Raw genomic sequence first — 55,929 nt, forward strand, 5'->3', positions numbered from 1 at the left:
CGCCTTCGACCATATAGCAAGCCAATGTCCAGGGACTGCCCGAGAAACCGATCAGCGGCACCCTGCCCTGCAGCTCGGTGCGGATCTGGGTCACGGCGTCGAACACATAGCGCAGGCTGTCGAGGTCGGGCGCGCGCAATGCCTGCACCGCCGCCTCGTCGCGCAGCGGACGCTCGAACTTCGGCCCTTCGCCGTCGGCGAAATACAGGCCCAGGCCCATCGCGTCCGGCACCGTCAGGATGTCGGAAAACAGGATGGCCGCGTCCAGCGGATAGCGCGCCAGCGGCTGCAGCGTGACTTCGGTCGCATAGTCGGGATTCTTCGCCAGCCCCAGGAAGGACCCGGCGCGGGCGCGGGTGGCGCGGTATTCGGGCAGGTAGCGGCCGGCCTGGCGCATCAGCCACAGCGGCGTGTAGTCGGTCGGCTGGCGCAGCAGCGCGCGCAGGAAAGTGTCGTTCTTGAGTGCGGCGAAGGAAGTGGACATCGGCCTGGAGGGGAATTTCGGGAAGCGGCTATTATCGCCGAAACCCCGGCCGCACATGCTTTTTCCGGTCCTGCACCGGCGTTCGGGCAAACCGGGCGGCGCGATTATCGAGCCTGCCGTACCGGTCGCACCTGCGGCATCCGCCGCATCCGCCGCCCGGTCATCCATCGTGCGGCACATCATGCCCGGCGCGAAGATCACGCTTCATAGTATCGGTGAATGCGGCCGGCATTCCCGGCGCGGAGGTGAAAGGACGCGGTGAACCCGACAATCAATTGCGATGTGCTGGTGGTCGGCGGCGGCATCCATGGCTGCGCCATTGCCAGGGACGCGGCCGGACGCGGCCTTTCGGTGGTGCTTTGCGAGCGCAGCGACCTGGCCGCGCAAGTGTCGCCCATCTCGACCGGGCTGATACACGGCGTGCTGCGCTACCTGGAAGGCCGCGACTTCAGCGCCGTGCGCCGCGCGCTGTCCGAGCGCAATACGCTGATGCGCTCGGCGCCCCACCTGTTTTCGCCGCTGCGCCTTGCGATGCCGCACGACAGGGGCCAGCCTCCCGCATGGGCGATCCGGGCCGGCCTGATGCTGTGCGACCGCCTCGCCGCCCATCCGCTGCTGCCGGCGTCGCGCCATGCCAACCTGCTGCAGCATGTGGCCGGCGGTCCGCTGCTGCTGGATTTCCGCGAAGGCGCGCTGTTTTCCGATGCCCGCGTCGACGAGTCCCGGCTGGTGGCGCTCAACGCGGCGGCCGCCGCCGAAGCCGGGGCCACGGTGCTGACCCGGACGGTCTGCGACAGCGCGCAGCGCCTGCAGGGCCGCTGGCGGGCGACGCTGTGCAATGTCGCCGGCGCCTGCCTGCCGGTATCCGCCCGCGCGCTGGTCAACGCGACCGGCGCCGGGGCCGCGCGTTTCCTGCACCAGGCCACCGGCGCCGTCCAGCCGTGCCGGCTGGTCAAGGGCGTCGAGCTGCTGTTGCGCAGGAAGTTCGGCCATGGCTACGGCTACCGCTTCCAACACCCGGACGGGCAAACGGTGTTCGTGCTGCCCTTCGAGCAGGATTACACGCTGGTCGGCGCCGCCGGCGGCGCTTATGACGGCGACCCGGCCAGCGTGGCCATCAGCGACGAAGAGATCGCCGCGCTGTGCGGCCTGGTCAACCGCTACTTCACCGCGCCGACCACGCTGTCCGACGTGGTGCTGGCCTCGTCCAGCGCCTTCATGCTGCCGGACGCCGATGCCGCCCAACCGGCGTCGCCCTGCAAATACCAGCTCAGGCTAGACCTGGACGGCGCGCCGGTGCTGTCGGTGCTGGGCGGCGGGCTCAGCACCTTCCGGCTGCTGGCCGAGGAAGCGATGGACCGCCTGGCCCCGCGGCTGGGCCGCTTCCGGGGCGCATGGACCGCCGGCGCCATGCTGCCCGGCGGCGACCTGGTCGACACCGCCCACCCATTGCGGCGCCTGCTGAGCCTCGACGACTACGTGCGCCGGCAGAAGCAGGTCTACGGATGGGCGCCTCCGAAGCTGATCGAACGCTATGTCCGCGCTTATGGCAGCCGGGTGCACAAGCTGCTCGAACGCTGCGCCGGCATGCAGGATCTCGGCGAGCAGGTGCTGCCGGGCCTGTATGAAAACGAGGTGCGATACCTGGTGCGGCACGAGTGGGCGACGACCGCCGAGGATATCCTGTGGCGCCGCTCGAAGCTCGGCCTGCGCCTGCCGCCCGAGGCGGCCGGCACGCTCGATGCGTGGCTGGCCTCGGCCACCGAGCAGGCCGAGTCTCCGCAGCGCTGAAAACCGGATGGAGCCACCTTGCGGGCGCATCACCCTCGTTCGACGAAGCGCATCAAACGCTACGGTTTATGCCGCCGCCCTGGACAGGAGGCCAATTCTTTTCCGCGGCCAGCGCCAGTTGGGTCGCCCACACGGCGCAGCCGGCGGCCGACGGATGATAGTTATCGCTTGCCATCAGTCCGGTCGCCGAGATGTCCAGCCGCATCGGCACATGCACCACGCCCGGCGTTGCCGCGGCCAGGCTGGCAGCGGCCCGGTCCAGCGCGGCCGCCTTCAGGCCCAGCACCCAGCGCAGCGGCTGCGGCAGCGACGGAAAATGTCCCATCGGCGGGACGCCGGACAGCAGCGTGAGGCGCGGCCGGCATCGTTCCTGCAGCGTCGCCAGCAGCAGCGCCAGGTCTGCCTGCCAGCGGCCGGACGAGCGAAACGACGTGCTGTCGTTGACGCCGAAAGCCACCAGCAGCAGGTCGACCTGCCCGGCCGGCACCAGCGGCAGCAGCTGCGACTGCGCGTCGGCGACGGTCACGCCGTTGCGCCCACATGCCTGCCAGCGGACCGGCTGTTGCCGCTGTGCCGAGATGGCCGCCGCCAGCAACGCGGTGATCGCCTGTTCATGCGTGTCGACGCCGACGCCGGCGACAGGCGACTCGCCCACCGCCAGCAGCCGCAATCCGTCGCCCGCATGCCGCCGTTCCGGGCCGCACAGGCCGCGGTCCGGCCCGGCCGCTTCCGGCAGCCGGGGCGTGATGCGGCGCACCCGCCGCCCCTGCGCAGCCAGCAGCGGCAGCAGCGGCAGGGCCGCCAGTTCCGGCAGCCAGCGGCGCACGGTCAGCCAGCCGCCGCGCCATCGCTGGCCGGCGGACGAGTGGCCCGGCAACCGACTGGCAGTGCGGGAGGCTTGGATGGATGCGTTCGTTTCATCGTGCGCACGATCAGGTTGATGGGGCGGCGTCGCGGCTACGGCTGCATTCGCGCGGACGTCGCCGGCATGTTGCCACGCCGTCCCGGCCTCGCGGCCATGCGGGCCGCCAGCCTCGCGGGAATCGATGCCACCGCGCTGCCGTTCCCGGCTGCCTCCCAGGCAGCCTATTCCACCTTGAGCGCCGCGTATTCCGGATGCGGCGTCGGATAGGACAGCTTCATGCCTTCCAGCACTTCCTTCAGGATGGATGCGACGACCAGGTTGCGGTGGGTCTTCGAGTCCGCCGGCACCACGTACCACGGCGACCGGTCGGTATCCGTCTCGGTCAGCAGCTCGGTATAGGCGCTCTGGTATTCGCTCCACAGCTTGCGTTCCTCCAGGTCCTGCGGGTCGAATTTCCAGTGCTTCTGCGGGTCGTCCAGCCGCGCCTGCAGCCGCAGTTTCTGTTCATCCTTCGACAGATGCAGGAAGAACTTGACGACCACGGTGCCGGTCTCCGACAGCATCCGCTCGAAGTCGCGGATGTGGGCATACCGCCGCTTGCATTCCTTGTCGTCGATCCAGCCATGCACCTTCGGCACCAGCACATCCTCGTAATGGCTGCGGTTGAAGATCACGATCTCGCCCTGCCCCGGCGCCGCCATGTGGATGCGCCACAGGAAGTCATGTTCCTTTTCCACGGTGCTGGGCGCCTTGAAGGCGACCGTGCGCAGCCCCAGCGGGTCGGTGGCGTCGAACACGCCGCGTATCGTGCCGTCCTTGCCCGAGCTGTCCATGCCCTGCAGGATCACCAGCAGCTTGCGCTGGTGTTCGGCATAGAAAATGTCCTGCAGCGCGGCGATTTCGCCGGCCAGTATCTCGACCGCCCGCTTGTCCACCGCCTTGTCGCCGGAAGACAGCGGCTTGGCGCCCGCGTCCTCGTCCCTGACCTTGAATTTTTTGGACAGGCGAAACTGCTCGCTGATTTTCATGATGTTCCTGTTGTTGTTGATGGATTCAGCGCGGGTGCGAGGCCTGGTGCTCGACTTTCAGGCAGCGGTCCATCACGACCATCATGCCCGCCTTCCGCGCGAGCCTGGCCGCTTCCTCGTTGACTATGCCGAGCTGCATCCACAGGCAGCGGGCGCCTATGGCCACCGCCTCTTCGGCAACCGGCAGGATGTCTTCCGGCTTGCGGAAGCAGTCGACGATGTCGACCACGCCATGCTCTTTCGACGCCTGCGTCAGCGTCGCATAGCAGTGTTCGCCGAGGATGGATTGCCCGGCATAGGTCGGATTGATCGGGATGATGCGATGGCCATGCTGCTGCAGGTAGCTGGCGACCTGGTGGCTGGCGCGCTCCGGGCGGCTGGACAGGCCGACGACAGCAATCGTGCGCGCGGCGGACAGCATCTGCGGTATCGATTCGAATGCCTTGGGCATGGGTTGCGCCTTTCAATGGAAGACAGGAGATCTTGCCATTATTGTAAGGCGCTGTCCGGGATAGGCTTGATTGTTGTTTGCCATGATTTGCGCACATCGCCACCTCCTTCATCTTCCGGCGGCATGAGCGTCGTCAATGGCAAAATAAACCTGCGGCGGGGCCGAGCTTTCACCTGGCATGCGATGAAACCGGAAAGCCGGTTATTCAGAGGGCACCGGCTTTTCAAGGCTCACAGGCATTTGACGATAATGCGCCGCCAAATTGCTAATTGCGTTGCAGTCGGACTCCATCAGCATCTGCGCGGCTATCATCTCATTGACCAAAATCGCTTTATTGTCGTGTGTTGACAATGGCGCCTCGGACTGGGCAACGTATGTTTCGAGCTCTTGCACCGTCAACCCATCCATTGACTTCCCGGTTCGGCCAAATGCGTCCAACAAAGCCGTTGTCGGTGTCCGATCGCCATGTTCGGATCTCCACCAGCCCTTTAACTGCAGCAATCTAGTCAGTTCCTTTTCAGCTTTTGAAACATAACGTTCCAGCAGGAAGCGCCGGGCAAGTCTGTTAAGCAACTGATTAACGCAAGACACGCTGCGTAGCGTCGGCCTGCCGGCTGGACCATTTCTGTCCGGGATTTCATTCAGGATCAGACCATGAATCTCATTCGGCAAGGTTTCATAGCTGAAGGGGGTAACGCCTTGTGTGGAAGAAGAAGTGCGGTCCATTTGGCAGGCTCCATTACGATTTGGGGCCCGGTAAGTGCCGATGGACGTGTTGCTGTTCCGTTAAAGAATGGGGCGTCGCCGATGGACTGGCCAGCATAGGTCGGATTGATCGGGATGATGCGGCGGCCATGCTGCTGCAGGTAGCTGGCGACCTGATGGCTGGCCCGTTCAGAGCGGTTGGAGCGACTTGCCACCGCGGTAATGCGGGCAACCGGCAGCAGCCTGGAATGGCAAGAGGCTATGAGGTTTTGTAGAGCTTCTCAATTTGGAAGGAAAAGTCGTTGTACATCGCAGTCAGTTTGTCTGATGTGCTTTGGCAGGAAATGAACGACATCTGCATGGCGATCATGCCGTTCACGGACGAACGCGTATTGCAACTCGTCAGAAAGGGATGCTCGCTCCTGGACAGAAACGACTCGAGTTCGGCCGGATTCAACCGGTCTGTCAACTTTTGGGTTCGCTCGAATGCATCCATGTAAGCATTCGATGGCATTTGCTCTGCGTGTACCGCCAGCCAGTTTTTTAGTTGAATTAGGCCATTCACTTTCTTTTCTGACGAGTATGCAGGAAACCCGACTTCCATCATCGAAACGTAGCATTCCATCAAGAAGGGCATTGCAATCCCATGGAGTTGCTGGTTGACGCATGAGACGCTATGCAAGGTCGGCCGACCGGCTGGCCCGTTCACCTACGGTATCTGGCTCAGAATCATTTGATGAACTTCATTTGGCAGGGATTCGTAGCTGAACGGCGTCGTGTTTTGGGTCGAAGAGGAAGTACGGTCCATGGTGAAGGCTCCATCGTCAGGTTCAGGGCCTGCTGGGTACCTGCCGTCTTGGCCATGTTCCAGGGCGCGGCGCAACCATATCTAATACCAATCCCAACCCATAAACGCGCCATGAAATCGCGTCTTTTTCCGCCTGGCCGCGTTGCACTCGTCGTGAATAGCCTGCTATTCACTCCTCCTGCGCCTTGCCAGACGAAAAAATCCATCGATTTCATCCGGCACGTTATGGATTGGGATTGGTATAACTTGCGAAATGACGCGTCCATGAAAAAAGGCAGCCGAAGCTGCCCTTGCTGATTACCTGTGTTGCTGTCTTACCGCTTCTGCCGCAGCCGCTGGATCGCGGCCAGCTGTGCAATTGCCACTGCCAGCTCCGACTGCGCGGTCGCGTAGTCGATCTTCGATTCCTGGTTGACCAGGGTTTCCTCGGCCAGACGCTTGGCTTCGGCTGCTTTCGCCTCGTCCAGGTCGTGGCCGCGGATCGCGGTGTCGGCCAGCACGGTCACCGCGTTCGGCTGCACTTCCAGGATGCCGCCGGCGACGAAGACAAACTCGTCTTCCGCCTGGCCAGCCACCTTGATGCGCACGGCGCCCGGGCGGATGCGGGTGATCAGCGGGGTGTGTTTGGGATAAATGCCCAGCTCGCCCGCTTCACCCGGCAACGCGACGAATTCCGCTTCGCCGGAGAAGATCAGCTCTTCGGCGGAAACGACGTCGACGTGTATTGTATTTGCCATATCAAAACCTTCTCAAGCTGGAACCATCATGGTGCAGGGGTCAAGCGACAAGCGGACCAGCCGGCAGAGCCGGCCTGTCCGCATTGCCGATTACTGCATCTTCTTCGCTTTTTCGATTGCTTCGTCGATGGTGCCGACCATGTAGAACGCCTGCTCCGGCAGGTGGTCCAGTTCGCCCGACGCAATCATCTTGAAGCCGCGGATGGTTTCCTTCAGCGGCACGTACTTGCCCGGCGAGCCGGTGAACACTTCAGCGACGTGGAACGGCTGCGACAGGAAACGCTGCATCTTACGGGCGCGCGCGACCAGCAGCTTGTCTTCCGGCGCCAGTTCGTCCATGCCCAGAATCGCGATGATGTCGCGCAGTTCCTTGTAGCGCTGCAGCGTGTTCTGCACGGCGCGCGCGGTGTCGTAGTGCTCCTGGCCGACCACGAGCGGGTCCAGCTGGCGCGAGGTCGAGTCGAGCGGGTCGACCGCAGGGTAGATACCCAGCGAGGCGATGTCACGCGACAGAACGACGGTCGAGTCGAGGTGGGCGAAGGTGGTTGCAGGCGACGGGTCGGTCAAATCGTCCGCAGGGACGTAGACGGCCTGGATCGAGGTGATCGAACCGGTCTTGGTCGAGGTGATGCGCTCCTGCAGGCGGCCCATCTCTTCGGCCAGCGTCGGCTGGTAACCCACCGCGGAAGGCATGCGGCCCAGCAGTGCCGACACTTCGGTACCGGCCAGCGTGTAACGGTAGATGTTGTCGACGAAGAACAGCACGTCGCGGCCTTCGTCGCGGAAACCTTCCGCAATGGTCAGGCCGGTCAGCGCCACGCGCAGGCGGTTGCCCGGCGGCTCGTTCATCTGGCCGTAAACCATCGCAACCTTGGAGTTTTCCGGGTTTTCGAGGTCGACAACCTTGGCATCGGCCATCTCGTGGTAGAAGTCGTTGCCCTCGCGGGTACGCTCGCCCACGCCGGCGAACACGGACAGACCCGAGTGCGCCTTGGCGATGTTGTTGATCAGTTCCATCATGTTGACGGTCTTGCCGACGCCGGCGCCGCCGAACAGGCCGACCTTACCGCCTTTTGCAAACGGGCAGACCAGGTCAATCACCTTGATGCCGGTTTCCAGCAGGTCCTGCGAAGGCGACAGGTCGTCGTACTTCGGGGCTTCGCGGTGGATGGACGCCATGAACTCGTGGCTGACCGGACCGCATTCGTCGATCGGGTTGCCCAGCACGTCCATGATGCGGCCCAGCGTCGCCTTGCCGATAGGCACCTGGATCGCCGCGCCGGTGTTCTGGATCACCATGCCGCGGCGCAGGCCGTCGGATGTGCCCAGCGCAATGGTACGCACCACGCCGTCGCCCAGCTGCTGCTGGACTTCCAGGGTCAGTTCCGAACCTTCCATCTTCAAGGCATCGAATATCCTTGGCATCGCGTTGCGCGGAAACTCAACGTCCACCACAGCGCCGATACACTGAACGATTTTGCCATCAGCCATTTTCGTTCCTTCAATAGTAATGATTTAAATTCTGTTTCACGCGTTTGCGTGTTTAAACCGCTGCCGCACCGGCAACGATCTCGGAGAGTTCCTTGGTAATCGCGGCCTGCCGGGTCTTGTTGTAGACCAGGCGCAGTTCACCGATGACATTGCCGGCATTGTCCGACGCCGCCTTCATCGCCACCATGCGGGCCGACTGCTCGGACGCCAGGTTCTCGGCGACTGCCTGGTAGATCAGCGCTTCAACGTAGCGCACCAGCAGTTCGTCGATCACGCTCTGGGCATCCGGTTCGTAGATGTAGTCCCAGTCCGGGCCGGTCTTCTTGTCGGCGGTCATGCGCTCGGACGACAGCGGCAGCAGCTGCTCCAGCATCGGCTCCTGCTTCATCGTGTTGATGAACTTGGTGTAGACGATGTAGACCGCATCGAGACGGCCTTCCTGGTACGCGTCCAGCAGCACCTTGACCGGGCCGATCAGCTTGTCCAGGTGCGGCGTGTCGCCGATCTGGATCGCATGCGACACCACCCGGGCGCCGATCCGGTTCAGGAAGCCGAAGCCCTTGTTGCCGATGGCAACGGCTTCGATCTTCTTGCCCTGGCCTTCGAGCTCGCGCAGCTTGGTCGTCAGCACCCGCAGCGCATTGGTGTTGAGGCCGCCGCACAGGCCCTTGTCGGTCGTCACCACGATGATGCCGACCGTCTTCGAGGCATCCTGCTTGACCAGGAACGGATGGGTGTACTCCGGGTTGGCCTCGGCAAGATTGGAGGCGATATTCCGAATCTTGTCACTATAGGGACGAGCCGACCGCATCCGCTCCTGCGCCTTGCGCATCTTGGAAGCGGCGACCATTTCCATCGCCTTCGTGATCTTCTTCGTATTTTCTACGCTCTTGATCTTGCCACGTATCTCTTTGCCTACAGCCATGAGTCCTTGCTCCTTCTAGCCGCGTTCAAGTCAGAACGATACAGATTTCTTGTAGTCACCGATGGCGGCGGCAAGGGCTGTTTCGCCGTCCTTGTCGAGCTGCTTGGTGTCTTCAATCTTCTGCAGCAGTGCTGCATGGCTGGTCTTCATGAAGTTATGAAGGCCAGATTCGAACGGGAGTACATTCTTGACTTCGATATCGTCGAAGTAGCCCTTGTTGACCGCGAACAGCGACACGGCCATCAGCGAGATCGGCAGCGGCGAGTACTGCGGCTGCTTCAGCAGTTCAGTCACGCGTGCGCCGCGCTCGAGCTGCTTGCGGGTCGATTCGTCGAGGTCGGATGCGAACTGCGCAAATGCGGCCAGTTCACGGTACTGCGCGAGGTCGGTACGGATACCGCCGGACAGGTTCTTGATGACCTTGGTCTGCGCTGCGCCACCGACGCGCGACACCGAGATACCGGCGTTGATCGCGGGACGGATACCGGCGTTGAACAGCGAGGTTTCCAGGAAGATCTGGCCGTCGGTGATCGAGATCACGTTGGTCGGAACGAAGGCGGAAACGTCGCCTGCCTGGGTTTCAATGATAGGCAGTGCCGTCAGCGAACCAGTCTTGCCGGTGACCGCGCCGTTGGTGAATTTCTCGACATAGTCGGGATTCACGCGGGCTGCGCGCTCGAGCAGGCGGCTGTGCAGGTAGAACACGTCGCCGGGGTAGGCTTCGCGGCCTGGCGGACGGCGCAGCAGCAGCGACACCTGGCGGTAGGCGACAGCCTGCTTGGACAGGTCGTCGTACACGATCAGCGCGTCTTCGCCGCGGTCGCGGAAGTATTCGCCCATTGCGCAGCCGGAGTAGGCCGACACGTATTGCATCGCGGCCGACTCGGAAGCCGACGCGGCGACGACGATGGTGTATTCCATGGCGCCGTGGGTTTCCAGCGCGCGCACGATGTTCTTGATCGTCGATGCCTTCTGGCCGATGGCGACGTAGATACACGTCATGCCCTGGCCCTTCTGGTTGATGATCGCGTCGATCGCGACAGCGGACTTGCCGGTCTGGCGGTCGCCGATGATCAGTTCGCGCTGGCCGCGCCCGATGGGCACCATCGCGTCGATCGACTTCAGGCCGGTCTGCATCGGCTGGGAAACGGATTGGCGGGCGATCACGCCCGGTGCGATCTTTTCGATCGGTGCGGTCAGCGTGGTGTTGACAGGACCCTTGCCGTCGATCGGCTGGCCCAGCGCGTTGACCACGCGGCCTTTGAGTTCGGGGCCGATCGGCACTTCCAGGATGCGGCCGGTGCACTTGACCGTGTCGCCTTCGGAGATGTGCTCGTAGCTGCCCAGGATCACCGAGCCGACCGAGTCGCGCTCGAGGTTCAGCGCCAGGCCGAAGGTATTGCCCGGGAATTCCAGCATCTCGCCCTGCATCACGTCGGACAGACCGTGGATGCGGCAGATGCCGTCGGACACGGAAATGACCGTACCCTGATTGCGAATCTCAGCGTTGTCGCCGAGCCCCTGGATCCGGCTCTTGATCAGTTCGCTGATTTCAGACGGGTTGAGTTGCATGTTAGAACTCCTAAATGATATGTCTCTGTGCTTGCCGGGAACGGCCGATGTCAGGTGGTCAGTGCAGTCTGCATCCGCTGCAGTTTCGCGCGCACCGACGTGTCGAGCACTTCATCGCCGACCACGACGCGCACGCCGCCGATCAGCGAGTTGTCCACAGTCACCGACGGGTTCAGGTTGCGGCCGAAGCGTTTTTCCAGCGTTGCGACCAGGTCGACGACCTGTGCCGGCGTCATCTCGAACGCGCTCACGATTTCCGCATCCGCAGCGCCTTCCTGCGCATTGCGCAGCGCGTGGAACTGCGAGGCGATCTCCGGCAGCAGCGACAGCCGTCCGTTCTCCACCAGCATGCTGACGAAGTTTTTGAGTTCGGCATTGGCCGGCGAGTTCACCGCCGACAGAAAGACGGAAATGACCTGCTCGTCCGACACCTTCGGATTACGCGCCATGTCCATGATGTCCGGATTGGCGGCAATCGAAGACATGGCCGACAGGATTTCCGACCAGGACGCGAGGTTGCCGTTCTGGGCAACCCGGAACAGCGCTTCAGCGTAGGGGCGGGCAATCGTTGCGAGTTCGGCCATGGTTACAGCTCGGTCTTGAGTTGGTTCAGCAGATCGGCATGGATCGCGGGGTTGATTTCCCGCTTCAGGATCTGTTCCGCGCCCTGGACCGCCAGCGTTGCCACCTGGGCGCGCAGTGCGTCGCGTGCCTGGCTGACCTGCTGCTGTGCATCCGCGTGGGCGGCGGCGACGATGCGCGCCGCTTCTTCCGAAGCGGTGCGCTTTGCTTCTTCGATGATCGCCTGGGCGCGCTTCTCGGCGTCGCCTATGCGTTTTTGTCCGGCGTCATGCGCGGAAGCCAGTTCTGCCTGCACGCGTTTTTCAGCGGCAGCCATTTCCAGCTTGCCGCGCTCGGCAGCAGCCAGACCGTCCGCGATCTTCTTGGCGCGCTCGTCGAGCGCGTTCATCAGCGGCGGCCACACGAATTTCATCGTGAAGACAGCCAGGATGAAGAAGACCACGAACTGAGCAAACAAGGTTGCATTCAGGTTCATGGTAGTTTCCTTCTCAGAATGGCAAGTGCTGGAATTCTATTCCAGCATGAGAATCAGGTCCGGTGAACCGGATTAACCACGTACGAACGGGTTTGCGAAGGCGAACAGCATGGCGATACCAACACCGATCAGGAATGCAGCGTCGATCAGGCCGGCCAGCAGGAACATCTTGGTTTGCAGGGTATTCATCAGTTCAGGCTGGCGTGCCGAAGCTTCCAGGTACTTGCCGCCCATGATTGCGATACCGATACAAGCGCCGATCGCGCCCAGTCCAATGATCAAGCCGCAAGCCAGTGCAACGAAAGCGATGTCAGTCATGACAATTCCTTTAAGTAAAGTTAAAAGTTAAAAATTAAAAAATAAAACAGAAAGATTTACCGATGCCATGGACCTGGATCAGTGACCCTCATGCGCCTGGCCCAGATACACCAGCGTCAGCATCATGAAGATGAACGCCTGCAACAGCACGATCAGAATGTGGAAGATGGCCCACATCGAACCGGCAATTACATGCCCAACGAAACCGAACACGGTTGCAGTCGAACCAAGCAGAGCGATCAGCAAAAACAGAAGCTCGCCGGCGTACATGTTGCCGAACAGTCGCATCGCGAGGGACACGGTCTTTGCGGCGAATTCGATGATATTGAGCAGCAGGTTGAACGGCGCCAGCCAGATGCCGAACGGCGCGGCGAACAGTTCGTGGACGAAGCCGCCGAGGCCCTTGATCTTGACGTTGTAGTACAGCATCAGCACCAGTACGCCCAGGGCGATGCCCATGGTGCCGTTCAGGTCGGCGGTCGGCACGACGCGGTGATACGGGAAAACATGCTCGATGCCCAGCAGCCCAAACAGGCTGGAGAACAGGTCGACCGGCAGGAAGTCGAGGGAATTCATCAGCGCGACCCAGATGAAGACGGTCAGCGCCAGCGGCGCGATGAAGCTGCGGTCGCCATGCACGATGGACTTTGCCTGGTCATCGACCATTTCGACGATCATCTCGACGAATGCCTGCATGCGGCCGGGAACGCCGGCCGTGGCGCGGCGCGCCGCCGTGTACATGACCAGGCAGCCGACGATGCCCATCGCGACGGACCAGAACAGCGTGTCCATGTTGATGATGGAAAAGTCGACGATCTTTTCCTGGTGACTCGTGGAGAAATGTCCAAGATGGTGGACGATGTATTCGGAAGCAGTCGGAGCGTGCCCCGCAGCCGCCCCAGCAGCAGTTTCAGTCGCCATGTCAGTGCCTAAATAATAAGATGATGTAACTTTTCAGCGCCACGATGAAAGCGGCGATAAGCGCCAGCCAGTTCAAATCGCGGTACAGCCACGCCACCGCGCCAAGGAGCGCGACGGTTAGTGCAATCTTGATAAATTCACCGATAAAAAACGACATCGGATTGACAGCTTTGGACCTGCGCGCATTGGAGTACAAGCGCAGCGCAAGCAAGCCATTGGGCACGACACAACACAGGCCGCCCAGAAGCGCCGAAACCAGCGCATGGACACCGCCCAGCATGCCGGCTACAACGCCAGCCAGGACCGTGGTCAATAGTTGCAAGAGGACAAGGCGAAGCATACAAGTCCAGACTCATGCAACCCGTTGGCCTCTTTCGAGTTCCCGGTACGGGCCGTGTTATTCGTTATGAAATGCAAAAACGTTTTGTTAGTGCGCTGTTTCCAAAGCCACGGGATTATAAGAGGATTCGTTCCATTGCGTCAAACGTTTACTTGCACTGAAATCGCGCATAACAAACGCTAAAAGCACGGGAACATCGCTTATGCAGCACACATCGTCACGCATGTAAACGTGCACCGTAGTTTTACGTGACCTTTACACAACAACGTAGTTTGTGAATTTATCGGCCGATTAGCGGCGCAGCCGTGCGATCACACCGTCGAGTGCATCCAGGCTGGCGAAATCGATCACCAGTTTTCCCTTGTTGCGAGCGCTGACCTTGATCGCGACCTGGGTCGCGAGCGCATCCGACAGCTCCTCTTCCAGGCGCACGATGTCCCGCGGCTTTTCCCTGGGCGCGGGCTTGGGCTCGTCGGCCTCGGCCAGCGCGGCCGCCACCAGCTTCTCGGCTTCGCGCACCGACAGTCGGCGGGCGATGATCATGTTGGCCAGCGAGATCTGGGTCGCGGGGTCGACCGACAGCAGCGCCCTTGCATGGCCCATGTCGATGTCGCCCGCCATCAGCATGGTCTGCACCGGCTGCGCCAGGTTCAGCAGCCGCAGCAGGTTGGACACCGCGCTGCGGGAGCGGCCGACGGCGCTGGCAGCCTGTTCATGGGTGAAGTCGAAGTCCGAGATCAGCCGCTGTATGCCCTGCGCTTCTTCCAGCGGGTTCAGGTCCTCGCGCTGGATGTTCTCGATCAGCGCCATCGCGGCGGCGGCATGGTCGTCGACCGCCTTCACCAGCACCGGCACCTCGGCCAGCCCGGCCAGCTGCGCGGCCCGGTAGCGGCGTTCGCCGGCAATGATCTCGTATCGGTTCGGATGGTCGGCAAGCGGCCGCACCAGGATGGGCTGCAGCAATCCCTGGACCCTGATCGAGTCAGCCAGTTCGGCGAGCGAACCTTCATCCATCCGCGTGCGCGGCTGGTATTTGCCCGGCTGCAGCCTGGCGATGGCCAGCGACGACGGCGCCGCGGCGACCGTGTCCTCGGCCTCGCCGTTTTCGGAGGAGCCGCCCAGCAGCGCATCGAGGCCGCGTCCCAGGCCCTTGGTTTTTCTGGTAGCCATCTGAGGTTTTGCTCCGTCGGTAATCTTCGTGGTTGCAGTCGTCATCGGCTCACCAGCTCCTGATCCGCTCGACCATTTCGGCGCCGAAGGCGACATAGGCCTGCGCGCCCTTGGACGACGGGTCGAAGCTGACGCCGGGCATGCCATAGGACGGCGCTTCGGCCAGCCGCACATTGCGCGGGATGATGGTCTTGAACACCTTGTCGCCGAAGTGCTGCTCGAGCTGCGCCGACACCTGCTGCGACAGGGTCATGCGCGGGTCGAACATCACCCGCAGCAGGCCGATGATGCGCAGGTCGGGATTGAGCTTCGCATGCACTTTCTTGATCGTGTTGACGAGGTCCGACAAGCCTTCCAGCGCATAGTATTCGCACTGCATCGGGATGATCACGCCATGCGCCGCGCACAGGCCGTTCAGGGTCAGCATCGACAATGCCGGCGGGCAGTCGATCAGCATGAAATCGTATTCCGCGTCGACTTCGGCCAGCGCCGTCTTCAGCCGCTTTTCCCGGTTGTCCAGTTCGACCAGTTCCACTTCGGCGCCGGCCAGTTCGCGGTTCGCCGGCAGCACGTCGAAGCGGCCGGTTTCCGAAAGCTTGCGGCAGGCGCTGACGGTTGCCAGGCCGACCAGCACTTCATAGATCGACCCGTCCAGTTCAGCCTTGTTGATGCCGGCCCCCATGGTCGCATTGCCTTGCGGGTCGAGGTCGACCAGCAGCACGCGCTGGCCGAGCTTGGCCAGGCCAGCGGCGAGATTGACGGCGGTCGTGGTCTTGCCAACGCCGCCCTTCTGGTTTGCCACACAAAATATTCTCGCCATGGATTTTTCAGTTGGTGGTTAATTTGATGCCGAAGCCGATCAGGAGCACGCCCGCAAGCTTGTTGCCGAGGCTGGCCAGCCGGCGGTGCCGTTTCAGCCGTGCCGCCGCGGCATTGCCGACGAGGACCAGCAGGCTGCCGTAGCAGAGCGTGCAGCTTGAAATGATGGCCGCCATGGTCAGGAACGTCAGGCTGCCGCGGTGCGCCGCCGGATCGATGAAAAGCGGAAAAAAAGCCATGTAGAAGACGATGGCCTTGGGATTGATGAGCGTGACCAGGAAGCCGCGGCGGAAATCTGCGGCGCTGGAAAAAGGCACCACGCCCGATGGCTCGCCCCGCGCCAGTAGCAGCTTCAGCCCCAGCCATGCGAGGTAGGCGGCGCCGACATACTGCAGCGCGCGAAATGCCATCGGGTTGGCCTGCAGCAGCGCAGCCACGCCGGCGGCCGCCAGGAACATCAGCATGCCGTCGGCCAGCATCAGACCGGCGACCGCGGCGAAACCGCCGCGCAGGCCATTGCGCGCGGTGCAGGTCAGCACGCAGAACGTGCCCGGCCCCGGCAGCATCAGGAACACCAGGGCGGCAGCGACGAGCTGCCACACATCGCTGATGCCGAGCAGTGGCTGGGGCGCAAACATGGCCGCGCTACTCCCCTGCCCTGGCGATGACGACCAGGTGCCGTTCGGCATCCAGCCCGGGCACGGCCAGCGGCGTCTTTTCCAGCACGCGCCATTCGGCCGGCAGGCGGCCGGTCTCGTCGCTGCCGGCAATGCCCTTCATCGCGATGAAGCGCCCGCCTTCGGCGAGCAGGTGGCCGGACCAGTTCACGAAGTCGGACAGGTCGGCGAATGCGCGGGAAGTGATCACATCGAAAGGCTGTCCGACCTGCAGCGCCTCTACCCTCCCGGTATGGACCGTGACATTGGACAGGCCGAGTTCTGCCTTCACCTGGGTCAGGAAGGCGGTCTTCTTGCTGACGGTATCGATCATCGCGATGCGCATGTCGGGACGCGCTTCCTGCGCCCAGATTGCCAGCACCATGCCGGGCAAGCCGCCGCCGGAGCCGACATCGAGCACCCGCGTCGCGGAGACGAAGGCCGGGACCGCGGCCAGCGAATCGAGCAGGTGCTGCACAACCATCTGCGCCGGGTCGCGCACGGCGGTCAGGTTGTAGACCGCATTCCATTTCGCCAGCAGCGCAAGATAGTCGAGCAGGCGTTCGAACTGCGTATCGCTGAGCGTGACCGGCAAGGCGGCCGCGCCTTTCCTGAGCGCGTCCGACAATGCCGGGCGATCGAAAGCCTTGGCCATCAGGCAGCGGCCGGCGACGCCGGCACCGATGCAAATTCGCGGAAGCCGCCCTTTTTCAGGTGAACCAGCAGCAGCGAAATGGCTGCGGGCGTGACGCCAGCGATGCGCGATGCCTGGCCCAGCGTTTCCGGCTGGTGCTTGTTGAGCTTCTGCCGCACTTCCATCGACAGCGCCTTGACCTGCATGTAGTCGAGTTCGGGCGGCAGCTTCAGGTTTTCGAAGTGCTCGTGCCGCTCCACTTCCTTGGCCTGGCGGTCGATGTAGCCCGCGTATTTCAACTGGATTTCGATCTGCTCGCGCACGGCGTCCGGCAATGTCTGCTCGGCGGTAAATTTCTTGCCGTCAATTGACTGCATGGTCATCAACTTCTGATAGTCGACGTTCGGGCGTCTCAGCAGGTCCGCCAGGTTGTATTCCCGTTCGATGGCCTTGCCCAGCACGCGCTCGGATTCCGCGTCCGCGATCAGCCTGGGGCTGACCCAGGTCGACTTGAGACGTTCGATTTCACGTGAAACCGCTTCGCGTTTTTCCTCGAACATCTGCCACTGGCGATCGCTGACACAGCCCAGCTTGCGGCCGATTTCGGTCAGCCGCATGTCGGCATTGTCTTCCCGCAGGCTCAGGCGGAATTCGGCGCGGCTGGTGAACATCCGGTACGGCTCGGCGACGCCCTGGGTGATCAGGTCGTCGACCAGCACGCCCAGGTAGGCTTCGTCGCGGCGCGGCGTCCATGCTTCCCTGCCCTGCGTCTGCAGCGCGGCATTAAGGCCTGCCAGCATGCCTTGCGCGGCTGCTTCCTCGTAGCCGGTGGTGCCGTTGATCTGGCCGGCGAAGAACAGTCCCTGGATCGCCCTTGTCTCGAGCGATGCCCGCAGGCCGCGCGGGTCGAAGTAGTCATACTCGATCGCATAGCCGGGACGCAGGATATGCGCGTTCTCCAGGCCGACCATCGAGCGCACCAGTTCAAGCTGCACGTCGAATGGCAGGCTGGTGGAAATGCCGTTCGGGTAAAACTCGTTGGTCGTCAATCCTTCGGGCTCGAGGAAGATCTGGTGTGATTCCTTGTCGGCGAAGCGATGGATCTTGTCCTCGATGGAAGGACAGTAGCGCGGCCCGACGCCTTCGATGACGCCGGTGTACATCGGACTGCGATCCAGGCCGCCGCGAATCACATCATGCGTGCGGGCATTGGTATGCGTGACCCAGCAAGGCACCTGCCGCGGGTGCATCGCCGTATTGCCCAGCACCGAGAAGACCGGCACCGGATCGAGATCGCCAGGCTGTTCGGCGAGCCGAGAGAAGTCGATGCTGCGGCCATCGATGCGCGGCGGCGTCCCGGTTTTCAGCCGTCCTTGCGGCAGCTTCAATTCCTTCAGCCGCGCCGACAGCGAGACCGCGGGCGGATCGCCGGCACGGCCTGCCGCGTAATTATTCAGGCCGACGTGGATCTTCCCATCCAGGAATGTGCCGGCGGTAAGCACCACCGCCCTGCCCCGGAACTGGATACCGACCTGCGTGACGGCGCCAACGACCCGGTCGCCCTCGACCATCAGGTCGTCCACCGCCTGCTGGAACAGCCACAGGTTGGGCTGGTTTTCCAGGCGGGACCGGATTGCCTGCTTGTACAAGATGCGGTCGGCCTGCGCGCGGGTTGCGCGCACGGCCGGGCCCTTGGACGAATTAAGGATGCGGAACTGGATGCCGGCTTCGTCGGTGGCGATAGCCATCGCGCCGCCCATCGCATCGACTTCCTTGACCAGGTGGCCCTTGCCGATGCCGCCGATGGACGGATTGCAGGACATCTGGCCCAGCGTTTCTATATTGTGCGTGAGCAGCAGGGTTTTCTGGCCCATGCGGGCAGAAGCAAGCGCCGCCTCGGTGCCGGCGTGGCCGCCACCAACGACGATGACATCAAATTCGGTAGGAAATAACATGGAGCGCCTCGGGGAGACCTTGAGCAGAGGCGAGATTATAGAGGGTTTTTACAGACATCCGCAGCGGCTGCGGGAGCTGGAAGCGACTGTTTCACGTGAAACAAACATCGGACTGCATTTGTATTGTTTCACGTGGAACAAACCGCTAGCGGAAAAATGCGTCGTATGTCGTCCGCAAGATCAGTGCTGAAACGACGACCAGGAAGATTTTCCTGACGAAGCCGCTGCCGTGCCGCATCGCCAGGCGGCTGCCTATCAGCGAGCCGGCTACATTCAACACCGCCATCAGCAGGCCGACTTGCCAGAGCAAATGGCCGCTGTAACCGAACCACAACAAGGCAGCAAGGTTACAGGCGACGTTGACAACCTTGGACACCGCGGACGCTGCCAGGAAGTCAAACCCGAAGAAACGGACGAACAGGAACAGCAGGAAGCTGCCGGTGCCCGGTCCGAAAAAGCCGTCGTAGAACCCGATCCCGCCGCCGATCAGGACAGCAAAGAACTGTTCCCTCCCCCCACTGTGGACAGGCGCATGAACCTGTCCAAAGTCCTTTTTCTTCAGCGTGTATAGGGCCACTGCAATCAGGATGAATGGCAGCAGCTTGCGCAGGAAATCGGGCGGCACATGGGTGACCGCGTATGCGCCGAGGAAAGACAGGATGAATGCCGCCACTGCTGCCGGCGCCGCCGTGCTCCAGGCCACGCTGATCCGGCGGGAAAAGTTCACCGCCGCGGCCGCGGTGCCCCAGATGCCGGCAAGCTTGCTGGTGCCGAGCAAGGTCGCGGGCGCCACATTGGGCAAGGTGGAAAACAGCGCCGGGATCTGTATCAGCCCCCCTCCCCCGACCACCGCATCGATCATTCCAGCAAGAAAGGCGGCTGCGCCAAGGATCAGGTAATCAGTCATTCTTTTTATTCGAAAGCGAGACAGTAAGGGACGGTAATAGACAGAAATGGACAACCCAGGAAACATTGCCCAGTTTAAAGATCCGTAACCATAGCAGTTCGCCCATGCCATGTCATCTTGCTACAATCTTCGTCAAAGGAGACAACATGAGTACATACAACACATTCACTTTCAGCACTGTCCCCAACCTCGTTTGCGAGGCAGGCGCGGCGCAAAAGCTTGGTACGCTTATCAAGCAACAATTTCCCAATGTCAAAAATGCGCTGATCGTGACGGACAGGGGTTTCCTCGGCACTGGCCTGATCAATGCCCCCGCAGCCACCTTGCGCGACGCCGGCATACAGGTCCAGGTGTATGCGGATGTCCTGGCCGATCCGCCCGAACACATCGTTTTACAGGCCGCGGACAATGCGCGCAGCCACCAGACAGACATTGTCATCGGCTTTGGCGGCGGCAGTTCGATGGATGTGGCCAAGCTGATCTCCATCCTTGCCGCGGGCGACCAGCCGCTGTCCAGCATGTATGGCATAGGCAATGTCAAGGGAGACAGGCTGCCGCTGGTGCAGATTCCCACCACTGCCGGCACCGGTTCGGAGGTCACGCCGATCTCCATCGTCACCACCGGGGAGACGACGAAGATGGGCGTGGTCTCGCCCAAGCTGTATGCCGACCTTGCGATCCTGGATGCCGCGCTGACCGTCGGGCTGCCGCCCAAGGTCACTGCCGCCACCGGCATCGACGCGATGGTCCATGCGATTGAGGCGTACACCACGCGTCACAAGAAGAATGCGCTGTCCGACATGCTGGCCCGGGAAGCGCTGCGGCTGCTGTCCCGCAACCTTGTCACCGCCTGCGAAGACGGCGGCAACCTCGACGCGCGCCAGGCCATGCTGCTCGGCGCGATGCTGGCCGGCCAGGCGTTTTCCAATGCGCCGGTGGCTGCGGTGCATGCGCTGGCCTACCCTATCGGCGGCATCTTCCACGTGCCCCACGGCCTGTCGAATGCGCTGGTGCTGCCGCACGTGATGCGCTTCAATGCCGGCCATGCGGCGGCAAGCTACGCGGAACTGGCGGACATCGTCGTGCCCGGCAGCGCGGGCAGCGACGAAGCCCGCAGCCATGCGCTGATCGCAGCGCTTGAGCAGTTGGCCGGCCGCGTCGGCATCGCGACGACCCTGCGCGAGGTCGGCATCACCGAGACGGACCTCGACCGGCTGGCTGACGACGCGATGCTGCAGACCCGCCTGCTGGTGAACAATCCGCGGGAGCTGCAGCGCGAGGATGCGCGGGCGATCTATGCGGCTGCGCTGTAACGCCTGTCCGCCAGCGTAAAGGGAACAGGCATCCGGACATGTCGGGTGTAAAGCGCCTCGGCGGCCATCAGCCGGCACGATAAGGCGCGGGACACGGCAAGCCTGCCCTGCCTGTCCTGCCTGTCCCACAAAGTAAAAAGCCCCGGCTGCATCAGCCGGGGCTTTCTTTTTACAGGCAGCGTCGCCAGGTCAGTGGCGCCCTGCCGGCTTGAACCGTGCGGCAATCTCACCGACGATGCCACGCCGGAACGCCAGCACGCAGACGATGAAGATCAGCCCGGTGACGATGGTCACCGAGTCGCCCAGCGTATTGAACCACTCGACGCTGGTCACGCGCGCCAGGAAAGCGCCGAGGTCGCCCAGCTTGTTTTCCAGCGCGATGATGACGATTGCGCCGACGATGGGACCGACGATGGTGCCCAGCCCCCCTACCAGCGTCATCAGCACCACTAGGCCAGACATGGTCCAGTGGGCGTCGGTCAGCGTCTCGAAACCCAGCACCAGCGTCTTGGTGGCGCCTGCCAGGCCCGACAGCGCGGCCGACAGCACGAAGGCCAGCAGCTTGTAGCGGTCGACGTCATAGCCCAGCGAGATCGCGCGCGGCTCGTTCTCCTTGACCGCCTTCAGCACCTGCCCGAACGGCGAATGGATGGTCCGCACGATCAGCGCGAAAGCGGCAATGACGATGGCCAGCACCACGTAGTACATCGTGACGTCGTTGCCCAGGTCCAGCATGCCCAGCAGGCGACCGCGCGGCACGCCTTGCAGGCCGTCCTCGCCGCCGGTGAACGGCGACTGCAGGAACACGAAGAACAGCATCTGCGCCAGCGCCAGCGTGATCATCGTGAAGTAGATGCCCTGCCGGCGTATCGCCAGCCCGCCCATCACCAGGCCCACCAGCGCGGCGAAGGCGGTGCCCAGGATCAGGCCGATCTCGGTCGGGAGGCCCAGCGTCTTCAGCGCGTAGCCGGCAATGTAGCCGGCGCCGCCGAAGAATGCCGCGTGGCCGAACGACAGCAGGCCGGTAAAGCCGATCAGCAGGTTGAAGGCGCAGGCGAACAGCGCAAAGCACAGCACCTTCATCAGGAAAACCGGATACAGGTAGAACGGCGCGCCCAGGGCCAGCAGCAATGCAATCGCGTACAGCACTTTCTTGTTCATCACAGTCTCCGATTACTTTTCTTTGCCGAACAGGCCGGCCGGACGAACCAGCAGCACCAGGGCCATGATGATGAACACCACGGTCGCCGACAGCTCAGGGTAGAACACGCGCGTCAGGCCCTCGATGATGCCGAGTCCCAGGCCGGTCAGGATGGAGCCCATGATCGAGCCCATGCCGCCGATCACGACCACCGCGAACACGGTGATGATCAGGTTCGAACCCATCAGCGGCGACACCTGGATCACCGGCGCGGCCAGCACGCCGGCAAAGGCCGCCAGCGCGACGCCGAAGCCATAGGTCAGCGTGACCATCAGCGGCACGTTGATGCCGAATGCTTCCACCATCTTCGGGTTTTCGGTGCCGGCCCGCAGGTAGGCGCCGAGCTTGGTTTTCTCGATCACGAACCATGTGACGAAGCAGACGATCAGCGACGCCACCACGACCCAGGCGCGGTAATTCGGCAGCACCATGAAGCCGAGGTTGGTCGCGCCGCCCAGGGCCTCCGGCACCGAATAAGGCTGGCCGGAGACGCCGTATATCGAGCGGAACACGCCTTCGACCAGCAGCGTGATGCCGAAGGTCAGCAGCAGGCCGTACAGGTGGTCCAGCTTGTACAGCCAGCGCAGCATGGTCTTTTCGATGATGATGCCGAAGACGCCGACCAGGAGCGGCGCGACGACCAGCATCACCCAGTAATTGATGCCGAAATAGGTCAGGCCCATCCACGCGATGAAGGCGCCCATCATGTAGAGCGCGCCGTGTGCGAAATTGATTACGTTGAGCAGGCCGAAGATCACGGCGAGTCCGAGCGAGAGCATCGCGTAGAACGAACCGTTGACCAGGCCCAGCAGTAACTGGCTCAACATCGCCTGCAGGGGTATGCCGAAAATTTCCATTGCGCGTTATCTCAAGTCATCCGGCTCGCGCCGGACAGGCACAGAAAAAACGGCGCGCGGTTGGACCGCGCGCCGCACATTAACCGCCTTTTACTTCCAGGCAGCGCATTTCGATTCAGCCTTGGTCGTGAAGGCCTCGTCACCCGGGATCGTTGCCGCGATCTTGAAGTAATCCCATGGCGTCTTGGACTCGGCCGGCGACTTCACCTGCATCAGGTACATGTCGTGGATCATGGAACCGTCGCCGCGTATCGTGCCGTTCTTGGCGTACATGTCGTTGACCTTGGTCGACTTGAACTTCTCCCAGGCCTTGTCGGTGTCGTCGGTGCCGGCTGCCTTGACCGCGTTCAGGTAGTGCAGAGTCGCCGAGTAGTCGGCTGCCTGCAGGCTGGACGGCATCTTCTTCATCTTGCTGAAGTAGCGCTTGGCGAACGCGCGGGTGGCGTCGTTCTGGTCCCAGTACCAGCTGTCGGTCAGGTACATGCCCTGGGTCAGCGCCGGCGTCAGCGAGTGGATGTCGTTGATGAACATCAGCAGGCCGGCCAGCTTCATGGTCTTGGTCACGCCGAATTCGTTGGCCGCCTTGATCGCGTTGATCGTGTCGCCGCCCGCGTTGGCCAGGCCGAGGATCTGCGCCTTCGACGCCTGCGCCTGCAGCAGGAAGGACGAGAAGTCCGACGCCGACAGCGGATGCTTGACCGAACCCAGCACCTGGCCGCCCGAGGCCTTGACCACCGCAGTGGTGTCGCTTTCCAGCGACTGGCCGAACGCGTAGTCGGCCGTCAGGAAGTACCAGCTCTTGCCGCCCTGCTTCACCACCGCGCCGCCGGTGCCCTTGGCCAGCGCCACCGTGTCATATGCATAGTGCACGGTGTACGGCGAGCATTCCTCGTTGGTCAGGCGCGCGGTGCCGGCGCCGATCGAGATGAACGGCTTCTTCTTTTCCGACGCGACCTTGGCCATTGCCAGGCCGGTTCCCGAGTTGGTGCCGCCGATCAGCACGTCAACGCCTTCGCGGTCGAACCATTCGCGCGCCTTGCTGGCCGCGATGTCGGCCTTGTTCTGGTGGTCGGCCGTCACGAGTTCGATTTTCTTGCCGTTGAGGGTGCCGCCGAAATCGGCAATCGCCATCTTGATGGCTTCCGCACCGCCCTGCCCGTCGATGTCCGAATACAGGCCGGAAATGTCGGTGATGAAACCGATCTTGACCACATCGCCGGAAATCTGTGCCGAAGCGCTCGCGCCAAAACCTGCGGCTGCAATCGATGCCACTGCCATCGCTATTACTTTTGCCTTCAACTTCATTTGTCTTCTCCTTGGTGTATGGATGATGCCTTTATCGTGCGCGGTGTTCAGACGCCGAGCAATTCGTTCAGTACCGGCATCTTGGCGTTCAACTCGGATGCAGCGAAGGTCTCGACGATCTGACCATGCTCCACCACGTAAAACCGGTCCGCGAGCGGCGCTGCGAAACGGAAGTTCTGCTCCACCATGACGATGGTGTAACCCTTGGCCTTCAGGGTCGTGATCATGCGCGCCAGCGCCTGCACGATGACAGGCGCCAGCCCTTCCGAAATCTCGTCGAGCAGCAGCAGCCGCGCGCCGGTGCGCAGGATGCGCGCCACCGCCAGCATCTGCTGCTCGCCGCCGGAAAGCCGGGTGCCCTGGCTGTTGCGGCGTTCGGCGAGATTGGGAAACATGTCGTAGATTTCTTCGATCGACATGCCGCGGTCGGTCTTCGACACCGACGGCGGCAGCATCAGGTTTTCTTCCGCCGACAGCGATGCGAAGATGCCGCGCTCCTCGGGGCAGTAGCCGACGCCGAGATGCGCTATGCGGTAGGTCGGCATCTGGATCGCCTCGACGCCGTTGATCTTGATGGAGCCGCGGCGGGCGCCGGTCAGTCCCATGATGGCGCGCAGCGTCGTCGTGCGGCCGGCGCCGTTGCGGCCCAGCAGCGTGACGACCTCGCCCTTGGCGACTGAAAAACTGAGGTCATGCAGGATGTGCGATTCGCCATACCAGGCGTGCAGGTTGGCGACTTCTAGCGCTTTTTCCATGTGTTCTTTCCGGACCGGACGGGGCTGGGCGGCCGTCGCGTTGATCAATGGGCGCCTTCGAGAGCGCCGCTCGTGGTGCCCATATAGGCTTCCATCACCTGGGGATTGGACGACACTTCCTGGTAACTGCCCTCGGCCAGCATGGCGCCGCGCTGCAGTACCGAAATGCGGTCGCAGATGCCGGACACCACGTTCATATTGTGTTCCACCATCAGGATGGTGCGCCCGGCCGACACTTTCTTGATCAGCTCGGTCACCCGGTGCACGTCCTCGTGCCCCATGCCCTGCGTCGGTTCGTCGAGCAGCATCAGTTCCGGCTCCATGCCCAGCGTGGTCGCGATTTCCAGCGCCCGCTTGCGGCCGTACGGCAGGTCGACGGTCACGGTGTCGGCGAACTCGGTCAGGTCGACTTCGGCCAGCAGCGCCATCGCGCGGTCGTTGAGGCGGGACAGCGTGCGTTCGCTGGTCCAGAAATGGAAGGAATTGCCCAGCGAGCGCTGCAGTCCGATGCGCACGTTCTCCATCACCGTCAGGTGCGGGAAAACGGCGGAAATCTGGAACGAGCGGATGATGCCCTGGCGCGCGATCTGCGCCGGGGCCGCCGAGGTAATGTCGCGGTTATTGAAGAGGATCTGGCCCGCGGTCGGGACCAGGAACTTGGTGAGCAAGTTGAAACACGTGGTCTTGCCGGCGCCGTTGGGGCCGATCAATGCATGGATATGGCCACGCTGCACCTGGAGGTTTACATCGTTCACGGCGGTGAAGCCCTTGAACTCTTTCGTCAGGTGCCGTGTCTCGAGTATGACGTCGGCCATTTAGTCTCCTGTATGCTTTTAATAATGCATCGGTAATTTTTCCGCATCGTACACAGCGCATGATCTTTCTAGCAATACGGTATAACTACCGTACGTCATGCTGACTGCATCATGTCGCGCATTGTGCCCGAATCTGCGCATCATACATGCACGTTATTTAAGCTTTCAAGAAATAAACATTTAGCTGCTTGGGCAGCAAAATCAAATGCTTACGTCCGTTCCGCGCGGATCATCGCGGCGGCTTTTTCCGCGATCATGATGGTCGGCGAATTCGGATTTCCCGACGTGATGACGGGCATGACGGACGCGTCGACCACCCGCAGTCCGGCCACGCCGCGCACGCGCAGCCGCGAGTCGAGGACCGCAGTGGGATCGTCGTCGCGGCCCATCCTGCAGGTGCCGACCGGATGGAAAATCGTCGTGCTGATATCGCCTGCGGCCCGCGCCAGTTCCTCGTCCGTCGTCAGGTGCGCGCCCGGCTTGAACTCGGCCGGCGCATATTTTTTCATCGCCGGGGCCTCGACGATGCGGCGCGTCAGCTTCAGCGAATCGGCGGCGATCTGGCGGTCTTCCGGCGTGCTCAGGTAATTGGCGGTGATCTTTGGCGCCGCCATCGCATCGGCGGACGCGATGCGCACATGGCCGCGCGCGGTCGGCCGCAGGTTGCAGACACTGGCCGTGAACGCCGGGAACGGGTGCAGCGGCTCGCCGAACCGTTCCAGTGACAGCGGCTGCACGTGGTACTGCAGGTTGGGCGTGGCCTGCCCCGGGTCGGAACGGGTGAAGGCGCCCAGCTGCGACGGCGCCATTGACATCGGGCCGCTCTGGTTCACCACGTATTCCATGCCGATGCGCATCTTGCCGAACCAGTTGCTGGCCATGGTGTTGAGGGTCTTGGCGCCGGTGACCTTGAACGCCATGCGGATCTGCAGGTGATCCTGCAGGTTCTCGCCGACGTCGGGCGCGTCGACCTCGACCGGGATGCCATGCTTCTGCAGCAGGTGGCCGGGGCCGATGCCGGAGAGCTGCAATATCTGCGGCGATCCGATCGCACCGGCGCACAACAGCGTCTCGCGGGTCGCGTCCGCGGTGAAGGCGCGGCCGCCGCCGATGAATTCGACCCCGGTGCAGACCTTGCCCCGCTCCGTCGTCGCCAGCTTCAGCCGCTGCACATGGCAGCCGGTCATGATGGTCAGGTTGCTGCGCTTGCTGGCCGGCTTCAGGAAGGCCTTGGACGTGTTCCAGCGTATGCCGCGGCGCTGGTTGACGTCGAAGTAGCCGCAGCCGTTGTTGTCGCCGCGGTTGAAGTCGCCGGTCTTGGGGATGCCCACCTGTTCGGCGGCATCCCGGAAGGCTTCCAGGATGTCCCATTTGAGGCGCTGCTTTTCCACCCGCCATTCGCCGCCGCTGCCGTGGAACGCATCGGCGCCGTTGTAGAAATCCTCGGTCTTCTTGAACAGCGGCAGAACCGAATCCCAGCGCCAGCCGGGGTCGCCGGTCATCTCGGCCCACTGGTCGTAGTCGTGCGACTGCCCGCGCATGTAGATCATGCCGTTGATCGACGATGAGCCGCCCAGCACCTTGCCGCGCGGGTAGACCAGGCTGCGGCCGTTGAGGCCGGCATCGGCCTCGGTGCGGTACAGCCAGTCGGTGCGCGGGTTGTCGATGCAATACAGGTAGCCGACCGGGATGTGTATCCACAGGTAGTCGTCCTTGCGGCCGGCTTCCAGCAGCAGCACCGAGACATCCGGGTCCTGGGTCAGGCGGTTGGCCAGCACGCAGCCGGCCGAGCCGCCGCCGATGATGATGTAGTCGTATTTACCGGCGGATTCCACGCTGCTGTCCCCTGCTTGCTTATTGATTGCTTAGTGACTGCTTGTCGATTGCTTATTGATTGCTTATTTCGCCACCGGCATCGTGAATTCGGCGCCCTTGTCGATCGACTGCGGCCAGCGCTGCATGATGGACTTGTAGCGGGTATAGAAGCGCACGCCTTCCTCGCCGTAGATATGGGTGTCGCCGAACAGCGAGCGCTTCCAGCCGCCGAACGAATGCCAGGCCATCGGCACCGGGATGGGCACGTTGACGCCGACCATGCCGACTTCGATGCGGCGCGAAAATTCGCGGGCCGTATTGCCGTCCGACGTGAACAGCGACACGCCGTTGCCGTATTCATGCGCGTTGATCAGTTCCACCGCCGACTTCAGGTCGGGCACGCGCACCACGCACAGCACCGGTCCGAAGATTTCCTCCTGGTAGACCTTCATCTCGGGCGTGACATTGTCGAACAGCGTGCCGCCCAGGAAGAAGCCGTTTTCATGGCCTTCCACCTTCAGGCCGCGGCCGTCGACCAGCAGCTTGGCGCCGGCGCGCACGCCCTCCTCGATATAGCCCTCGATCTTGGCCTTGTGCGCGGCGCTGACGACCGGGCCCATTTCGGCCGCGTCTTCCATGCCGTTCATGACCTTCAGCGACTTCACGCGGGGAATCAGCGCATCGATCAGCTTGTCGGCCACGTGGCCGACCGCCACCGCCACCGAGATGGCCATGCAGCGCTCGCCGGCCGAACCGTAGGCCGCGCCGATCAGCGCATCGACCGCCTGGTCGAGGTCGGCATCCGGCATCACCACCAGGTGATTCTTCGCGCCGCCCAGCGCCTGCACCCGCAGCGGCCAGGCGCCCTTGCGGCGCGCGCCTTCGGTATAGATGTATTCGGCAATCGGGGTCGAACCGACGAAGGACACCGCTTTCACGTCCGGGTGCTGCAGCAATGCGTCGACCGCCACCTTGTCGCCCTGCACCACGTTGAACACGCCGTCAGGCAGGCCGGCCTGCTTCAGCATCTCGGCCATCATCAGCGATGGCGACGGGTCGCGCTCGGACGGCTTGAGCACGAAGGTATTGCCGGTCGCCAGCGCCATCGGCGCCATCCACAGCGGCACCATGACCGGGAAATTGAACGGCGTGATGCCGGCTGTCACGCCCAGCGGCTGGCGCAACTGCCAGTTGTCGATGCCGCCGCCGATATTGTCGGTGAACTGGGTCTTCAGCAGCTGCGGGATGCCGCAGGCGAATTCGACGATCTCCAGGCCGCGGGTGACTTCGCCGCGCGCATCCGAGAACACCTTGCCATGCTCGCGGGTAATGGCGCGGGCCAGGTCGTCATGATTGCGCTCGATCAGTTCCTTGAACTTCGACATGATGCGCGCACGCTTGAGCGGCGCAGTGTCGGCCCAGGCCGGCGCCGCGGCGCTCGCTGCGGCCACCGCGGCATTCACGTCGGCGACGCTGGCAAGCGCCACCCGGGCGCTGACTTCGCCGGTGGCCGGATTGGTCACGTCCTGACTGCGGTCGCCGGTGCCGGCCGCAACAGCGCCGTTGATGAAATGCTCGATGCGTTCTGGCTTGTCCATGGAAGTCCTCTGTCTCGGTGGGTCATAGTTGGTGTGTCCACAGGATATCCGCTGATCGACCTCATTTCCAATGAGTTATGATCCGAGCAATATAAGGAATTTTTATAAAGCTCGATTTTCACCGAGAGACCGAACATGGACTTTTCCCAGATGCGTGCCTTCGCCGCGATTGCCGCCGAAGGAAATCTAACCCGCGCCGCCGAGCGGCTCCACCTGACGCAGCCTGCGGTCAGCCTGCAATTGAAGTCCCTGCAATCCACGCTGGGCCTGCAGTTATTCACGCGCACATCGACCGGCATGGTGCTGACCGACGACGGCGCAAAGTTGCTGCCCTTCGCAGAGCGGGTCCTGGCCAGCATCGCCGAATTCCGCCAGGGCGCCGACGCGCTGCATTCCACCCTGTCCGGCACCCTGTCGATCGGCACGATACTCGACCCCGAATTCATCCGGCTCGGCGCATTCCTCAAGCGCCTGGTCGAAAGTTATCCGCAGATTTCGACCCGGCTGCAGCACGGGATGTCCGGTTCGGTGCTGCAGCAGGTGCGCAGCGGCGCGCTGGATGCCGGCTTTTATCTCGGCACGCCCGGCAAGGAATGCGATTACCAGGTCCTTACTTCCTTTAATTATTACGTGCTTGCGCCCCACGGCTGGAAGCACCGGGTCGTCGGACGCGACTGGGCGGCGCTGGCAAAGCTGCCGTGGATCTGGACGCCTCCCGAATCGGCCCATAACCGGCTGCTCAGCAAGGTGTTCAACAGCCATAAAGTCATGCCGCACAAGGTGGCGCTGGTCGACCAGGAGCCATCGATGCTCGACTTGGTCAAGTCCGGGGTCGGCCTGGCGCTCGCCAGGGAATCGATTGCCTTGCGTGAAGCGCATGCGCACGGCCTGGTCATTGCCGACCAGGTCAGCATCGCCGCCGAATTGAGCTTTATTTGCCAGGCAAAACGCCGTCACGAACCCCTGATCGAAGCGGTATTCGCGCTGTTGAAATCTGTCTGGGACCGCTGAAATTCCTTGAATTTCAAGAGCTTGCGCTGTGGATAAGCCTAAGGATATCTATTGGGCGGGCTGTGCATAATCCGGGTTTACAGAAAAACACTTTTTTTGTCCAGAAGCTGTCACGCGGACATACAGCGCTTATCCACTCTTTATTCAATAGCTAAGTCGTTGAATGTTCGACGGTTTACAGGGTTGCGCACAGATTTTCCCGCCGGTTAACACTACTACTATATATGTATACAGACCTTTAAAATAAAACCCGAATCCCTTCATGACGGCAGTGAACAGCCATTTCAGGAACAAAAACATGCAAAAAAAACCGATCAGGCTGGGCATTGTCAGTGCGCTTCGCGAGGAACAGACGGGACTGCTCGCGCAGATGCGCGACATGAAAACGGTGACACGCGGCATGCGCGACTATCTTCATGGAAACTTATGGGGAGTCGACTGTGTCTGCGTCCTGTCCCGGCTCGGAAAAGTTGCATCGGCAACAACTGTTGCAACGCTGATCGAGCGTTTCGATGTGTCGGCGGTCGTTTTTACCGGCGTCGCCGGATCGGCCGACCCCGATGTAAAGGTCGGTGATGTCGTCATTGCCGAAAGCCTGGTCCAGCATGACATGGATACCCGGCCGCTTTTTCCGCGATTCGAAATCCCGCTGACGGGACAGTCCAGATTTGCAAGCGATGTCGGATTAAGCGAAAAATTGCATCGCGCCGCCAGTTTGTTCCTGGAAAACGACTTGAAATCGGCCATCTCATTAACGCAGCAGCAGATTTTTGGCCTGCATCGGCCGCGCGTGCATCGCGGACTGATCGCGAGCGGCGATGAATTCATCGGCAGCACCGCCCGGCTGCGGGAATTAAGGGAAGATTTTCCGGATTTGCTTGCCGTGGAAATGGAAGGCGCGGCCGTTGCCCAGGTCTGTTTCGAATTCGGCATCCCCTTTTCGGTAATCCGCACGATTTCCGATGGCGCCGACGAGACATCGGCGATCGATTTTCTGGCATTCATCCGTGAAGTCGCAGCTGTTTATGCCTTTCATACCACCAGGCGCTTGTGCTCGATTCTGGTTGAAGACGGTTGTTAACACCCCTGCCGACGAAAAGCCGTTGTTTATTTAATTAAGGTTGTATACCCAAATAGTAGTAGTTGTTAACGCATGCCGCGACCTGTGGGTAATACTAAAAAAATCAATGAAATCAGTGGCCTGGAGATTTGATAAGACTTGCATAAGCCGTGTATGGGCTTATGGGCAATTCTGTACAAGAATTGCCGGACGGATCGCGCGCGGGTTGTACCCAGTTCATCCACAGCTTATGCAGAGCTTTATCCCCATCCGGAGCGGCCCATGAAAGCGCCGCTGCCGTTGCTGGTATCCGGCCTGGGCATCGCACAGATCGTTTCCTGGGGCAGTCTTTACTATCCGATTTCCGTGCTTGGCGAGAGCATGCAGCGCGACCTCGGCGTGTCGTCGACGGTCCTGTTCGGCGCATTCACGCTGAGCCTGCTGATCTCCGGCATGGCTGCCCCGATGGTGGGAAGGCTGATGGACGCCCATGGCGCACGCGCGGTGCTGTGCGCCGGCTCGCTGCTGGCGATGGGTGCGCTGCTGCTCACCGCACGCGCCAGCGGCCCTGTGGGCCTGTACGCGGGCGCCATGCTGTCCGGCGTGGCGATGGCGGCCTGCCTGTACGACGCGGCCTTCATGGCGCTGAACCAGCTTGCCGGCGATGCGTATCGCCGGTCGGTGACGGGTCTTACCCTGTTCGGCGGCTTTGCCAGCACCGTTTCCTGGCCGCTGTCGCAATTCCTGCTCGGCACGGTGGGCTGGCGCGATGCCTTGCTTCTCTATGCCGGCCTGCAACTGGCGCTTTGCCTGCCGCTGCACGCGCTGCTGCTGCCTGCCCGGACCGGGAAAACGCTTGCCGCGCAGGATGCCGCTCCGGCGGCCGTGGTACTGCCGGACACGCTGTGGCTGGCCACGGCGTTCGCGCTGGCGAGCTTCGTGCTGTCGGTGCTGTCGGTCCACCTGATCAGCCTGTTCCGGCTGTCCGGCCTGGAAAACGGCAGCGCCGTATTCATCGCCACGCTGGTCGGACCGATGCAGGTATTGGGACGGCTGCTGGAACTGGGCGCCGGCGGCCGGCTGCGCGCGGTCCATGTCGGCGCCGTGGCTTTCGCTTCCATGGTGCTGGCCCTCGCCGGCCTGTTCCTGCTGCACGGCGCGTCGCCGCTGGCCTTTGTCATTGCGGGTCTGTACGGGATCAGCAACGGGCTGATGACCATCGTGCGCGGCGTCGTGCCGGCCGAGCTGTATGGCAGGCGCCATTACGGCCTGCTGCTCGGGCGGCTTGCGCGGCCGGCCTTCGTGGCGCGCGCGCTGGCGCCGTTCGCCTTTCCGCTCGGGCTGGCCGGGCTGGGCACCGGCGGCGTCGTGCTGGCGCTGGGCGGCGTCGCGGCGCTCGCCTGCTGGAGCTACCGCGCCGCGCTGCGCGAGGCGGCCGCCGCCGCGGCCGCTACTGCGCCGTCGGCATCAGCGTAGCGTCCGCCGTCCTGGTGATCAGATGGTCCCGCATCCACTGGTGCGCCTTGCTGCGCGCGTCGCGCTCATGCCACAGCATGTCCACATGGACATTGGGCATGTCGAACGGCACTTCCTGGGCCACCAGCTCGTCGCTCATGCCGGTCGAGGCGATCAGGTGCTCCGGCAGCACGGTGAGCAGGTCGGAATTGGCGACGACCCGGCCGGCGGTAAAGAACTGGTTCACGGTCAGCAGGATGCGCCGTTCACGGCCGATCTGCGCCAGCGCCTCGTCGACCAGGCCGCGCGGCCGGCCGGAAAAGCTGACCAGCAGGTGGTTCGCGCTGCAATAGGCATCCAGCGTCAGCGGCTGTCCTGTCAACGGATGGTCCTTGCGCATCACGCAGACGTATTTTCCGGAATAAAGCTGTTCATGGCGTATCGGCGTGTCGGGTTCGCCCGACAATTGTGCGACCACGCCGGGGAAAAAGCCGATCGCCAGGTCGATGTCGCCGTGCAGCAGCATCGGCCGCGGCTCCCGCGTCGTCAGCGGCACCATCCGCACGTTCAGGCCGGGAGCATCGTTTTCGATCGAACGGACCAGCGACGGCAGCCACAGCGCGGCGGTCGCGTCCGCCATGGCCAGGCGAAACGTGGCACTGGCCTGGGAGACGTCGAAGGAATGCGGCGCAACCGCATCCTGCAATTCGGCCAGCGCCCGCCTGACCGCCGGCCACAGGCTCTCGGCGCGTGGCGTCGGCTTCACGCCGTGGGCGGTGCGCACCAGCAGATCGTCGTGCAGCGCGTCGCGCAGCCGGCGTATCGCATTCGACACGGCCGGCTGCGTCATCGCAAGCTGGCCCGCCGCACGCGTCAGGTTCTGTTCGCTCATGACGGCGTCGAATACCCGCAACAAGTTCAGGTCAAGGCTGAGAAAGCTCATGCGTATCCCCCTGGAGATAGGAAACATTATTCACGAGAAACATAGCTGGTATGGAAACAGGCGATTGGATTTATATCTTAGGGCTGCTTATACTGCATTGCAACATAAGCATGACTGTAAGCAATTTTTGTAGCACCTTATTCAATCAGAGAGCATCAACCATGTCTGTCCTGTCCATTGCATTTCCATTCGAGGCTGCCATCTCGTTCGCCGGCGTCGCCATGGGCGCAGCCCGGCCCCTGATCGGCGTAAGCCTGTTCGCCACCCTGCTGCTGCTGTTTCAACCGCTGTTGAAGGGCCTGCTGAAGGCAGGACTGCTGCTGCTGTCGCCGCGCAAGTCGCTCGAAGAGCGCCGCACAGCGCAAAAAGTGCGCGGCGCGAAGCTGCTCAACATGATTGCCCGCGACTACGAGTGCAGCCAGCCCAACCTCGCCGCCGAGCTTCGCCAGCTTGCATCCCGCGCGTAAATTTTTAATTCATTAACAAATATTGGTGAAAGAGAAGCAATCGCGGAAGCTTCGTCTCTGTCAGGCGTTTTTCAGGTTGTCTCCTCCTCCCCTTGGGAAGGTTAACCCCTCGAAGCAATACTTCGAGGGGTTTTTTTTCATGCTCCCGCTGCAGCACCAGCCCTGGCCCTCTGCACCTGCAGGCGGCTGAAATTCAATCCCACGCACAGCATGCCGACGGCGCCGGCCACCAGCACGGGCATCGTACCCAGGCGGTCGGCGATGACGCCCGCGATACCCACTCCCAGCGACTGACCGAGAAAGAAGCAGGAGGCGAACGCCGACACCGCGGCGCCGCGCCGTTCCGGCGCCATCTGGGTCGCATTGATCTGCAAGGTGTTGTGCAGCATGTAAAACCCCAGGCCGGTCAGGAAGCATCCGGGAATCGCCCAGGCCCAATGCGGCGCGACGCCCGTGACGAGCAGCGCACCCGATGCGATGACGGCGCCCCACCGGGTCAGCCCGGTCTCGCCCAGCCGGCGCACCAGCGCGCCTGCGCCCACCGCAAACAGCACGCCGCCAAAGCCGAACAGCATGACCAGGAGCCCCGCCTGCGATAGCGGTATGCCGTGGACCACGTGGACATGGGTCGCGATGAATGCGAAGGCGCCGTACAGGCACATTCCCTCGATGAACACGGTCGCCAGCACGACCTTTGCCCATCTTCCGGACAATACCTGGGAAAATTCCCGGATCATGCGCGCCAGCACCGCGCCTTCCACCCGGCTGGTGCGCCGCGCATAGTCGGGCAGCTGCCGGTTCAGCCTGAACAGCGTGATGCTGATCAGCACGAAACCCAGCGACACCGCGAAAAACGGCAGGCGCCAGCTGAGGAAATCGGCAGCCAGGCCGCCGACGAACACCCCGGCCGACACGCCGAGGATCTGGCCGAGCAGGAACCTGGCCAGCACCGGCTGCCGTTCATCGTACGGGATCACGTCGCCTATCCAGGCCATGGACAGCGGGATGAGCGATGCCGCGGTCGCGCCTGCCAGCAGCCTGGCCGCCAGCAGCATCGAAAAGCTGGGGGCGACCGCGCACAGCAGGGCTGTCAGCGCACAGCATGCACAGCCCCAGGCGATCACCAGGTATTTTCCGAAACGGTCGCCGACCGGGCCGAAGAACAGCTGGGAGAAGCCGTAAGCGACCGAAAAACAGGTAATGACATAGGACGCGCTGGCAAGGGAAACGCCAAACTCGGCCGCCAGCCTCGGCAGCTGCGGGTCGGTCAGCCGCAGCGACATGCCGCTGCCGAAAGCGGCCATCGACAGCACGACGATGGCAGCGCGGGGGATGGGCGTGGGAGGAAGGGGCGCGGCCGGGTCGGAAGTCGTGGTCATGAATGGGCTTGCATCGGGCTACAACTGTCGCAAGCTGGTGAAATGGCGGGCGGCGCCGTCCAGCGGGTCCGTGAAGCGCAGCGAGCGTGCCAGCAGCTTCAGCGGCGCGGACAGGTCGTCTCCCTTGCATGGAAGGGCGTCGGGATAAAACGCGTCGTTGACGATGGGGATGCCCAGCGACGCCATGTGCAGGCGTAACTGGTGCTTGCGGCCGGTCAGCGGCTCCAGCCGATAAAGCACGTGCTCGCCGCGCTGTTCCAACGGCGTAATGACCGTCTCGGAATTGGCTTCGCCGGGTGCTTCGCGCATCCGGAAAAAGGGTGTGCCGTCGACCATGCGGCTGCGGTAGGTCAGCGGAAACGTCACGCCGCGCAGCGTGCCGGCCAGCGCCTCGTATTCCTTGACGATCGCACGCTGCTGGAATAGCGACTGGTAGATGCCGCGCGTGGCCGGGTTATGGGAAAACAGCATCACGCCCGCGGTTTCCCTGTCCAGCCGGTGTATCGGCGTCAGGTCCATCAGGCCTGTCTTGCGCCGCAGCCGGACCAGCAGCGTTTCCTGCAGAAACCGGCCGGACGGCACCACCGGCAGGAAATGCGGCTTGTCGACCACCAGCAGGTGCGCATCCTGGTGCAGGATGGTTTCCTCGAACGGAATCGGGGTTTCCGCGTCGAGTTCGCGGTAGTAGAAGACCTTCGTATTCGGACGGCAAGGTGTATCGGCCCGCATTACATTGTTGCGCTCATCGAGCACTTCGCCGCGTGCGATCCGCGCGATCCATGTCGCGCCGTCGACGGCCGGAAACCGCTCCAGCAGGAAATCCAGCAGGCCGCGCCGGCAATCGGCAGGGATCGCGACGAAACTGGCGGCAACGCCATTGCGCACCGGCAGCCCGCCTGCGCCCTGTTCCCGGCGCGCGGGCGGTCCTTCAGCCATGCAGCGCCTGCCGGTGGAAGTTCAGGTGATCTTCCATGAAGGTCGAAATGAAATAATAGCCATGGTCGTAGCCGGCATGGAAGCGCAGGGTCAGCGGCTGCGCGGCCTGCCGGCAGGCCGCCTCGAACAGCGCCGGCTTCAGCTGGACGTCGAGGAATTGGTCGGACAATCCCTGGTCGATCAATATGCCGGCAGGAAACGGCGTCTGCCGCCGGCTCATCAGCGCGCTGGCATCGTGTTCGAGCCAACTGTTGCGATCGTCGCCCAAATAACGTGAAAACGCTTTCTCGCCCCAGGGACACTGGGTGGGCGCTGCAATCGGCGCAAAGGCGGAAACCGAGCAGAACAGGTCCGGATGCCGCAGCGCCAGGACCAGCGCGCCATGCCCGCCCATCGAGTGGCCAAAGATGCCGACCTTGCGCGGTACGGTCGCGAACTCCGAGGCGATCAGCGGCAGCAGCTCGCCGACGATATACGACTCCATCCGGAAATGGGAGGCATAGGGCGGCGCGCTGGCGTCGAGGTAGAAACCGGCGCCCTCGCCAAAGTCCCAGTCGGCAGTGATGCCGTCGATGCCGGTGTTGCGCGGACTGGTATCGGGCGCGACCAGCATTATGCCGTGCTGCGCCGCATAGCGCTGCGCCCCGGCCTTGATCATGAAGGTTTCCTCGGTACAGGTCAGGCCGGCCAGGTACACCAGCACGGGTACAGGTCCGGCAGACTGCTGGGGCGGGCGATAGACGGAAAACCGCATCGGCAAGCCGATCTCGGAAGATGCATGGCGGTAATACGCCTGCGTACCGCCAAAGCAGCCATGTTCGCTGATCAATTCCATCTGCATCGCTTTCTCCTTGGTAAAGCGCCCTTAATAGAGCACGACCGAGCGGATCGACTCGCCGCGTTTCATCAGGTCGAATCCTTCGTTGATCTGGTCCAGGCGCAGGGTATGCGTGATCAGGTCATCGATGTTGAGCTTGCCTTCCATGTACCAGTCGACGATCTTCGGCACGTCCGTGCGTCCGCGGGCGCCGCCGAATGCCGAGCCTTTCCATACCCGGCCCGTCACCAGCTGGAACGGACGCGTGCTGATTTCCTCGCCCGCGGCCGCGACGCCGATGATGATGGACTGGCCCCAGCCCTTGTGACAGCACTCGAGCGACTGCCGCATCGTGGTGGTGTTGCCGATGCATTCGAACGAATAGTCGGCGCCGCCGTCGGTCAGCTGGACGATATGGTCGACCACATTGGGGACGTCCTTCGGGTTGACGAAGTGCGTCATGCCGAACTTGCGCGCCATCGCTTCCCGCTCGGGATTGAGGTCGACGCCGATGATCTTGTCCGCACCGACCATGCGCGCCGCCTGGATCACGTTCAGGCCGATGCCGCCCAGGCCGAACACCACCACATTGGCGCCTGCCTCGACCTTTGCGGTGAAAAGCACCGCGCCGACGCCGGTCGTCACGCCGCAGCCGATATAGCAAACCTTGTCGAACGGCGCGTCCGGACGGATCTTTGCGACCGCGATTTCAGGGACCACGATATGGTTGGCGAAGGTCGATGTGCCCATGTAGTGGAAGATCGGCTTGCCGTCGATCGAAAAGCGCGATGTCGCATCCGGCATCAGGCCGCGTCCCTGCGTGTTGCGTATGGCCTGGCACAGGTTGGTTTTCTGCGACAGGCAGAACTTGCACTGGCGGCATTCGGGTGTGTACAGCGGAATGACATGGTCGCCGGCGCGCAGCGACTTGACGTCGGGGCCGACATCGACCACGACCCCTGCGCCCTCGTGTCCCAGGATGGAAGGAAAGATCCCCTCGGGATCGGCGCCCGACAGGGTGTAGTAATCGGTATGGCAGATGCCGGTGGCCTTGACCTCGATCAGCACCTCCCCCGCTTTCGGCCCTTGCAGGTCCACCTCTTCCACGGTCAACGGTGCGCCTGCTTTCCACGCGATTGCGGCCTTTGTTTTCATGCTGGATCCTTTTTGTTATTGACACGTCGGTGTGTCGAATTTCCGGTTCGGGTGAGTATAAACGAAGGCGCAAGTAACCATATTCGACCAGCGGACGGTGCGTTGATTGCATTAATTATTAGCCGAATTGCTAATGATTGTTCTGCGGGACCGGATCGGCACATAGATTCGAAGGTCGCTGTTCTGTCCGACGCGCCGCATCCAGGAGACGTCTCCATGATTACCTGCCCTCCCCACGCTTCCTCCCTGCCTGCTCCAGGCAAAAAAATCGAAAGAATCCGCTGCCTGCCCGCGCCATTGTCGCTGGCCATCGCCTGCCTGTATTCGACTTCCGCCCAGGCGCTGCCGCAGAATCCCACCACGGTGTCCGGCAAGGTCAGCATCACCACCGCCAACCAGGCAATGCAGGTCAACCAGACGACGAACAAGGCCATTATCGAATGGCAGAAGTTCGGCGTCGCATCCAACGAGTCGGTCACCTTCAACCAGCCGTCCAGGTCGTCGGTGATACTGAACCGGGTAAGCGGCATGGAAACCAGCGCGCTGGACGGCATGCTCAATGCGACCGGCCAGGTATTCATCGTCAACCCCAACGGCGTATTGATAGGCCCCACCGCGCGCGTCAATGCGGGCGGCCTGCTGGCATCCACGCTGGCGATCGAAAACCAGCGTTTCCTCAACAGCGATTTCACCTTCGCCGCCAGGTCCGACAGCGACAAGGCGCCGGTTGGCAATGCCGGTTCGGTCACCGCAGTTGACGGCGGCTATGTCATCCTGCTGGCCAATAACGTCCGCAATAGCGGCACGATCGATGCCCCTGCCGGCCATGTGCTGATGGGCGCCGGGAGCAAGGCCACGCTGTACCTCAGCGACCAGTCCCTGCTGGGCTATCGCATCGACGCCGGCTCCGCCGCGGCCCTGGTCGAAAATGCCGGCAGAATCAGGGCGGACGGCGGCAAGGTGACGCTGGCGGCAAGTGGCATCAGCGGCGCCAGCCAGCTCGCGAGCGCAGCGGTCAATCACAGCGGCATCATCGAGGCGAAGACGCTGAACGGCAAGGCAGGCGCCATCGTGCTGTCGGGCGACATGCAGGCGGGACGGGTGTCTGTCACCGGCAGGCTCGACGCGTCTGCTCAGGCAGGCGTCGGGGGCACCATAGACACGTCTGCGGCTGTCGTCGCTGTCGGCAGCAATGCCAGCATATCCACCGAATCGGTGTCGGGAGCGACAGGCTTGTGGACAGCGACATCGCTCAACCCTGTCATTGGCGGGGACAGGGACAGCATTTCCAATACAGTATTAGCCAAAGCGCTGGACAAGAGCAATGTGACGGTAAGCGCCTATGGAAACGGCACGGGCACGAGCGGCAGCCTGTCTATCGCCGGTGAAATCGACGCGCGGGGAAAGCACAAGCTGATGGTGAAGGCGACGCACGACGTGCTGGTCGCTGCGCCGGTGACCGTAGGCAGTGGTGGATTCGCCGCCCGGGCGGACAGTGACGGCTCCGGCGAAGGCGCGGTGAAGTTCGACGCTGCCGCCACGATCCGCGGAAACGATGGCGCGCCGATAGACATCTACACCAATGTCCCAAGCTACAGCGACACGTCCCGCTATGACGGCTTCATCACCTCGCCATACCGCCTGTGGATGCTGGTCAACAACGCAGGCCAGCTGCAGGACATGCAGTCCAACCTCTCCGGCAACTATGCGCTGGGCAGGGATATCGATGCCGCCGGAACAGCCGCATGGAACGGCGGCGCCGGATTCCGGCCGATAGGACTTGACCGGAAGCGGTTCGATGGCCAGCTCGACGGCATGAGCCACGTCATTTCCAATCTCACGATCAACCGTCCCCGCAACGACTACGTCGGCCTCTTTTCCGAAATGACGGGCACCGTCATGAACCTGGGCCTGCGGAATGTCCATGTGACGGCGAACAGCCATGCCGGCGCCTTTGCCGGCTACAACGGCGGCACGCTGAAGAATGTCTACGCAACCGGAAGCGTGTCGGTGGACGTGGAGCGCGGATACAGCGAACAGTCCACCAACACCGCCGGCGGCCTGGTCGGAAGCAATGGCAGGAGTGGAGCCATCAGGGATGCCTATAGCCTGGTCGATGTCGGCGGCGACGCCATCCTCGGGGGAATTGCCGGGACAAACGAAGGAACGATAGACGGCGTCTACGCGGCGGGCAAGGTGGGAAGGCCCAACTTCGCCGATGAATTATTTGGTATCGGCGGCATCGCCGGCATCAACAGCGGGCCAGTGAGAAACACGTACTGGACGACCGATGGCACGGGCAAAAACCTGGCTTTCGGCAGCGATCATTCGAGTGTCGACGGCGGCAATTCGGTCCATGCACTGACAAACGACGGCCTGCGGACCGCGGAACTCGGCCTGGACTTCGATACGCGCTGGTTCCGCTACGATGGATACACGGCGCCCCTGCTCAGGTCCTTCCTGAAGCCGCTGACCATCGACGGGATTTCCCGCGAGGTGGACAAGATCTATGACAGCCTTGCCTTCGATTTTCAGCCCGCTTTCCTGTATTCCATCCCGGAAGCGGCATCCTCTGCACACCTGAATTCACGCAATGACGCAACGCGCGGCGCCCAGGGTTCGGATGTCGGCACGTACAGCAGCGGCACGGTCACGACCTTCTGGTCGGATCAGCAGGGCTATTTGATACGCAATCCGATCGTACGGCAAAAAACGATCGTTGCAATCCATGCAAGGCCAATCGTCCTGCAAGCCACCGCCGACACAAAGTATTTCGATGATTCCATCGTGTCTCCGGCGCTTCCCGGCGTTTCGAACGACAGGAATGAGCGCAATGCTGGCCTGGTAAGCGGCGACGTCCTGGATGCGGTGCAATCATTCGATGCAAAGGTGGCTGGCGATCGAACGTTAAGTATTTCCTCGGTTGAAATCAAAAACAGCCAGGGGAAAAACGTGACGTCGAACTATGAAATAAGCAGGTCCGACGCCATTGGAAAAATAGTGGAGAAGAAGGCCGATACTATTCCTGAAATACCGGTGACGGATGGAGGGAATGGCAATGGCACGGGTGACGGAAGCGGCGGCGGCACGGGTGGCGGAAACGGCGGCGGCACAGGTGGCGGAAATGGCGGCGGCACGGGCGGTGGAAACGGCGGCGGCACGGGCGGTGGAAACGGCGGCGGCGCGGGCGGCGGGAACGGCGTTGGCACGGGCGGCGGAACCAATGGCGGGCTGGGTAGGGGAAGCGGTAATGGCTCTGGCGGGACTAACGGGGGCGCTAATGGCGGAAATGCCGGCGGGACTCTCGGGTCGCCTGCCGATAGGTCGGGCGAGCAACAGCGAAGCGCTACCCTTTTCGCCTATCTCGGCGACCGGGGCGAAGACGAACTGAAGAAAAGAAGCCTGGAAAATAGCAAGCTCAGGAATGCCTTTACGTTATCGATACGGGACGGCGGTATTCGCGTTCCCGGGGAGACGGCCAGGTAGGACTGGCCTGCTTCGGTGGCGCCCCTCCCGTGCGGGCGCCCCGATGCATTTCGCTGGAGACGGGCGCGGCGTTCACTGTCTTCTCCGCTTCATCCAGTTGTAATTCGGCGCCGGGTCGGCGGCGCCGGCCTGCCCTACCGAATCGGGGTTTTCCGACGACAGCACGACAAAGCTGACAGGCTCGCCGGAACGCTGCCGCTGGCGCAGTTCTTCCATGAACTGCAGGGCGGCGCGCAGATCGTCCGCGGGAAACAGCGCCTGTGCCGGCTTCTGAATTTCGTTCGCCAGTTCGGTCCAATAAACCATGTACATGGATTGCTACCTTTCTCCTTGTCCAATGACTGTCCATCAATAGCGACGGGCCGTCATGCTGGCCGTCGAGCATCGGGGCGCCTGCATGATGGCGCTTGCATCAGGCCGCGTGCATCGAGCCGCTTGCATCGAGCCGCCCACATCCCCTGCCGTGGATTGCATCAGCTTCCCCTGGGCCAGCCTGTCCGGAATTCCTTGCCGGGTCGGCCAGCAGCGGCCGTTAATGCTGCTGCATCCACTCGTTCACCGACTCCGGCCCATAACCGGCAAATGGCTTTCTGCTGGTGATGACATACAAGTTACACGAGCTTTCCATCAGGCTGCGCAACTGGGTAAATACGGCTTGCGGCGTGAGGTCGGTAGAAATCGCGTAGCTGGTGTTCGTCAACTTTGCCCATGGATAATTCTTGATCGCACGGATCATCGGGTAGTGCGAAGCGCCCGTCGGACTGTAGTCGAAGATGATGATGAGCACCGCCATGCGTTTCCCCGGTATGCCAAAGAAAAACGCGGCCAGGTTACCCTGCCGCGCATTTGTTTTGCCTGCTGTGCCGCTTCGACATCCGGGTCCGGCTGCAGGCGCCGCATGACTGCGGCGCCTGCAGCGGACGTCGGACGCTTGCTTATGCCTTGAGCCGCTGCTCCAGCTTGTCCTTGGCGGTTTGCAGTTCCTGCGGGAGTTTGTAGCTCAGTTTTTCAAACAGTTCGCTGTGAAGCTTCAGTTCGTCCTGCCATGCATCGAGGTCGATCGACGTGATCTTGTCGAACTTGTCGCGGCTGAAGTCGGTGCCGGCCCAGTGCAGGTCTTCGTAACGCGGGGTGGTGCCGAACAGGTGTTCCACGCCTTCCGAAGCCGTGCCTTCGATACGCTCGAGCATCCACTTCAGGACACGCATGTTGTCGCCGAATCCCGGCCAGACGAACTTGCCGTTTTCGTCGGTGCGGAACCAGTTGACGCAGAAGATATGCGGCAGCTTGGCGCCGGTGGCGGAAAGCCTTTCACCCATTTCCAGCCAGTGCTGGAAGTATTCGCTCATGTTGTAGCCGGTGAACGGCAACATTGCGAACGGGTCGCGGCGAACCACGCCCTGCTGGCCAGTTGCGGCCGCGGTGGTTTCCGAACCCATGGTCGCTGCCATGTAGACGCCTTCGACCCAGTCGCGCGCTTCGGTGACCAGCGGCACGGTCGTCGAGCGGCGGCCGCCGAAGATGAAGGCGGAGATGGGCACGCCGGCCGGATCGTCCCAGGACGGGTCGAGCACCGGGTTGCTGCTGGCAGATACGGTGAAGCGCGCATTCGGATGCGCTGCCTTGCGGCCGGTTTCCTTCGCAACTTCCGGGGTCCAGTCCTTGCCCTGCCAGTCGATCAGGTGCGCAGGCGCTTCCTTGGTCATGCCTTCCCACCAGACGTCGCCATCGTCGGTCAGCGCGACGTTGGTGAAGATGGTGTTTTCCTTCAGCGACGCCATGCAGTTGAAGTTGGTGTCGCTGTTGGTGCCCGGCGCGACGCCGAAATAGCCGGCTTCCGGGTTGATCGCGTACAGCTTGCCGTCGGCGCCCGGCTTGATCCATGCAATGTCGTCGCCGATGGTCGTGACTTTCCAGCCGTCGAAGCCCGATGGCGGGATCAGCATCGCAAAGTTGGTCTTTCCGCAGGCCGACGGGAATGCCGCTGCGACATAGTGTTTCTTGCCTTCCGGGTTTTCAACGCCCAGGATCAGCATGTGCTCGGCCAGCCAGCCCTCTTCGCGGCCCATGATGGAGGCGATGCGCAGCGCAAAGCACTTCTTGCCCAGCAGCGCGTTGCCGCCGTAGCCGGAGCCGAACGACCAGATTTCGCGGGTTTCCGGGTAGTGAACGATGTACTTGGTCGGATTGCAAGGCCATGGCACGTCTTTCTGGCCAGCCTGCAGCGGCGCGCCGACGGTGTGGACGCATGGCACGAAGTCGCCGTCGCTGCCCAGCACGTCGTACACCGCGCGGCCCATGCGGGTCATGATGCGCATGTTGACTGCAACGTAGGGGGAATCGGACAGCTCGACGCCGATGTGCGCGATCGGCGAGCCGAGCGGGCCCATCGAGAACGGAACGACATACATCGTGCGGCCGCGCATCGCGCCGTCGAACAGGCCGTTCATGGTGGCGCGCATTTCGGCAGGCGCGGTCCAGTTGTTGGTCGGGCCGGCGTCTTCCTGCTTTTCAGGGCAAATGAACGTGCGGTCTTCGACACGGGCCACGTCCGACGGATCGGAACAGGCGAGGTAGCTGTTCGGACGCTTTTCCGGGTTCAGCTTTTTCATGGTGCCGGCGGCGACCATCTGGTTGCACAGGCGGTCGTATTCTTCCTGCGAGCCGTCGCACCAGTAGATGTTGGCAGGCTTGGTCAGCGCAGCGATCTCGGCGACCCAGCTGATCAGCTTCTGGTGCTTGACATAGGATGGCGCCTCGACGGCGGTGATGCCGTCCATAACGGGCTGGTTCATGGGTACTACCTCCAATGACGATAAAAAAATCTGTACTGGCATACCGGGATCGCTGTCCAGTTGCCGGCGCCCTGGCGGGCGGCCTGGCAGGCCTGGGTGCGTCTGGGGCAAAGAGCGCGATGCTTGGCGGCAGGGTTTGCCAGCCGGTATGTTGCTTCGTGAATACGGGCAGGTTTGCGAAAAATGGTGGGTGATTGTACACCTGTCTTTTTTGCAAATCCAACGACAAAGCTCAACTCTGGAGGAAATAGTAGTCGACTTAAATAGTAGGCTATACCGCGCTAAACCCTTGTTTTCCCTCGCATTTTTTCAGCTATTTTGCTGCGCTGCCGCATTTTCTCCGGTCACCGGCGAATTGTCCCCGGCACGCTATCATCTGCCGGGACACGTTCGGCCCTGCCACCCAAAACAGGAATTCATTGATGAAGATCGCCATACTCGACGACTACCAGGATGCCGTCCGGCAACTGGATTGCTTTCAATTGCTTGACGGCCACGACGTCAAGGTATTCAACAACAGTGCGCGCGGCATCGGCCAGCTGGCGGCGCGGCTGGCGCCTTTCGAGGCGCTGGTGCTGATCCGCGAGCGCACCGTGATATCGAAGGCGCTGCTGGACAAGCTCCCCAACCTGAAGCTGATCTCGCAGACCGGCAAGGTCAGCGGCCATGTCGATGTCGACGCCGCCACCGCGCAGGGCGTCGCCATTGTCGAGGGCGTCGGCGACCCGACCGCGCCGGCCGAGCTGACCTGGGCGCTGATCATGGACGCCAGCCGGCGCGTGAGCCAGTACGCCGGTTATTTGAAGCAGGGTGTATGGCAATCGGCTTCGCCGCTGCCGCAGCACAACCGGCTGGGCGTGGCGCTCAAGGGCCGCACGCTGGGGATCTGGGGCTATGGCAAGATCGGCCGCAAGATCGCCGGCTACGGCAAGGCCTTCGGCATGCAGGTGCTGGTCTGGGGACGCGAACCGAGCCGGCAGGCGGCGCAGCAGGACGGTTATTCCGTCGCCGCCAGCAAGGAGCAGTTCTTCGCGCAGTCCGACGTGCTCACGCTGCACCTGCGCCTGAACGACGCGACCCGCGGCATCGTCCAGGCGGCCGATCTGGCCGCGATGAAGCCGACCGCCATCCTGGTCAACACCAGCCGCGCCGAACTGGTCGCGGAAGGCGCGCTCGAAGCCGCGCTGGCGGCCGGCCGGCCGGGCCAGGCGGCGCTCGATGTGTTCGAGCAGGAGCCGCTGGCGCCGGACAGCCCGCTGCTGCGGATGGACAACGTGCTGGCGACGCCGCACCTGGGCTACGTGGAAAAGGATGGCTACGAACTGTACTTCGACGCCGCATTCCGCAATATCGTGGATTTTGCGAACGGGACGCCGAAGAACGTGCTGAATCCGGAAGCGCTGAAGGCGTAGGTCCCGGCGGGAGACAAAGGGAAAAAGGAAGGCCGGCGAATGTCGCCGACCGCATGCGATGCGTTGACGGTTAACGCATCGCGCCGGATCAGCGCAGCAGAGAACGGCCGGACTTCAATATGTCTTGTATGGCAGGAACTTGCCCGACAGGACCACGTTGACCCGGTCGCCCTTGGGATCGGCCTCGCGCTGGATATCCATCGAAAAGTCGATCGCGCTCATGATGCCGTCGCCAAATTCCTCGTGGATCAGTTCCTTGATTGTCGTGCCGTAGACGCTGACGATCTCGTACCAGCGATAGATCAGCGGGTCGGTCGGCACCGGGGTTGCCAGCGAACCCTTGTACGGAACGATCTGCAGCCACGCGCATTCCTCGTCGGTGAGTTCGAACAGTTCCTGGGCGACGGCCGCCTGCGCCTTGGTGAATGTCATCTGGCCGAGGCAGGCAGCGGTGGTCCATTCCTTGCTCTGTCCGATGCTGACGGCGATATCGCGCCAATGCAGCCCTTTCCTTACTTTTGCGGCGATGATCTTGCCGGTGACTAGCGTGCGATCCATTTCTTCCTCCTGGTTGTCTGTGGCCACGCTTTCAGCAAGAGCCGTGCCATTCGCCCGGCGCCGGAAACGCCGCGTCCTGGTGCAGCCGGCCGCCTCGCCGCACCAATGCAAACCATGACGGGACCAGCAATGAAACTCATCAGCGTGAACGTGGCGCAGGTCGGCCCCCTCTTCGGCCCCGTGCCGGCCAACGGCCGCCAGGTCGCCACGGCGATACACAAGCAGCCGGTCGCCGGCCCGGTGGCGGTGGGCCGCCTGGGGCTGGACGGCGATGCCCAGGCCGACCGCCGGCTGCATGGCGGTCCGGGCAAGGCGGTGTACGCGTATCCGCTGGAGCATTACGCATTCTGGCAAACCCAGCGCCGGCTGGCCGGCAAGGGCGACGCCGCGCTCGTTCATGGGGCGCTGGGCGAGAACCTGACGGTGCAGGGCCTGCTGGAAGACGCCTGCTGGATAGGCGACCGGCTGGCGGTGGGCACGGCGCTGCTGGAAGTGAGCGAGGTGCGCACGCCCTGCTTCAAGCTGAACGTGAAAATGGGCTTGTCCCACGCGGCGCGCCTGATGGACCAGAGCGGCCACACCGGCTTCTACCTGCGGGTGCTGCGGCCCGGGATGATTGCCGCCGGCGACGCGGTGACCGTGCTGCCCGGCCCGCGCAGCCTGACGATCGCGCAGATCAACGCAGGTCGTCGGACGGCACGCCAGCCGGATTTATTCTGATCAGGCGGATCGCCGGCACGCTGGGCCAGAGCCCGGCCCAGCCCGGCGGCCACGGCAGCGCCGGGCCGGCATAGTCGGGCACGCCGCGCCGCACCGCGATCACCGGCAAGCCTTCCGGCTGCGAGTCGCCCTGGTCCCAGCCGAGGCTGAACGCATAGTCCGGCAGCAGCGCCTCGCACACCATCTCGAACCAGGCCGCGTGATCCTCGTCGCGGCCCAGCGCCTGCGACATGCCCTGCGGGTCGAAGCGCGCCAGCGCGCTGGAAAGCTCCTGCGCATCGGCGCCGGGGGCGTCGCCCCAGCCCATGATGGGATTCAGGTTGTACTCGGCGCCCGAACCGTACCAGCCCTCGCGCCACGGCCGCTGCATCCAGTTGCGCGGGCCGGTGAACAGGTGCCAGCGCCAGTGCAGGCCGGACGCCTTCGGCCAGGTGTACAGGTAGAGCCGCTGGTAGCCGGCGCGGTGCAGCCCGCGCACCATTTCCATCAGCCGCGCATGCGGCATGCGCGCCGGCGGCTGGACCCGGAACAGGATGGGTTCGCCGTCGGCATGCTGGACCTGGTCGGACGACAGGTTCAGGTCCAGCGTGCGGCCTTCGGCGCCGAAGCGGGCCGAGATCCAGCCGGTCAGCAGATTGACCGAGGTGATCACGCCATAGCCGCGATAGCGATGGAAAATAACGGTTCCGGGAGCGACGGGTTTCATGGGTTCGGTGGAAAGGAAAGGACTTGCAAGGCCAAAATGTAGCCACAGTGTAGCGGCAACCGCCACGGCTGGAAGCCGGCGGTTCAGGCGACAGGGGGACAGGACAGGCAACCGGTATTGGATCGGCGATACGCGCTGGAAATTCCCGCAAACGCAAAATTTTCCGGAAGCCGGCTGCGCTATGATAGCCGCCTCCCGCTTCCATTCCCACATTACTGCCATGAGCTTATGCGTGATTGCCGCCGGCGGCACCTTCGACAAGCATTACGATGAAATTGCCGGCACGCTCGGCTTCGGCGCCAGCGTGCTGCCGGCCGTGATTGCGCGCAGCCGCATCAGCCAGCCGGTGCGCCTCGAGCAGCTGCCGCTGCTGGATTCGCTGGACATGCAGGACGAGGACCGGCTGCGCATACTCGACGCCTGCCGGCGCGCCGGCGAGGACTGCATCATCGTCATCCACGGCACCGACACGATGCCGGAAACCGCGCAGGTGCTTGGACAGGCCGAGCTCGACAAAACCATCGTCCTCACCGGCGCGATGATCCCGTATGAAATTGCCAACTCGGATGCGCTGTTCAACTTCGGCATGGCATTCGGCGTCGCGCAGACGCTGCCGGCGGGGGTGCATGTGGTAATGAGCGGCCAGGTATTCGCCTGGGACAATGTGCGGAAGGACAGGTCGCAGGGTGTGTTCCAGCCAGCGAGAAACACGCCCTAGGCGTCGGCCCGCGCCTGGAAGTAGCGCATCGAGCGGAACAGCGGGCCGATGGTCAGCACCAGCACCGACATCCTGATCACATGGAAGGCGGTGACGATGGGCACGCCGAGATTGAGCGTGCGCGCGGTCAGGCTCATCTCCGCGATGCCGCCCGGCGAGGTGGCGAGGATGGCGGTGGCCGGGTTGATGCTGCTGGTCCAGGCCAGCAGCATGCCGAAGCCGCCAGCCACCAGGATCGCCAGCAGCGCGCAGACCGCCACGCTGGCCAGGTAGCGCGGCGCGGTATGCAGGAATTCCGGCGTGAAGCGGGTGCCGAGCGAAATGCCGATGAAGAGCTGGCCGAAATGCGTCATCCATTCCGGCAGCGCCGACAGGTTCACGCCGAAAGCGGTCAGCAGGATGGCCACCAGCAGCGGCCCGATGACCCAGACATTGGGCCAGTTGAAGCGCGACAGCAGCAGCGCGCCGGCCGAGGTCAGCGCCACCAGCAGCATCAGGCCGTCGTAATGCACGACGCGCGCGCCGGGCACGAACGGGTCGAGGCCATGCACATCGAGGAACTTGAATGCGAACGGCACCAGCACCACCACCATCATGATGCGCAGGCTGTGCGCCGCGGCGACCCGGTCCACCGCGGCGCCGTGGCGCTCGCCCTGCGCCGCCATCTCGGAAGCGCCGCCGACTGCCATCGCAAAAAAGGCGGTGACGCGGTCGACGCCCGACAGCCGCGCCAGCAGCCAGGCGCACGAGATGCCCAGCGCCATGGCGAACACGGTGCCGGCGAAGATCCACGGCAGGTAGGAAGCCAGCACCTTGACCACCAGCGGCGTGAAGTACAGGCCGAGCGCGGTGCCGATCGCCCATTGCCCGCCCTGCCGCACCGCGGTCGGGCAATACAGCGACACGCCGGCCATGCGGGTGGCGGCGCTGGCGAACAGCGGGCCTATCATCCACGGCAGCGGCGTACGCAGCGCATTGCACAGGCCGGCGGCGGCGAGGCCCAGCAGCAGCGTAACGATGAAGGAGCGAAAGTCGGCGAAGGTCGGGAACGGCATGGTGATGGATTGGAAGGCAGTTGCCCCGATGGTCGCATATCGCGGCGATCGGGGCAGCTTGCAGGATGGAGGACGGCAGTCAGTGCAGGGCCGCGCAGGCTGGTGCAGGCCGGCCGGCGCGGCCACGGAAACGACGCGCGTCGCGCGCCGTTCGCGCCGGGCGCATCAGGCGTCCCGGCCCCGGCGCGGCGTCAGAACACCCAGAGCTTTTCCTGCGGCAGCTGCAGCCAGTAGTCGCCCGGCGCCAGCCGGTAGGGCGAATAGGCGCGCAGCCCGCCTTCCCGCGCTTCCGGCCGGTGGAACAGGCATTCCCAGCGGTCGCCCAGGTACATGCAGGTCGACAGCGGCAGCCGGATCGCATTGTCGGCCTGGGTGTCGGAGATGCGCACCTGTTCGAGCCGTATCATCGCCGTCGCCGTGCCGTCGACGCTGCCGCCGCGCGCGGTGCCCATCATGGTCGAGCCGTCGACATCCAGCGTCACGCGGTCGCCGTCGCGGCGGATCACCTTGCCGGGCAGCTTGTTGTTGCTGCCCATGAATTCGGCGGTGAACAGGCTGTCGGGCATTTCATACATGCTCTGCGGCGCGCCCTGCTGCTCGATCTTGCCGTTGTTGAGCAGAAGGATGCGGTCGGAAATGGCCATCGCCTCGGCCTGGTCGTGCGTGACCATCAGCGCCGACAGGCCCAGCCGCACGATCAGCTCGCGCAGGAAGGCGCGCGCTTCCTCGCGCAGCTTGGCGTCGAGGTTGGACAGCGGCTCGTCGAGCAGGATCACCGGCGGGTTGTAGACCAGCGCGCGGGCAATCGCGACCCGCTGCTGCTGGCCGCCGGAGAGCTGGTGCGGGAAGCGCTCGCCGAGATGGCCCAGGCCCAGCTGGCCCAGCACTTCCTTGACCCGCTTGGCGATCTCGTCGCCGGGCACCTTGCGCAGCTTCAGGCCGTAGCCGACGTTGTCGGCCACGGTCTTGTGCGGCCACAGCGCATAGGACTGGAACACCAGCCCGAGGCTGCGCTGCTCGGCCGGCATCTCGAACTTGCGCTCGCCGTCGAACACCACGCGGTCGCCGATGTTGATGGTGCCGGACTTCGGGCTTTCCAGCCCGGCCACCGCGCGCAGCAGCGTGGTCTTGCCGCTGCCCGACGGGCCCAGCAGCGCCACCACCTCGCCGCGCTGCAGGTCCATCGACACGCCCTTCAGGATGGCATTGGCGGTGGCGCCGGTGCCATAGTCCAGGTACAGGTTATTGACGCGTAATTCAGACATGATGAAGTCCTTTAATCGTGAAGTCTGACGCCGAAGCGCAATGCGATGGCAAGGCCGATCGCCACCAGCGTGATGTTGATGAAGGAAAGCGCGGCCACCAGGTCGACTGCGCCGGCGCCCCACATGGAGACGATCATCGCGCCGATCACCTCGGTGCCCGGCGAGAGCAGGTAGACGCCGGTCGAGTACTCGCGCTCGAAGATCAGGAACACCATCAGCCAGGCGCCGATCAGGCCGTACTTCACCAGCGGCAGCGTGACGTCGCGCGTCACCTGGCCGCGGTTGGCGCCGGCGGCCCGCGCCGCTTCCTCCAGCTCCGGCCCGACCTGCAGCAGCGCGGTCGTGATCAGCCGCAGGCCGTAGGCCATCCACACCACCGAGTACGCCAGCCAGACCGAGAAGATGGTCGAGCGCAGCGCCCGCAGCTGGGGGATCAGGTTGTCGCTGAGCCAGCGCGCGACATCGTTGTCGAACATCTTCAGGCCGTTGTCCAGCAGCGCCGGCACGAACAGGAACACCCACAGGAAGGACAGGCCGGCCAGGAGGCCCGGCACGGCGCGCGGCACCAGCACGCTGTAGTCGAGCACGCGGGTGATGCCGTCCGGCTTGCGGTGCATCGCCAGCGCGATGCCGCTGTAGCACAGCACCGCCACCGCGCCGCCGATCACGCCGATCAGCACCGTGTTGGTAATGCCGCGCACCAGCGAAGGCTGTTCGTAGATGTCGCGGAAGTGGGCCAGCGTCAACACGTCGAGCAGCTTCACGCCCTCGCCCCAGTGCGTGACGAAGGCGCGCAGCACGATGCCGGAAATCGGCACGATGATGGTGAACACCAGCCAGGCCGCGATCAGCGCGAACGCCACCCATTTCCATTTACCCAGCGGCAGCGCCTTCTGGCGCGCGCCCTTGCCCTTGATCGACACGTACTTGTTGGCCGACTTCAGCAGCCAGCGCTGCAGCATCACCAGCGGCATCGTCACCGCGACCAGGCATACCGCCACCGCCGCCATCAGGTGATACGACGGCGTGCCGAGCTTGTTGGTCAGCTTGTACAGGTAGGTCGCCAGCACCAGGTGGCCTTCCGGGTCGCCCAGCACCAGCACCAGGCCGAACACCTCGAAGCCGAGGAAGAACACCAGCACGCCGGAATAGGCCAGCGCCGGCATGATCATCGGAAGCGACACATTGAGCGCGACCTGCAGCGGCGACGCGCCGGCCACCCGAGCGGCTTCCTCGACGTCCGAGCCGAGGCTCTTCAGCGCAGCCGATGCATACAGGTAGACGTGCGGCACGTGGGTCAGGCCGGCGATGACGATGATGCTCGGGAACGCATACACATTCCACGGCTGCACGCCGATCAGCTGCTTGACCCAGACCGTGTAGAAGCCGACCGGCCCCATCGACACCACGTAGCCGAAGGCCACCACCATCGGCGAGACGAAGATGGGCACCAGCAGCAGCGGCGCGATCCAGTTGCGGCCAGGCAGGTCGGTGCGCACCATCAGGAAGGCCAGCATGCCGCCCAGCGGCACGGCGATCAGGGCCAGGCCGCAGGCCAGCATGAAGCCGTTGATGAAGGCCTGGCGGAAGTCGGGGTCGTCGAAGATGAAGCGGTACGGCTCCAGGCTCAGTTCCCTGGCCGGCGAGAAGAATGGGGCCGACAGCACGCTCTGGTAAAAGATCAGCGTCAGCGGCACGAAGATGGCCAGCAGCGTCAGCGTCACCACGATGCCGCGGTTCCAGTTGATGCGGCCGGACGGACGCGGCAGTTCGAGCTGCAGCGGCGCGGTCGGTTGCAGGGGATGGGTTTGCATGGCAGTCCCGTTAGATGATGTGAATGATCGGGCGCCATGCCCTGGCGGGCACGGCGCCGGCGCTGCTTGCGCTTACTTCTTCGCGGTCGCTTCTTTCCACTGCTTGAGGAAAGCCAGGCGCTTGGTCTGGTCCAGGTACTGCAGCAGCTGCGGGCCGACGGTCAGCGGCTTGAGCGCGGTGCCGAGCTGCTTGGTCAGTTCGGCCGAGGTGGTCTCGCCGGTGACGTCGGAGCGGATCGCGAAGAGCTGCGATTCATTGGCGATCACGGTCTGGCCGCGCTTGGACAGCACGTAGTCCAGCCACAGCTTGGCGGCATTGACGTTCTTCGCCGACTTGTTGATGAACATCACGCGCGACAGCACCAGCGTGTAATCCTTGGGGAAGGCCACGCCGATCGACGGGTCCTTCTTCGCCCGCACCAGCGCATAGGAACCCAGCATGTTGTAGCCGATCAGGTTCTCGCCGGACGAGATGCGCTCGAGCATGGTGCCGGTGGACGACTGCACCCGCAGGCCGGCCTGGCCCAGGGTCTTGGCGAAGTCCCAGAACTGCGGATTGATCGCCAGGTCGTTGGTGATGAAGGTGAAGCCGACGCCGGCCTTCTCGATGTCGTAGGTGGTGATCTTGCCCTGGTACTTCTCGGCCTTGGTCGTCATCAGCTTGGCCAGGTCGGCATGGGTGGACGGCACTTCGTCGGCCGGCACCAGGCGCTTGTTGTAGACGAACACGGCAGGCTCGAAGGTCGTGCCATAGGCGGTGTCCTTCCAGTTGGCCCAGGCGGGAACCGCCGCGCCCTCGGGCGACTTGTAGGCCAGGCCGTAGCCGTCGGACACCAGCTTGACCTGCAGGTCCATCGCCGACGACCACATCAGGTCGGCGGTGGCGCCGCCGGCGGCGGCTTCCGAGATGAAGCGGTTGTAGACCTCGGTCGAGTTCATGTCGTTGTATTCGACCTTGACGCCCGGGTACAGCGCGCTGAAGTCCTTGATCAGCGGTTCGGCAGCCTTGGAGTCGGTGGCGCTGTAGATCACCAGCTTGCCTTCCTTCTTCGCGCCGTCGACGATCTTTGCATAGTCGGCCGGGTAGCCGGCAGGCGCCTGCGCGCTGGCGGCGCCGGCAGCCAGCGTCAGGACGGCGGCGGCGATCAGGGTATTGGAAAATTTCATGTCTGCTCCTTGGTTTTTTGGATGGAATGTTGCGGGCCTAGCGAACAAGGCCCAGTTCGGCTGCCTGCCGGTGGTAATTCTCTTCGGTCCTTGCGACATAGTCGGTCAGCAGCTTGCCCGTCATGGCGAACGGGTACAGGCCGTGGGCCGCGCGCAGCTGGTCGAACGACTTGTCGGCCATCATCCGGTCGAACGCGGCGACCCAGCGGCGGTAGTCGGCATCGGGCACCTGCGGCCCCATGTAGAGGCCGCGGATGATGGGCCAGGTGACGTCGTAGCCCTGCTCGCGCGCGGTGGGCACCTGCGCCAGCGCGCCGGGCAGGCGCGCATCCGACAGCACGGCCAGCACCCGGATGCGGTCGGACACCGCATGCAGCGAGGCTTCCGAGACATCGCCCGACACCACCTGCACATGGCCGGCCAGCAGCGCGGTGAAGGATTCGCCGCCGCCCTCGAAGGCGACGAAGCGCAGCTTCTTCGGGTCGACGCCGGCCTGCTTCGCCACCAGCGCGACCTTGATCCAGTCCTGGCTGCCGATGGTGCCGCCGGCGCCGATGGTGACCGCGGCCGGGTCGCGCTGCATCGCCGCCACCAGTTCGCGCAGCGACTTGTAGGGGGAGTCGGCGCGCACCGCGATCATGCCGTAGTCGGTGCCCACCGCCGCCACCCAGCGCACGTCGGCGCCGGTGGAGCGGCCGAACTTCCCGAGCACCACGTTGAGCAGCGAGCCGCCCGAGAACGCGACCAGCGTGTCCGGCTCGGCCCGCCGCTGCGAGACGATGGAGCTCCAGGCGACCGCGCCGATGCCGCCCGGCAGGTAGGACAGCCGCAGCGCGTCGCCGCCCAGGCCCTTCTGCGCCAGCTTGCAGGTCTGGTCGAAGCCGCCGCCGGGCTTGGAGGGGACGATGCACTCGGCGGCAAAGGCGGTGCTGAGAAACAGCGACAGCAGGATGCCGACGCCGAACCCGCGGCATGCAGGGTGCAATAAGCGCAGCGCATTGCACCAGCCGCCAGGCAAACGCCGTCCGTCATTGACGGACGGTGCAATGCGCCTGCGCTTATTGCACCCTGCGAAATTGACGGTGTCCGAACGGTTCACGCAGTCACCGCCACGCTCAGGCCTGCGCGTTGGATAAAAAGGCGAATCTGGGTATGATGAAAAAGCCGTGGCGCTGCATGATGTCGTCTCCAGGAATGGTTTTATGTTCTTGTGGGACGAACGATACGACGGCTTCCCTTTCAACTTCCTTTCAATTGTCCGCCCGATGCGCATTTTGCTGGTCGAAGATCACCTGGAGCTGTCGCGCTGGATAGGCCAGGCGCTGCAGGATGCGCACCTGACGGTGGAATTCGCGATGAACGGCGCCGATGCCGACAGCCTGCTGCACACGCAGGAATACGCGCTGGTCATCCTCGACCTGACGCTGCCGAAGATGGACGGCCTCGAGGTGCTGCGCCGGCTGCGCGCGCGCGGCGGCAAGGCGCCGGTGCTCATCCTCACCGCGCGCGGCGGGCTGAACGAACGGGTGCAGGGCCTGAACCTCGGCGCCGACGACTACCTGGCCAAGCCCTTCGAACTGGCGGAGCTGGAGGCCCGGGTCAAGGCGCTGCTGCGCCGCAGCCAGGGCAACGAGGCGCCGACGCTGCGCTGCGGCGCGCTGTCCTTCGACACGGTGACCCGCATGTTCCATTACGGCGGCGCGGCGCTGGCGCTGAC

At 63.3% G+C, this 55,929-nt stretch carries 55 protein-coding genes (2 of these 55 cut by a window edge); 11 read left to right on the plus strand and 44 right to left on the minus strand.

Annotation, left to right across the window (positions count from 1 at the left end):
- Positions 1 to 484 carry the 5' portion of a uroporphyrinogen decarboxylase gene (hemE, locus tag QOL82_RS14025; RefSeq protein ID WP_283442905.1) on the minus strand. 614 nt of this gene lie to the left of the window's left edge, so the window shows 484 of its 1,098 coding nt (coding positions 1–484); it begins with the start codon at positions 482 to 484; the stop codon falls past the left edge of the window.
- A gap of 258 nt (positions 485 to 742) precedes the next feature.
- Here hemE and glpD point away from each other — a divergent pair, with 258 nt between their 5' ends.
- Positions 743 to 2,275 (plus strand): glycerol-3-phosphate dehydrogenase, encoded by a 1,533-nt coding sequence (glpD, locus tag QOL82_RS14030; protein WP_283442906.1) that lies wholly within the window; start codon positions 743 to 745, stop codon positions 2,273 to 2,275.
- Between the two features lie 52 nt (positions 2,276 to 2,327).
- Here glpD and QOL82_RS14035 read toward each other — a convergent pair whose 3' ends face one another.
- The 21 genes from QOL82_RS14035 to QOL82_RS14135 form a co-directional block, all read right to left on the minus strand.
- Positions 2,328 to 3,152, minus strand: a complete 825-nt coding sequence (locus QOL82_RS14035) for an SGNH/GDSL hydrolase family protein (protein WP_283442907.1) — start codon at positions 3,150 to 3,152, stop codon at positions 2,328 to 2,330.
- A 209-nt stretch (positions 3,153 to 3,361) separates the two neighbouring features.
- A complete protein-coding gene (locus tag QOL82_RS14040; RefSeq protein WP_283442908.1) occupies positions 3,362 to 4,168 on the minus strand; it encodes a PPK2 family polyphosphate kinase in 807 nt (268 codons plus the stop codon).
- Positions 4,169 to 4,193: 25 nt separating this feature from the next.
- Positions 4,194 to 4,619, minus strand: coding sequence for a CoA-binding protein (locus tag QOL82_RS14045; protein ID WP_283442909.1), 426 nt, complete (start codon positions 4,617 to 4,619; stop codon positions 4,194 to 4,196).
- A 201-nt stretch (positions 4,620 to 4,820) separates the two neighbouring features.
- Complete coding sequence (locus QOL82_RS14050; protein WP_283442910.1) at positions 4,821 to 5,345, minus strand: hypothetical protein; 525 nt, start codon at positions 5,343 to 5,345, stop codon at positions 4,821 to 4,823.
- Positions 5,267 to 5,539, minus strand: a complete 273-nt coding sequence (locus QOL82_RS14055) for a CoA-binding protein (RefSeq protein ID WP_283442911.1) — start codon at positions 5,537 to 5,539, stop codon at positions 5,267 to 5,269. Before QOL82_RS14055 ends, QOL82_RS14050 begins: the two co-directional genes overlap by 79 nt.
- Positions 5,540 to 5,583: 44 nt before the next feature.
- Positions 5,584 to 5,961: a hypothetical protein gene (locus tag QOL82_RS14060; RefSeq protein WP_283442912.1), complete on the minus strand. Its 378-nt coding sequence runs from the start codon at positions 5,959 to 5,961 to the stop codon at positions 5,584 to 5,586.
- A gap of 485 nt (positions 5,962 to 6,446) precedes the next feature.
- The gene (locus tag QOL82_RS14065; protein WP_283442913.1) at positions 6,447 to 6,869 is read right to left on the minus strand and encodes a F0F1 ATP synthase subunit epsilon; all 423 of its coding nucleotides are present in this window, start codon (positions 6,867 to 6,869) and stop codon (positions 6,447 to 6,449) included.
- 90 nt (positions 6,870 to 6,959) lie between these two features.
- Entirely contained in the window at positions 6,960 to 8,360 is a 1,401-nt protein-coding gene (gene atpD / locus QOL82_RS14070; protein WP_283442914.1) for a F0F1 ATP synthase subunit beta, read from the minus strand.
- Positions 8,361 to 8,412: 52 nt separating this feature from the next.
- Positions 8,413 to 9,285 carry a F0F1 ATP synthase subunit gamma gene (gene atpG / locus QOL82_RS14075; protein ID WP_283442915.1) on the minus strand — a complete coding sequence of 291 codons (873 nt, stop codon included), beginning with the start codon at positions 9,283 to 9,285 and terminating at the stop codon, positions 8,413 to 8,415.
- A 30-nt stretch (positions 9,286 to 9,315) separates the two neighbouring features.
- Positions 9,316 to 10,857, minus strand: coding sequence for a F0F1 ATP synthase subunit alpha (gene atpA / locus QOL82_RS14080; protein WP_283442916.1), 1,542 nt, complete (start codon positions 10,855 to 10,857; stop codon positions 9,316 to 9,318).
- 50 nt (positions 10,858 to 10,907) lie between these two features.
- A complete protein-coding gene (locus QOL82_RS14085) occupies positions 10,908 to 11,441 on the minus strand; it encodes a F0F1 ATP synthase subunit delta (protein ID WP_283442917.1) in 534 nt (177 codons plus the stop codon).
- Between the two features lie 2 nt (positions 11,442 to 11,443).
- Positions 11,444 to 11,914, minus strand: a complete 471-nt coding sequence (locus tag QOL82_RS14090) for a F0F1 ATP synthase subunit B (RefSeq protein WP_283442918.1) — start codon at positions 11,912 to 11,914, stop codon at positions 11,444 to 11,446.
- 72 nt (positions 11,915 to 11,986) lie between these two features.
- A complete protein-coding gene (atpE, locus tag QOL82_RS14095; protein WP_283442919.1) occupies positions 11,987 to 12,232 on the minus strand; it encodes a F0F1 ATP synthase subunit C in 246 nt (81 codons plus the stop codon).
- 78 nt (positions 12,233 to 12,310) lie between these two features.
- Positions 12,311 to 13,153, minus strand: coding sequence for a F0F1 ATP synthase subunit A (atpB, locus tag QOL82_RS14100; RefSeq protein WP_283442920.1), 843 nt, complete (start codon positions 13,151 to 13,153; stop codon positions 12,311 to 12,313).
- A gap of 1 nt (position 13,154) precedes the next feature.
- Entirely contained in the window at positions 13,155 to 13,493 is a 339-nt protein-coding gene (locus QOL82_RS14105) for an ATP synthase subunit I (protein ID WP_283442921.1), read from the minus strand.
- Positions 13,494 to 13,784: 291 nt separating this feature from the next.
- Positions 13,785 to 14,663: a ParB/RepB/Spo0J family partition protein gene (locus QOL82_RS14110; RefSeq protein WP_283442922.1), complete on the minus strand. Its 879-nt coding sequence runs from the start codon at positions 14,661 to 14,663 to the stop codon at positions 13,785 to 13,787.
- Positions 14,664 to 14,712: 49 nt separating this feature from the next.
- Entirely contained in the window at positions 14,713 to 15,483 is a 771-nt protein-coding gene (locus QOL82_RS14115; protein ID WP_283442923.1) for a ParA family protein, read from the minus strand.
- 7 nt (positions 15,484 to 15,490) lie between these two features.
- Positions 15,491 to 16,120, minus strand: a complete 630-nt coding sequence (gene leuE, locus QOL82_RS14120; RefSeq protein ID WP_283442924.1) for a leucine efflux protein LeuE — start codon at positions 16,118 to 16,120, stop codon at positions 15,491 to 15,493.
- Positions 16,121 to 16,127: 7 nt separating this feature from the next.
- On the minus strand, positions 16,128 to 16,793 hold the full coding sequence (gene rsmG, locus QOL82_RS14125) for a 16S rRNA (guanine(527)-N(7))-methyltransferase RsmG (RefSeq protein ID WP_283442925.1): 666 nt from the start codon (positions 16,791 to 16,793) through the stop codon (positions 16,128 to 16,130).
- Complete coding sequence (gene mnmG, locus QOL82_RS14130) at positions 16,793 to 18,727, minus strand: tRNA uridine-5-carboxymethylaminomethyl(34) synthesis enzyme MnmG (RefSeq protein WP_283442926.1); 1,935 nt, start codon at positions 18,725 to 18,727, stop codon at positions 16,793 to 16,795. Before mnmG ends, rsmG begins: the two co-directional genes overlap by 1 nt.
- Positions 18,728 to 18,872: 145 nt before the next feature.
- Positions 18,873 to 19,634, minus strand: coding sequence for a TSUP family transporter (locus QOL82_RS14135; RefSeq protein ID WP_283443030.1), 762 nt, complete (start codon positions 19,632 to 19,634; stop codon positions 18,873 to 18,875).
- Positions 19,635 to 19,780: 146 nt separating this feature from the next.
- Between QOL82_RS14135 and QOL82_RS14140 the strand changes: the two genes are divergently transcribed.
- Positions 19,781 to 20,947, plus strand: a complete 1,167-nt coding sequence (locus tag QOL82_RS14140; RefSeq protein ID WP_283442927.1) for an iron-containing alcohol dehydrogenase — start codon at positions 19,781 to 19,783, stop codon at positions 20,945 to 20,947.
- A gap of 189 nt (positions 20,948 to 21,136) precedes the next feature.
- Here the strand turns inward: QOL82_RS14140 and QOL82_RS14145 are convergent, their stop codons facing one another.
- The 7 genes from QOL82_RS14145 to QOL82_RS14175 all read right to left on the minus strand — a co-directional run bounded on the left by QOL82_RS14145 (position 21,137) and on the right by QOL82_RS14175 (position 29,293).
- The gene (locus QOL82_RS14145) at positions 21,137 to 22,108 is read right to left on the minus strand and encodes a branched-chain amino acid ABC transporter permease (protein ID WP_283442928.1); all 972 of its coding nucleotides are present in this window, start codon (positions 22,106 to 22,108) and stop codon (positions 21,137 to 21,139) included.
- 12 nt (positions 22,109 to 22,120) lie between these two features.
- A complete protein-coding gene (locus QOL82_RS14150) occupies positions 22,121 to 23,005 on the minus strand; it encodes a branched-chain amino acid ABC transporter permease (protein WP_283442929.1) in 885 nt (294 codons plus the stop codon).
- 90 nt (positions 23,006 to 23,095) lie between these two features.
- A complete protein-coding gene (locus tag QOL82_RS14155) occupies positions 23,096 to 24,304 on the minus strand; it encodes an ABC transporter substrate-binding protein (protein ID WP_430438486.1) in 1,209 nt (402 codons plus the stop codon).
- Positions 24,305 to 24,357: 53 nt separating this feature from the next.
- Positions 24,358 to 25,065, minus strand: coding sequence for an ABC transporter ATP-binding protein (locus tag QOL82_RS14160; RefSeq protein ID WP_283442931.1), 708 nt, complete (start codon positions 25,063 to 25,065; stop codon positions 24,358 to 24,360).
- Between the two features lie 44 nt (positions 25,066 to 25,109).
- Positions 25,110 to 25,880: an ABC transporter ATP-binding protein gene (locus QOL82_RS14165; RefSeq protein WP_283442932.1), complete on the minus strand. Its 771-nt coding sequence runs from the start codon at positions 25,878 to 25,880 to the stop codon at positions 25,110 to 25,112.
- Positions 25,881 to 26,089: 209 nt separating this feature from the next.
- Positions 26,090 to 27,715: a GMC family oxidoreductase gene (locus QOL82_RS14170; protein ID WP_283442933.1), complete on the minus strand. Its 1,626-nt coding sequence runs from the start codon at positions 27,713 to 27,715 to the stop codon at positions 26,090 to 26,092.
- A 63-nt stretch (positions 27,716 to 27,778) separates the two neighbouring features.
- Entirely contained in the window at positions 27,779 to 29,293 is a 1,515-nt protein-coding gene (locus QOL82_RS14175) for a CoA-acylating methylmalonate-semialdehyde dehydrogenase (RefSeq protein ID WP_283442934.1), read from the minus strand.
- A gap of 135 nt (positions 29,294 to 29,428) precedes the next feature.
- Between QOL82_RS14175 and QOL82_RS14180 the strand changes: the two genes are divergently transcribed.
- From QOL82_RS14180 to QOL82_RS14190, 3 genes are all read left to right on the plus strand, one after another.
- Positions 29,429 to 30,304 (plus strand): LysR family transcriptional regulator, encoded by an 876-nt coding sequence (locus QOL82_RS14180; protein WP_283442935.1) that lies wholly within the window; start codon positions 29,429 to 29,431, stop codon positions 30,302 to 30,304.
- 298 nt (positions 30,305 to 30,602) lie between these two features.
- Positions 30,603 to 31,385, plus strand: a complete 783-nt coding sequence (locus tag QOL82_RS14185) for a 5'-methylthioadenosine/adenosylhomocysteine nucleosidase (RefSeq protein ID WP_283442936.1) — start codon at positions 30,603 to 30,605, stop codon at positions 31,383 to 31,385.
- 261 nt (positions 31,386 to 31,646) lie between these two features.
- A complete protein-coding gene (locus tag QOL82_RS14190; RefSeq protein ID WP_283442937.1) occupies positions 31,647 to 32,840 on the plus strand; it encodes an MFS transporter in 1,194 nt (397 codons plus the stop codon).
- Here the strand turns inward: QOL82_RS14190 and QOL82_RS14195 are convergent.
- Positions 32,815 to 33,762: a LysR family transcriptional regulator gene (locus tag QOL82_RS14195; protein ID WP_283442938.1), complete on the minus strand. Its 948-nt coding sequence runs from the start codon at positions 33,760 to 33,762 to the stop codon at positions 32,815 to 32,817. The genes QOL82_RS14190 and QOL82_RS14195 overlap by 26 nt on opposite strands.
- Before the next feature lie 161 nt (positions 33,763 to 33,923).
- Between QOL82_RS14195 and QOL82_RS14200 the strand changes: the two genes are divergently transcribed.
- On the plus strand, positions 33,924 to 34,229 hold the full coding sequence (locus QOL82_RS14200) for a hypothetical protein (RefSeq protein ID WP_283442939.1): 306 nt from the start codon (positions 33,924 to 33,926) through the stop codon (positions 34,227 to 34,229).
- A 137-nt stretch (positions 34,230 to 34,366) separates the two neighbouring features.
- On the opposite strand, the gene QOL82_RS14205 is transcribed toward QOL82_RS14200, so the two are convergent.
- Genes QOL82_RS14205 through QOL82_RS14220 form a run of 4 tightly spaced genes read right to left on the minus strand, consistent with a single transcriptional unit; the run spans position 34,367 to position 38,516 of the window.
- Positions 34,367 to 35,608: an MFS transporter gene (locus QOL82_RS14205; protein ID WP_283442940.1), complete on the minus strand. Its 1,242-nt coding sequence runs from the start codon at positions 35,606 to 35,608 to the stop codon at positions 34,367 to 34,369.
- Positions 35,609 to 35,626: 18 nt separating this feature from the next.
- Positions 35,627 to 36,544, minus strand: a complete 918-nt coding sequence (locus QOL82_RS14210) for a pseudouridine synthase (protein ID WP_283442941.1) — start codon at positions 36,542 to 36,544, stop codon at positions 35,627 to 35,629.
- Complete coding sequence (fghA, locus tag QOL82_RS14215; protein WP_283442942.1) at positions 36,537 to 37,385, minus strand: S-formylglutathione hydrolase; 849 nt, start codon at positions 37,383 to 37,385, stop codon at positions 36,537 to 36,539. The genes QOL82_RS14210 and fghA overlap by 8 nt, the downstream gene beginning before the upstream one ends.
- Before the next feature lie 24 nt (positions 37,386 to 37,409).
- The gene (locus QOL82_RS14220; protein WP_283442943.1) at positions 37,410 to 38,516 is read right to left on the minus strand and encodes an S-(hydroxymethyl)glutathione dehydrogenase/class III alcohol dehydrogenase; all 1,107 of its coding nucleotides are present in this window, start codon (positions 38,514 to 38,516) and stop codon (positions 37,410 to 37,412) included.
- Positions 38,517 to 38,528: 12 nt separating this feature from the next.
- Between QOL82_RS14220 and QOL82_RS14225 the strand changes: the two genes are divergently transcribed.
- Complete coding sequence (locus QOL82_RS14225) at positions 38,529 to 42,002, plus strand: two-partner secretion domain-containing protein (RefSeq protein WP_283442944.1); 3,474 nt, start codon at positions 38,529 to 38,531, stop codon at positions 42,000 to 42,002.
- A 72-nt stretch (positions 42,003 to 42,074) separates the two neighbouring features.
- Here the strand turns inward: QOL82_RS14225 and QOL82_RS14230 are convergent, their stop codons facing one another.
- The 3 genes from QOL82_RS14230 to QOL82_RS14240 all read right to left on the minus strand — a co-directional run bounded on the left by QOL82_RS14230 (position 42,075) and on the right by QOL82_RS14240 (position 44,797).
- Positions 42,075 to 42,314: a hypothetical protein gene (locus tag QOL82_RS14230; protein ID WP_283442945.1), complete on the minus strand. Its 240-nt coding sequence runs from the start codon at positions 42,312 to 42,314 to the stop codon at positions 42,075 to 42,077.
- Between the two features lie 220 nt (positions 42,315 to 42,534).
- Positions 42,535 to 42,795 (minus strand): hypothetical protein, encoded by a 261-nt coding sequence (locus tag QOL82_RS14235; protein WP_283442946.1) that lies wholly within the window; start codon positions 42,793 to 42,795, stop codon positions 42,535 to 42,537.
- A 142-nt stretch (positions 42,796 to 42,937) separates the two neighbouring features.
- The gene (locus QOL82_RS14240; RefSeq protein WP_283442947.1) at positions 42,938 to 44,797 is read right to left on the minus strand and encodes a phosphoenolpyruvate carboxykinase (GTP); all 1,860 of its coding nucleotides are present in this window, start codon (positions 44,795 to 44,797) and stop codon (positions 42,938 to 42,940) included.
- Positions 44,798 to 45,219: 422 nt separating this feature from the next.
- Here QOL82_RS14240 and QOL82_RS14245 point away from each other — a divergent pair, with 422 nt between their 5' ends.
- Complete coding sequence (locus QOL82_RS14245; RefSeq protein ID WP_283442948.1) at positions 45,220 to 46,209, plus strand: D-2-hydroxyacid dehydrogenase family protein; 990 nt, start codon at positions 45,220 to 45,222, stop codon at positions 46,207 to 46,209.
- A 114-nt stretch (positions 46,210 to 46,323) separates the two neighbouring features.
- Here the strand turns inward: QOL82_RS14245 and cynS are convergent, their stop codons facing one another.
- The gene (cynS, locus tag QOL82_RS14250; RefSeq protein ID WP_283442949.1) at positions 46,324 to 46,767 is read right to left on the minus strand and encodes a cyanase; all 444 of its coding nucleotides are present in this window, start codon (positions 46,765 to 46,767) and stop codon (positions 46,324 to 46,326) included.
- A gap of 129 nt (positions 46,768 to 46,896) precedes the next feature.
- Here cynS and QOL82_RS14255 point away from each other — a divergent pair, with 129 nt between their 5' ends.
- On the plus strand, positions 46,897 to 47,487 hold the full coding sequence (locus QOL82_RS14255; RefSeq protein WP_283442950.1) for an MOSC domain-containing protein: 591 nt from the start codon (positions 46,897 to 46,899) through the stop codon (positions 47,485 to 47,487).
- Here the strand turns inward: QOL82_RS14255 and QOL82_RS14260 are convergent.
- The gene (locus QOL82_RS14260; protein WP_283442951.1) at positions 47,444 to 48,193 is read right to left on the minus strand and encodes an L-asparaginase; all 750 of its coding nucleotides are present in this window, start codon (positions 48,191 to 48,193) and stop codon (positions 47,444 to 47,446) included. The two genes, QOL82_RS14255 and QOL82_RS14260, sit on opposite strands and share 44 nt — an antisense overlap.
- A 220-nt stretch (positions 48,194 to 48,413) precedes the next feature.
- Between QOL82_RS14260 and QOL82_RS14265 the strand changes: the two genes are divergently transcribed.
- On the plus strand, positions 48,414 to 48,911 hold the full coding sequence (locus tag QOL82_RS14265) for an asparaginase domain-containing protein (RefSeq protein ID WP_283442952.1): 498 nt from the start codon (positions 48,414 to 48,416) through the stop codon (positions 48,909 to 48,911).
- On the opposite strand, the gene QOL82_RS14270 is transcribed toward QOL82_RS14265, so the two are convergent.
- The 5 genes from QOL82_RS14270 to QOL82_RS14290 all read right to left on the minus strand — a co-directional run bounded on the left by QOL82_RS14270 (position 48,908) and on the right by QOL82_RS14290 (position 55,197).
- On the minus strand, positions 48,908 to 49,966 hold the full coding sequence (locus QOL82_RS14270) for an AbrB family transcriptional regulator (RefSeq protein WP_283442953.1): 1,059 nt from the start codon (positions 49,964 to 49,966) through the stop codon (positions 48,908 to 48,910). The genes QOL82_RS14265 and QOL82_RS14270 overlap by 4 nt on opposite strands.
- A 191-nt stretch (positions 49,967 to 50,157) precedes the next feature.
- A complete protein-coding gene (locus QOL82_RS14275; protein WP_283442954.1) occupies positions 50,158 to 51,231 on the minus strand; it encodes an ABC transporter ATP-binding protein in 1,074 nt (357 codons plus the stop codon).
- Positions 51,232 to 51,242: 11 nt separating this feature from the next.
- Complete coding sequence (locus QOL82_RS14280; RefSeq protein WP_430438483.1) at positions 51,243 to 53,045, minus strand: ABC transporter permease; 1,803 nt, start codon at positions 53,043 to 53,045, stop codon at positions 51,243 to 51,245.
- 72 nt (positions 53,046 to 53,117) lie between these two features.
- A complete protein-coding gene (locus tag QOL82_RS14285) occupies positions 53,118 to 54,212 on the minus strand; it encodes an ABC transporter substrate-binding protein (protein ID WP_283442955.1) in 1,095 nt (364 codons plus the stop codon).
- Between the two features lie 37 nt (positions 54,213 to 54,249).
- Positions 54,250 to 55,197: a Bug family tripartite tricarboxylate transporter substrate binding protein gene (locus QOL82_RS14290; RefSeq protein ID WP_430438484.1), complete on the minus strand. Its 948-nt coding sequence runs from the start codon at positions 55,195 to 55,197 to the stop codon at positions 54,250 to 54,252.
- 280 nt (positions 55,198 to 55,477) lie between these two features.
- On the opposite strand from QOL82_RS14290, the gene QOL82_RS14295 reads away from it, so the two are divergent.
- Positions 55,478 to 55,929 carry the 5' portion of a response regulator gene (locus QOL82_RS14295; protein ID WP_283443033.1) on the plus strand. Its footprint extends 226 nt past the window's final position, so the window shows 452 of its 678 coding nt (coding positions 1–452); the start codon lies at positions 55,478 to 55,480; its stop codon lies off the right edge, out of view.

The organism is Noviherbaspirillum suwonense, from assembly GCF_900182955.1.
GTDB lineage: Bacteria > Pseudomonadota > Gammaproteobacteria > Burkholderiales > Burkholderiaceae_D > Noviherbaspirillum_A > Noviherbaspirillum_A suwonense.

What these genes read in the sequence shown, in the direction of transcription:
- QOL82_RS14040 (WP_283442908.1), bottom strand. Translation starts at nt 4,168, where the DNA reads ATGAAAATCAGCGAGCAGTTTCGCCTGTCCAAAAAATTCAAGGTCAGG.
- QOL82_RS14045 (WP_283442909.1), bottom strand. Translation starts at nt 4,619, where the DNA reads ATGCCCAAGGCATTCGAATCGATACCGCAGATGCTGTCCGCCGCGCGC.
- QOL82_RS14050 (WP_283442910.1), bottom strand. Translation starts at nt 5,345, where the DNA reads ATGGACCGCACTTCTTCTTCCACACAAGGCGTTACCCCCTTCAGCTAT.
- QOL82_RS14060 (WP_283442912.1), bottom strand. Translation starts at nt 5,961, where the DNA reads ATGCCCTTCTTGATGGAATGCTACGTTTCGATGATGGAAGTCGGGTTT.
- QOL82_RS14065 (WP_283442913.1), bottom strand. Translation starts at nt 6,869, where the DNA reads ATGGCAAATACAATACACGTCGACGTCGTTTCCGCCGAAGAGCTGATC.
- atpD (WP_283442914.1), bottom strand. Translation starts at nt 8,360, where the DNA reads ATGGCTGATGGCAAAATCGTTCAGTGTATCGGCGCTGTGGTGGACGTT.
- atpG (WP_283442915.1), bottom strand. Translation starts at nt 9,285, where the DNA reads ATGGCTGTAGGCAAAGAGATACGTGGCAAGATCAAGAGCGTAGAAAAT.
- atpA (WP_283442916.1), bottom strand. Translation starts at nt 10,857, where the DNA reads ATGCAACTCAACCCGTCTGAAATCAGCGAACTGATCAAGAGCCGGATC.
- QOL82_RS14085 (WP_283442917.1), bottom strand. Translation starts at nt 11,441, where the DNA reads ATGGCCGAACTCGCAACGATTGCCCGCCCCTACGCTGAAGCGCTGTTC.
- QOL82_RS14090 (WP_283442918.1), bottom strand. Translation starts at nt 11,914, where the DNA reads ATGAACCTGAATGCAACCTTGTTTGCTCAGTTCGTGGTCTTCTTCATC.
- atpE (WP_283442919.1), bottom strand. Translation starts at nt 12,232, where the DNA reads ATGACTGACATCGCTTTCGTTGCACTGGCTTGCGGCTTGATCATTGGA.
- atpB (WP_283442920.1), bottom strand. Translation starts at nt 13,153, where the DNA reads ATGGCGACTGAAACTGCTGCTGGGGCGGCTGCGGGGCACGCTCCGACT.
- QOL82_RS14105 (WP_283442921.1), bottom strand. Translation starts at nt 13,493, where the DNA reads ATGCTTCGCCTTGTCCTCTTGCAACTATTGACCACGGTCCTGGCTGGC.
- QOL82_RS14110 (WP_283442922.1), bottom strand. Translation starts at nt 14,663, where the DNA reads ATGGCTACCAGAAAAACCAAGGGCCTGGGACGCGGCCTCGATGCGCTG.
- QOL82_RS14115 (WP_283442923.1), bottom strand. Translation starts at nt 15,483, where the DNA reads ATGGCGAGAATATTTTGTGTGGCAAACCAGAAGGGCGGCGTTGGCAAG.
- leuE (WP_283442924.1), bottom strand. Translation starts at nt 16,120, where the DNA reads ATGTTTGCGCCCCAGCCACTGCTCGGCATCAGCGATGTGTGGCAGCTC.
- rsmG (WP_283442925.1), bottom strand. Translation starts at nt 16,793, where the DNA reads ATGGCCAAGGCTTTCGATCGCCCGGCATTGTCGGACGCGCTCAGGAAA.
- mnmG (WP_283442926.1), bottom strand. Translation starts at nt 18,727, where the DNA reads ATGTTATTTCCTACCGAATTTGATGTCATCGTCGTTGGTGGCGGCCAC.
- QOL82_RS14135 (WP_283443030.1), bottom strand. Translation starts at nt 19,634, where the DNA reads ATGACTGATTACCTGATCCTTGGCGCAGCCGCCTTTCTTGCTGGAATG.
- QOL82_RS14140 (WP_283442927.1), top strand. Translation starts at nt 19,781, where the DNA reads ATGAGTACATACAACACATTCACTTTCAGCACTGTCCCCAACCTCGTT.
- QOL82_RS14145 (WP_283442928.1), bottom strand. Translation starts at nt 22,108, where the DNA reads ATGAACAAGAAAGTGCTGTACGCGATTGCATTGCTGCTGGCCCTGGGC.
- QOL82_RS14150 (WP_283442929.1), bottom strand. Translation starts at nt 23,005, where the DNA reads ATGGAAATTTTCGGCATACCCCTGCAGGCGATGTTGAGCCAGTTACTG.
- QOL82_RS14160 (WP_283442931.1), bottom strand. Translation starts at nt 25,065, where the DNA reads ATGGAAAAAGCGCTAGAAGTCGCCAACCTGCACGCCTGGTATGGCGAA.
- QOL82_RS14165 (WP_283442932.1), bottom strand. Translation starts at nt 25,880, where the DNA reads ATGGCCGACGTCATACTCGAGACACGGCACCTGACGAAAGAGTTCAAG.
- QOL82_RS14175 (WP_283442934.1), bottom strand. Translation starts at nt 29,293, where the DNA reads ATGGACAAGCCAGAACGCATCGAGCATTTCATCAACGGCGCTGTTGCG.
- QOL82_RS14180 (WP_283442935.1), top strand. Translation starts at nt 29,429, where the DNA reads ATGGACTTTTCCCAGATGCGTGCCTTCGCCGCGATTGCCGCCGAAGGA.
- QOL82_RS14185 (WP_283442936.1), top strand. Translation starts at nt 30,603, where the DNA reads ATGCAAAAAAAACCGATCAGGCTGGGCATTGTCAGTGCGCTTCGCGAG.
- QOL82_RS14190 (WP_283442937.1), top strand. Translation starts at nt 31,647, where the DNA reads ATGAAAGCGCCGCTGCCGTTGCTGGTATCCGGCCTGGGCATCGCACAG.
- QOL82_RS14195 (WP_283442938.1), bottom strand. Translation starts at nt 33,762, where the DNA reads ATGAGCTTTCTCAGCCTTGACCTGAACTTGTTGCGGGTATTCGACGCC.
- QOL82_RS14200 (WP_283442939.1), top strand. Translation starts at nt 33,924, where the DNA reads ATGTCTGTCCTGTCCATTGCATTTCCATTCGAGGCTGCCATCTCGTTC.
- QOL82_RS14205 (WP_283442940.1), bottom strand. Translation starts at nt 35,608, where the DNA reads ATGACCACGACTTCCGACCCGGCCGCGCCCCTTCCTCCCACGCCCATC.
- QOL82_RS14210 (WP_283442941.1), bottom strand. Translation starts at nt 36,544, where the DNA reads ATGGCTGAAGGACCGCCCGCGCGCCGGGAACAGGGCGCAGGCGGGCTG.
- fghA (WP_283442942.1), bottom strand. Translation starts at nt 37,385, where the DNA reads ATGCAGATGGAATTGATCAGCGAACATGGCTGCTTTGGCGGTACGCAG.
- QOL82_RS14220 (WP_283442943.1), bottom strand. Translation starts at nt 38,516, where the DNA reads ATGAAAACAAAGGCCGCAATCGCGTGGAAAGCAGGCGCACCGTTGACC.
- QOL82_RS14230 (WP_283442945.1), bottom strand. Translation starts at nt 42,314, where the DNA reads ATGTACATGGTTTATTGGACCGAACTGGCGAACGAAATTCAGAAGCCG.
- QOL82_RS14235 (WP_283442946.1), bottom strand. Translation starts at nt 42,795, where the DNA reads ATGGCGGTGCTCATCATCATCTTCGACTACAGTCCGACGGGCGCTTCG.
- QOL82_RS14240 (WP_283442947.1), bottom strand. Translation starts at nt 44,797, where the DNA reads ATGAACCAGCCCGTTATGGACGGCATCACCGCCGTCGAGGCGCCATCC.
- QOL82_RS14245 (WP_283442948.1), top strand. Translation starts at nt 45,220, where the DNA reads ATGAAGATCGCCATACTCGACGACTACCAGGATGCCGTCCGGCAACTG.
- cynS (WP_283442949.1), bottom strand. Translation starts at nt 46,767, where the DNA reads ATGGATCGCACGCTAGTCACCGGCAAGATCATCGCCGCAAAAGTAAGG.
- QOL82_RS14255 (WP_283442950.1), top strand. Translation starts at nt 46,897, where the DNA reads ATGAAACTCATCAGCGTGAACGTGGCGCAGGTCGGCCCCCTCTTCGGC.
- QOL82_RS14260 (WP_283442951.1), bottom strand. Translation starts at nt 48,193, where the DNA reads ATGAAACCCGTCGCTCCCGGAACCGTTATTTTCCATCGCTATCGCGGC.
- QOL82_RS14265 (WP_283442952.1), top strand. Translation starts at nt 48,414, where the DNA reads ATGAGCTTATGCGTGATTGCCGCCGGCGGCACCTTCGACAAGCATTAC.
- QOL82_RS14270 (WP_283442953.1), bottom strand. Translation starts at nt 49,966, where the DNA reads ATGCCGTTCCCGACCTTCGCCGACTTTCGCTCCTTCATCGTTACGCTG.
- QOL82_RS14275 (WP_283442954.1), bottom strand. Translation starts at nt 51,231, where the DNA reads ATGTCTGAATTACGCGTCAATAACCTGTACCTGGACTATGGCACCGGC.
- QOL82_RS14280 (WP_430438483.1), bottom strand. Translation starts at nt 53,045, where the DNA reads ATGCAAACCCATCCCCTGCAACCGACCGCGCCGCTGCAGCTCGAACTG.
- QOL82_RS14285 (WP_283442955.1), bottom strand. Translation starts at nt 54,212, where the DNA reads ATGAAATTTTCCAATACCCTGATCGCCGCCGCCGTCCTGACGCTGGCT.